46 protein-coding genes and 4 pseudogenes (1 of these 50 running past the window's edge) are annotated in these 57671 nt (G+C 41.1%); 32 read left to right on the top strand and 18 right to left on the bottom strand.

Annotated elements, in window-relative coordinates; genetic code table 11:
* Nucleotides 1–665 carry the 5' portion of a pentapeptide repeat-containing protein gene (locus Q0541_RS12780; RefSeq protein WP_298910719.1) on the bottom strand. Its footprint begins 229 nt before the window's first position, so 665 of the gene's 894 nt are visible here — the first part of the coding sequence; it begins with the start codon at nt 663–665; its stop codon lies beyond the left edge, outside the window.
* Between Q0541_RS12780 and Q0541_RS12775 the strand changes: the two are divergent.
* Nucleotides 636–1147 (top strand): annotated as a pseudogene (locus Q0541_RS12775) (FAD-dependent oxidoreductase); the annotation flags it as partial. The gene Q0541_RS12780 and the pseudogene Q0541_RS12775 overlap by 30 nt on opposite strands.
* A gap of 150 nt (nt 1148–1297) precedes the next feature.
* On the opposite strand, the gene Q0541_RS12770 reads toward Q0541_RS12775, so the two are convergent.
* Entirely contained in the window at nt 1298–3124 is a 1827-nt protein-coding gene (locus Q0541_RS12770) for a tetratricopeptide repeat protein (RefSeq protein ID WP_298910717.1), read from the bottom strand.
* A 257-nt stretch (nt 3125–3381) separates the two neighbouring features.
* Here Q0541_RS12770 and Q0541_RS12765 point away from each other — a divergent pair, with 257 nt between their 5' ends.
* From Q0541_RS12765 to Q0541_RS12740, 6 genes are all read left to right on the top strand, one after another.
* A complete protein-coding gene (locus Q0541_RS12765; RefSeq protein ID WP_298910714.1) occupies nt 3382–5193 on the top strand; it encodes a hypothetical protein in 1812 nt (603 codons plus the stop codon).
* 42 nt (nt 5194–5235) lie between these two features.
* Nucleotides 5236–6141 carry a hypothetical protein gene (locus Q0541_RS12760; RefSeq protein ID WP_298910711.1) on the top strand — a complete coding sequence of 302 codons (906 nt, stop codon included), beginning with the start codon at nt 5236–5238 and terminating at the stop codon, nt 6139–6141.
* Between the two features lie 194 nt (nt 6142–6335).
* Nucleotides 6336–6590: a SemiSWEET transporter gene (locus tag Q0541_RS12755; RefSeq protein ID WP_298910708.1), complete on the top strand. Its 255-nt coding sequence runs from the start codon at nt 6336–6338 to the stop codon at nt 6588–6590.
* A 148-nt stretch (nt 6591–6738) separates the two neighbouring features.
* A complete protein-coding gene (locus tag Q0541_RS12750) occupies nt 6739–8385 on the top strand; it encodes a radical SAM protein (protein ID WP_298910705.1) in 1647 nt (548 codons plus the stop codon).
* Nucleotides 8386–8396: 11 nt separating this feature from the next.
* On the top strand, nt 8397–8585 hold the full coding sequence (locus Q0541_RS12745) for a CPXCG motif-containing cysteine-rich protein (RefSeq protein WP_190728608.1): 189 nt from the start codon (nt 8397–8399) through the stop codon (nt 8583–8585).
* A 19-nt stretch (nt 8586–8604) separates the two neighbouring features.
* The gene (locus Q0541_RS12740; RefSeq protein WP_298910697.1) at nt 8605–9051 is read left to right on the top strand and encodes an SRPBCC family protein; all 447 of its coding nucleotides are present in this window, start codon (nt 8605–8607) and stop codon (nt 9049–9051) included.
* A gap of 79 nt (nt 9052–9130) precedes the next feature.
* Here the strand turns inward: Q0541_RS12740 and Q0541_RS12735 are convergent, their stop codons facing one another.
* Nucleotides 9131–9952 (bottom strand): SDR family oxidoreductase, encoded by an 822-nt coding sequence (locus tag Q0541_RS12735; protein WP_298910694.1) that lies wholly within the window; start codon nt 9950–9952, stop codon nt 9131–9133.
* 247 nt (nt 9953–10199) lie between these two features.
* Here Q0541_RS12735 and Q0541_RS12730 point away from each other — a divergent pair, with 247 nt between their 5' ends.
* The 8 genes and pseudogenes from Q0541_RS12730 (at nt 10200) to gshB (ending at nt 19939) form a co-directional block, all read left to right on the top strand.
* Nucleotides 10200–10400 carry a chlorophyll a/b-binding protein gene (locus Q0541_RS12730; protein ID WP_298910690.1) on the top strand — a complete coding sequence of 67 codons (201 nt, stop codon included), beginning with the start codon at nt 10200–10202 and terminating at the stop codon, nt 10398–10400.
* 313 nt (nt 10401–10713) lie between these two features.
* On the top strand, nt 10714–11475 hold the full coding sequence (gene crtW / locus Q0541_RS12725; RefSeq protein ID WP_298910688.1) for a beta-carotene ketolase CrtW: 762 nt from the start codon (nt 10714–10716) through the stop codon (nt 11473–11475).
* Nucleotides 11476–11696: 221 nt separating this feature from the next.
* Nucleotides 11697–12677 carry a 7,8-didemethyl-8-hydroxy-5-deazariboflavin synthase subunit CofG gene (cofG, locus tag Q0541_RS12720; protein WP_298910685.1) on the top strand — a complete coding sequence of 327 codons (981 nt, stop codon included), beginning with the start codon at nt 11697–11699 and terminating at the stop codon, nt 12675–12677.
* Nucleotides 12678–13015: 338 nt separating this feature from the next.
* Nucleotides 13016–14341: pseudogene (locus Q0541_RS12715) on the top strand (ATP-binding protein).
* Entirely contained in the window at nt 14338–15465 is a 1128-nt protein-coding gene (locus Q0541_RS12710; protein ID WP_366941865.1) for a tetratricopeptide repeat protein, read from the top strand. The pseudogene Q0541_RS12715 and the gene Q0541_RS12710 overlap by 4 nt, the downstream one beginning before the upstream one ends.
* 452 nt (nt 15466–15917) lie before the next feature.
* Nucleotides 15918–17663: a GTPase HflX gene (gene hflX / locus Q0541_RS12705; RefSeq protein WP_298910739.1), complete on the top strand. Its 1746-nt coding sequence runs from the start codon at nt 15918–15920 to the stop codon at nt 17661–17663.
* 785 nt (nt 17664–18448) lie between these two features.
* Entirely contained in the window at nt 18449–18721 is a 273-nt protein-coding gene (grxC, locus tag Q0541_RS12700) for a glutaredoxin 3 (protein WP_298910682.1), read from the top strand.
* Nucleotides 18722–18964: 243 nt separating this feature from the next.
* Nucleotides 18965–19939: a glutathione synthase gene (gene gshB, locus Q0541_RS12695; protein WP_298910679.1), complete on the top strand. Its 975-nt coding sequence runs from the start codon at nt 18965–18967 to the stop codon at nt 19937–19939.
* A gap of 798 nt (nt 19940–20737) precedes the next feature.
* Here gshB and ftsZ read toward each other — a convergent pair.
* Nucleotides 20738–22054, bottom strand: coding sequence for a cell division protein FtsZ (ftsZ, locus tag Q0541_RS12690; protein ID WP_298910672.1), 1317 nt, complete (start codon nt 22052–22054; stop codon nt 20738–20740).
* A gap of 1077 nt (nt 22055–23131) precedes the next feature.
* Entirely contained in the window at nt 23132–23986 is an 855-nt protein-coding gene (locus Q0541_RS12685) for an FtsQ-type POTRA domain-containing protein (RefSeq protein ID WP_298910669.1), read from the bottom strand.
* Nucleotides 23987–24686: 700 nt separating this feature from the next.
* On the opposite strand from Q0541_RS12685, the gene Q0541_RS12680 reads away from it, so the two are divergent.
* Together Q0541_RS12680 and Q0541_RS12675 are read left to right on the top strand one after the other, a co-directional pair.
* The gene (locus tag Q0541_RS12680; RefSeq protein WP_298910666.1) at nt 24687–26018 is read left to right on the top strand and encodes a P-loop NTPase fold protein; all 1332 of its coding nucleotides are present in this window, start codon (nt 24687–24689) and stop codon (nt 26016–26018) included.
* A gap of 109 nt (nt 26019–26127) precedes the next feature.
* Nucleotides 26128–31155, top strand: coding sequence for a hypothetical protein (locus tag Q0541_RS12675; RefSeq protein WP_298910663.1), 5028 nt, complete (start codon nt 26128–26130; stop codon nt 31153–31155).
* A gap of 129 nt (nt 31156–31284) precedes the next feature.
* On the opposite strand, the gene Q0541_RS12670 is transcribed toward Q0541_RS12675, so the two are convergent.
* Nucleotides 31285–31632: a hypothetical protein gene (locus Q0541_RS12670; RefSeq protein WP_298910660.1), complete on the bottom strand. Its 348-nt coding sequence runs from the start codon at nt 31630–31632 to the stop codon at nt 31285–31287.
* Between the two features lie 1156 nt (nt 31633–32788).
* Here Q0541_RS12670 and Q0541_RS12665 point away from each other — a divergent pair.
* The 5 genes and pseudogenes from Q0541_RS12665 to Q0541_RS12645 form a co-directional block, all read left to right on the top strand.
* Nucleotides 32789–33622, top strand: a complete 834-nt coding sequence (locus Q0541_RS12665; protein ID WP_298910657.1) for a photosystem II manganese-stabilizing polypeptide — start codon at nt 32789–32791, stop codon at nt 33620–33622.
* Nucleotides 33623–34540: 918 nt separating this feature from the next.
* Nucleotides 34541–35317: an RNA polymerase sigma factor SigF gene (locus Q0541_RS12660; RefSeq protein ID WP_298910737.1), complete on the top strand. Its 777-nt coding sequence runs from the start codon at nt 34541–34543 to the stop codon at nt 35315–35317.
* A 166-nt stretch (nt 35318–35483) separates the two neighbouring features.
* Nucleotides 35484–36344 (top strand): hypothetical protein, encoded by an 861-nt coding sequence (locus Q0541_RS12655; protein WP_298910655.1) that lies wholly within the window; start codon nt 35484–35486, stop codon nt 36342–36344.
* A gap of 5 nt (nt 36345–36349) precedes the next feature.
* On the top strand, nt 36350–36586 hold the full coding sequence (locus tag Q0541_RS12650) for a hypothetical protein (protein WP_298910653.1): 237 nt from the start codon (nt 36350–36352) through the stop codon (nt 36584–36586).
* A gap of 476 nt (nt 36587–37062) precedes the next feature.
* A pseudogene (locus Q0541_RS12645) lies at nt 37063–37203 on the top strand (ABC transporter ATP-binding protein); the annotation flags it as partial.
* A 2-nt stretch (nt 37204–37205) separates the two neighbouring features.
* Here the strand turns inward: Q0541_RS12645 and Q0541_RS12640 are convergent.
* On the bottom strand, nt 37206–37886 hold the full coding sequence (locus tag Q0541_RS12640; RefSeq protein WP_298910650.1) for a tetratricopeptide repeat protein: 681 nt from the start codon (nt 37884–37886) through the stop codon (nt 37206–37208).
* A gap of 692 nt (nt 37887–38578) precedes the next feature.
* Between Q0541_RS12640 and Q0541_RS12635 the strand changes: the two genes are divergently transcribed.
* Both Q0541_RS12635 and Q0541_RS12630 read left to right on the top strand, forming a co-directional pair.
* Nucleotides 38579–38905: a YbjQ family protein gene (locus Q0541_RS12635; protein ID WP_298910647.1), complete on the top strand. Its 327-nt coding sequence runs from the start codon at nt 38579–38581 to the stop codon at nt 38903–38905.
* A gap of 372 nt (nt 38906–39277) precedes the next feature.
* The gene (locus Q0541_RS12630; protein WP_298910645.1) at nt 39278–39910 is read left to right on the top strand and encodes a hypothetical protein; all 633 of its coding nucleotides are present in this window, start codon (nt 39278–39280) and stop codon (nt 39908–39910) included.
* A gap of 70 nt (nt 39911–39980) precedes the next feature.
* Here the strand turns inward: Q0541_RS12630 and Q0541_RS12625 are convergent.
* The 3 genes and pseudogenes from Q0541_RS12625 to sufR all read right to left on the bottom strand — a co-directional run.
* Nucleotides 39981–40136 (bottom strand): annotated as a pseudogene (locus tag Q0541_RS12625) (YbhB/YbcL family Raf kinase inhibitor-like protein); the annotation flags it as partial.
* Nucleotides 40137–40357: 221 nt separating this feature from the next.
* Nucleotides 40358–40618, bottom strand: coding sequence for a hypothetical protein (locus tag Q0541_RS12620; protein WP_298910642.1), 261 nt, complete (start codon nt 40616–40618; stop codon nt 40358–40360).
* Nucleotides 40619–40707: 89 nt separating this feature from the next.
* Complete coding sequence (gene sufR / locus Q0541_RS12615; protein ID WP_298910639.1) at nt 40708–41406, bottom strand: iron-sulfur cluster biosynthesis transcriptional regulator SufR; 699 nt, start codon at nt 41404–41406, stop codon at nt 40708–40710.
* 250 nt (nt 41407–41656) lie between these two features.
* Here sufR and sufB point away from each other — a divergent pair, with 250 nt between their 5' ends.
* The 5 genes from sufB to Q0541_RS12590 all read left to right on the top strand — a co-directional run bounded on the left by sufB (nt 41657) and on the right by Q0541_RS12590 (nt 47103).
* Nucleotides 41657–43096 (top strand): Fe-S cluster assembly protein SufB, encoded by a 1440-nt coding sequence (gene sufB, locus Q0541_RS12610; RefSeq protein WP_298910636.1) that lies wholly within the window; start codon nt 41657–41659, stop codon nt 43094–43096.
* Nucleotides 43097–43223: 127 nt separating this feature from the next.
* A complete protein-coding gene (gene sufC, locus Q0541_RS12605) occupies nt 43224–44015 on the top strand; it encodes a Fe-S cluster assembly ATPase SufC (RefSeq protein ID WP_298910633.1) in 792 nt (263 codons plus the stop codon).
* The gene (gene sufD, locus Q0541_RS12600) at nt 44015–45421 is read left to right on the top strand and encodes a Fe-S cluster assembly protein SufD (RefSeq protein WP_298910631.1); all 1407 of its coding nucleotides are present in this window, start codon (nt 44015–44017) and stop codon (nt 45419–45421) included. Before sufC ends, sufD begins: the two co-directional genes overlap by 1 nt.
* Before the next feature lie 132 nt (nt 45422–45553).
* On the top strand, nt 45554–46816 hold the full coding sequence (locus Q0541_RS12595; protein ID WP_298910627.1) for a cysteine desulfurase: 1263 nt from the start codon (nt 45554–45556) through the stop codon (nt 46814–46816).
* A gap of 143 nt (nt 46817–46959) precedes the next feature.
* Nucleotides 46960–47103 (top strand): hypothetical protein, encoded by a 144-nt coding sequence (locus Q0541_RS12590; RefSeq protein WP_298910624.1) that lies wholly within the window; start codon nt 46960–46962, stop codon nt 47101–47103.
* Nucleotides 47104–47296: 193 nt separating this feature from the next.
* Here Q0541_RS12590 and Q0541_RS12585 read toward each other — a convergent pair whose 3' ends face one another.
* From Q0541_RS12585 to trpB, 4 genes are all read right to left on the bottom strand, one after another.
* Complete coding sequence (locus Q0541_RS12585; protein WP_298910621.1) at nt 47297–47845, bottom strand: CAP domain-containing protein; 549 nt, start codon at nt 47843–47845, stop codon at nt 47297–47299.
* A 334-nt stretch (nt 47846–48179) separates the two neighbouring features.
* Nucleotides 48180–48707: a CAP domain-containing protein gene (locus Q0541_RS12580; RefSeq protein WP_298910619.1), complete on the bottom strand. Its 528-nt coding sequence runs from the start codon at nt 48705–48707 to the stop codon at nt 48180–48182.
* A 548-nt stretch (nt 48708–49255) separates the two neighbouring features.
* Nucleotides 49256–49402 (bottom strand): hypothetical protein, encoded by a 147-nt coding sequence (locus Q0541_RS12575; protein ID WP_298910617.1) that lies wholly within the window; start codon nt 49400–49402, stop codon nt 49256–49258.
* A 101-nt stretch (nt 49403–49503) separates the two neighbouring features.
* Nucleotides 49504–50739 carry a tryptophan synthase subunit beta gene (gene trpB, locus Q0541_RS12570; protein WP_298910612.1) on the bottom strand — a complete coding sequence of 412 codons (1236 nt, stop codon included), beginning with the start codon at nt 50737–50739 and terminating at the stop codon, nt 49504–49506.
* A 229-nt stretch (nt 50740–50968) separates the two neighbouring features.
* On the opposite strand from trpB, the gene Q0541_RS12565 reads away from it, so the two are divergent.
* Complete coding sequence (locus Q0541_RS12565; protein ID WP_273768123.1) at nt 50969–51316, top strand: translation initiation factor; 348 nt, start codon at nt 50969–50971, stop codon at nt 51314–51316.
* Between the two features lie 141 nt (nt 51317–51457).
* Nucleotides 51458–51616, top strand: a complete 159-nt coding sequence (locus Q0541_RS12560; RefSeq protein WP_273768121.1) for a YqaE/Pmp3 family membrane protein — start codon at nt 51458–51460, stop codon at nt 51614–51616.
* 267 nt (nt 51617–51883) lie between these two features.
* On the opposite strand, the gene Q0541_RS12555 is transcribed toward Q0541_RS12560, so the two are convergent.
* A complete protein-coding gene (locus tag Q0541_RS12555; RefSeq protein WP_298910603.1) occupies nt 51884–52564 on the bottom strand; it encodes a carbonic anhydrase in 681 nt (226 codons plus the stop codon).
* 449 nt (nt 52565–53013) lie between these two features.
* On the opposite strand from Q0541_RS12555, the gene Q0541_RS12550 reads away from it, so the two are divergent.
* Entirely contained in the window at nt 53014–53379 is a 366-nt protein-coding gene (locus Q0541_RS12550; protein WP_298910601.1) for a hypothetical protein, read from the top strand.
* Nucleotides 53380–53482: 103 nt separating this feature from the next.
* Here the strand turns inward: Q0541_RS12550 and Q0541_RS12545 are convergent, their stop codons facing one another.
* From Q0541_RS12545 to lpdA, 3 genes are all read right to left on the bottom strand, one after another.
* A complete protein-coding gene (locus tag Q0541_RS12545) occupies nt 53483–53734 on the bottom strand; it encodes a DUF5340 domain-containing protein (RefSeq protein ID WP_298910734.1) in 252 nt (83 codons plus the stop codon).
* 245 nt (nt 53735–53979) lie between these two features.
* Nucleotides 53980–54870 (bottom strand): indole-3-glycerol phosphate synthase TrpC, encoded by an 891-nt coding sequence (trpC, locus tag Q0541_RS12540; RefSeq protein WP_298910598.1) that lies wholly within the window; start codon nt 54868–54870, stop codon nt 53980–53982.
* A 119-nt stretch (nt 54871–54989) separates the two neighbouring features.
* Complete coding sequence (lpdA, locus tag Q0541_RS12535) at nt 54990–56420, bottom strand: dihydrolipoyl dehydrogenase (RefSeq protein ID WP_298910595.1); 1431 nt, start codon at nt 56418–56420, stop codon at nt 54990–54992.
* Nucleotides 56421–57671 lie beyond the last annotated feature (1251 nt).

Raw genomic sequence — 57671 nt, 5'->3', positions numbered from 1 at the left:
TCTCTAAGATTAGCCCCAGCAAGATTAGCTTGATAGAGATTTGTCTGTTCTAGGTTCGCCCTATTCAGGTTTGCTCCTCTCATGTCCGCGTGACTTAAATCAAGTTGCTCATTTTCTGAGTCTTTATTTAAGTAGCTCGGTATAAATAATTTCTGGTTTTTAGTCAGGGCTTTAGCCCTAATATCAGGGCTAAAGCCCCTACTAAAAGCCAATCTCAATGTTTTGACATTACTTAACATAGTTTGATTTATTCCCACCGATTTACTTACATCTCTTCTAGCGATAACCGTAAGGGCTGCTTGAATATCTGCACGAATTTTTGCCCCGATATTGCTTGTTACTTCCTTTTGGGGCGTGTAATGAGCATTTTCTCGGACAAAATTAGTAAGAATCTCCATGATTATCCAGTGGTACTGTGGATAATTATGGGCAATTTGCTCTAAATCATTAATAACAGCGAGACTGGTTTCTATTGTCTTATTCCCTAGTTGTTCAATTGCTATTTTTAAACGTTGTTTTTGTAAATTATACTGAGTTTGGTTAACTTTTTGCTGAAAAGCATGTATCCCCAGACATATTTTTGAGAATTGACTGTTATTTGTTGATGAAATATTTTTTGAAATATTTTTTATAGTATGAAAAGAATTAATGATTACTGTCAACATACGATAGTTAAAGACTTAGTGCTGATTGGTGGCAGTCACAGCCATCAATTGTCCTGATAATGTTTGGAATAAAGCCGTTACCCAAAGTACGTTTGACGTTGATTACTACAAATCAAAAGACAGCCGATGGAATGTTACCAGGACACATTGCTGGATTTAACAGCCACGAGGAATGCCATATTGATTTGCGACCTTTGCTCAAGCACAGTTGTATATTAACAGAGTAGTTGCCCTAGACTTGGAAAATAACAAAGTTCTTCGTGCTAACGGACTTACGGTAGATTTTGATGTACTGTCTGTTGATATTGGCAGCACTTCGGTCACAGTGTCTGTATCAGGTGCAGCAGAATATGCGATCGCAGCTATTGGGACATTGGTATGAACTAATTGAAGCTGTAGGTAAAAATCCTCAAGAACCAATTAGCATTGCGATCGTGGGTGGTGGTGCTAGCGGTGTAGAATTGGCGCTGTCGATGCAATCATCATTTACAGAGGATATCAACAAGTGGGAGAACTAATTTACAACTCAGATGTGTGGGTTGATGCAATTGTCTTCGAGAAAGTTTTAGTATTTCTGTAGAAGTCAATTCTACAATAGGGATGATCTTTCACCTCATCGATACCGATACATTCTATCTTGATTGAAGTTGTTCAATTAGCTGAATAATTTGTTGATAATACTGGATATTTCCTTCTTGGTAATATAGGTCAGCGGATTTCTGGAAATCGGCAATTGCTCCTTGAGAGTCTCCCAAATTTTGGTATACATCTGCCCGAAGGATGTAAGCTGAAGCCCAATTAGGCTGACGCTCTAAGGCTTGGTTTAAGTCTGCAAGCGCTCCTTGTAAGTCTTTTAATAAAGAACGGCTACGACCCCGATTGTACCAGTCTTCAGCAAAACTGGGGTCGATCGCGATCGCTCGACTGTAATCTTCTATTGCCCCTTGAAAATCTTCTAAGGCATAGCGAGCATTAGCGCGATCGCTGTAAAATGCAGCAGATTGGGGATTAATTTCCAAAGCTTGGGTGTAATCTGTGATCGCACTTTCATATTCTTCTAAAGCATAGTGGGTTGAACCTCGGTTGTAATATGCTTCAATTAAATCAGGATTAATTTGTAATGCTTGATTATAATCTGCGATCGCCCCCTGTTCATCCCCCAAAAGACGACGAGCATTTCCTCGATTGCAGTACGCTTGAGAAAATTCCGGCACAAGCTCTATCGCTTGGGTGTTATCGTCAATTGCTCCCTGTAAGTCTTGCAGAGCTTCACGGGCAATACCCCGACCATAATAAGCTGCGGCTAAGTTATCATTAATCTCTAATGCCCGATCATAATCTTTAATTGCTCCTTTATGATCTGCTAAAGAACGACGAGCCGCCGCGCGATCGCAATATCCTTCAGCTAAATTAGGATTAAGTTGTAATAGGCGATTGCTATCTTCAATTGCACCTTGATAATCTCCCAGTCGGCGACGAGCATTCGCCCGAAAGCCGTATACTAAAGCTAGAGTCGGATTTTCTTGTAACGCTTGGTCATAATCTGCGATCGCACCCTCATAATCCTCAAGAGTACTACGGACAAGACCCCGCTCACAATAAACTTGCAGATCATCAGGATTCAACTTTAATGCTTGGTTAAAATCCTCAATTGCTCGGTGATATTCTTTGAGATGAGCAAGAACTAGACCCCGATTGTAATATGCCCCGGCAAACTTGGGGTTAATTTCTAGGGCGCGGTTGTAATTTGTGATCGCACTTTCATACTCTGCTAAAGCGTAGTGGGCATTACCTCGATTATGATAAGCCTCCGCCAAGTTGGGATTTAATTGTAATGCTCGGTCGTGGTCAGCGATCGCTTCCTGATAATTGCCTAAGATATGATGAATATTACCCCGATTGCTGTAAGCTGCGGCAAAATGGGGATGCCACTGTAAAGCTTGTTGAAAATCTGCAATTGCTCCTTGATGATTACCGCTTTCAAAACAAGCTACACCCCGATTATGATAGGCATTGGCAATATCAATATTGATATTATCAGCTAATTGGGTACTAGTTTCTATTGTTTGGATATAATCAGCGATCGCTTTGTCGTAGTTTTCTAAGGCAAAGTAAGCATTACCCCGGCTGTGGTAAGATTGGGCGAGATTGGGATCGATTTGTAATGCTCGGTTATGATCCGCGATCGCTCCTTCATAATCGGTTAAAAAGTAACGAGCATTACCTCGGTGATAGTAGGCTGTGGCAAAATTGGGATTGATTTCTATGGCGCGATTAAAATTTGCGATCGCACTGCGATAATCTTTGAGTTGACCACTGAGAATAATTCCTCGATTATGGTAAGCTTCAGCATAGTTAGGGTTGAGCTTGATTGCTTGGGTGTAAGCTGCGATTGCTCCTTGATAATCCCCTTGCAAACTGTGGTTTAATCCTTGGTTTAAGAATTCTTCAGCATTCATGTAATTTTTTTGGATTTCGACATTCACTAGCTTTCAGGCAACGGTATTTTTAACGATATGTTTTGAAAATAGTTCCAGCTATTATTGTGCCTCTTGTTAAGATTTTAATTCCTGATTTTCTGTTAGCCCAGATCAGTGCGACGAATTTCAGGCGACTTAAACAACAGCAAGCACCGCAAATAAGAACGGTGAGTGTCTGACTCGCCCTTTTTTACTGATATTGTTATAGTATCGGATAACACATTTAACTAAGTGCCATGACTGCTGCTATCAATACAGACAAAGAGTACCAAAATCGTTTAAAACACTTTACTAGCCTAAAGTCCAAGTACCAAGCAACTAAATATAACGATTCATCACCTGCAAGTCTGTTGTATCTCATCTTGCGAAAAGTTGATTTAGGAATTGAGCTAACTGAATTAGAGTTCTCTTGGTTAAAAGAGCAAGAACTTTTTGAAACAGTTGAAATCGTTTGCCAACAGCAGCAATATAAGTTAGAAGAACTTAGAAAACTAGAAAATGAGTTTTCCCATCTCAAATCTCAGTATCAAGTCCCTAAATTTTCGGGAGCTTTCAAAAATATTTCTGTTATTCTGTATCCAATTCTTTGGAAGTTTCACTCAGGGAATTCATTAACGAATTCAGAGATTGAATGGCTAAAAAATAATGGGCTTGGTGGGACGGTTGCTCTTGTTCATAAGGTAGAATTGGAGAGGCATTTTTTTGTTTTGAAGGCAAAGTACCAAGCTACTAAATATCAAGGTTCATCAATTAATAGTCCATTATATAAAATTTTAAATAAACTGGAAAGTAAACAAAGAATAAGCACCCCTGAATTAGAATGGTTGAGCAAGCGAGAGCTATTTGAAACAGCAGGTATTTTTAGGCAACAGGAGTCAGAAAAAGAAGCTCATTTTGCTGATTTAAAAGATAAATATCAAGCAATTAAACATTTAGACTTATCATTATCCAGTCCACTATATCTAATACTACAAAATATTAATGCCCAAAATAATTTGAGTAAGTCAGAAATTAACTGGCTAGAACAGCAAGGACTTAGCGAAACAATTGCCATTGCTCAAGAATTGGAACAAACACGAGATTTTGCTGCCTTGAAAACTAAGTATAAAGCAACTGAGTATCAGGATTTATCGCCAAAAAGTCACCTGTATAAAGTTCTCAAAAGACTTGATTTGTCTAATCACTTAGGTGAACAGGATATTAACTTTCTGAAAAAGCGTAAGCTGACTAAGACAATAGAAATTGCTAAGGAAAAATATGCTAATATTCTCAAGTTTAATATAGAATCAGGAGAAGTTCTAAATGAATCAGAAATTGAGTGGCTAAAAAATAATGGGCGAGAAGATATCATTATCCTCGCACAACAAAAACAGTTTGCAGCGCTTAAGAGAAAGTATGGGTTGATAGATCCTTCACTTCCCTTAGAGCCACTTTATACGATCATGGTCAAACTGGAGAAAAAAGAACGGCTAGATCCTAAGTTGCTTGTGCAGCTTATGGAAGAGGAACAATTATCTCCTGGCGGGAAAATTGCTCTTGCATATTACAGGCTAGAAGCAGAGTTTTATGAACAGGAATTTCACCGCACTGGACATAAATGGCATATTCCCACCGCTAGTAGTTATTGGCGCAAAGCAGATGAACCTGAACGGGCATTAAAACTTACTAACTTAGATTTAAGCCAAATCAGAGAAAGCAATTTAAAGTCAGCAGTTTCAGTTACTAGAGGTGCAGCCTTCAGAGATATGGATAACTTAGCTGATGCAGAAAGTTGTGCGAAAAAAGCTATGGGGTATCAACCTGAAAGTTATCAACCTTATACATTGATGGCAGCTATTGCTCATGATAGGGGTGACTATGCAAAAAGAGATTATTGGCATGAACAAGCAATTAAATGCGGTGCGAAAACTGAAGATATAGATGATGAGATAAAACGATTAATCAGAAGTACAAAAGATGATAATAAACGACATGAAGCAGCAGAATATTTACTAAAAAAAGATTCACAACGCTACTCTTGGGTTAAGTCTTATCTCAAAAAGTCGTAAGATAATGGTAAATAAACTGGCTTGCATCAGCAAACTACCAACATGACCAGATTTATTCACGACCAATTCGCCAAAGACTACCTCGAACAATTACTCACTCCTTACGGCGAAGTCCAAGCAGCTAGACGAGTTGCAGGAGAAGTTAGACAAATTGACGTTTATTTCATCTTTAAACCACAACCAAGTAACATACCAGAAACACTCAGATTATTAAGTCAACTTGTCACTACCCCTTCTCTATTTGAACCCTTTCGTAACGCAGCGTCAGCTACAGAAATTTGCGATTGTCTATTAAAATTATTAGAGGTACGTGGCGATTTCCAACGACAAGCCAATCGAAATAAAACACGCATTCTAGAATCTGATTTACCAAAATTATGGATTCTTACTCCCACAGCATCAGCGCAACTTTTATCAGGATTTGGTGCTAACCCAAAAGATGACTACCTGCCTGGAATACACTTCATGGCAGAATATTTGCGTACTGCGATAGTAGCAATTCATCAGTTGCCTTCTATCTCAGAAACCTTATGGCTGAGAATCATCGGTAGAGGAAACGTTCAAAAGCAAGCAATTGACGAACTAGAAGCACTTACTCCTGATAATCCTTTCCGAAAAGCAGCGTTAGAATTGCTGTACAACTTACAACAAAACTTACAAGTTACTCAAAATCAAGACGAGGAAGATAGGGAATTACTTATGCGATTAGCACCACTTTACCAACAAGACCGAGAACAGGCGATACAAGAAGGTGAACAACGGGGACTCGAAACAGGAATTCAGCAGGGAGAACGCTTGGTGGTGGAAAACTTGCTGAAAGTTCGTTTTGGTGAAATAAATAATGAGCTTCAAGAAATTATTGAACCTTTATTAGCGTTACCACCAGAAGAGTTTACGCCTTTACTATTGCAGTTATCCCGTGAAGAATTAATTAATCGGTTTTGCTAGTGTCAATCACATATCCTTTAATGATTAGGATAAAGCTTAAAGGAAAAGGAAAAAACTTAACCTATTTCCCATTTTGATTTTATCCACTTTCAACCTTGCGTTAAAATGCAAAGTTGAAGACATTAATCCAGTATTATAAAAATACTTTTCTAAATTTTTAGCTAAGAAAAACTTTATTTGATAGGTTTGTATAAATGGATTTTCTGACAATTCTTGGATTAGCTGCTGCCACACTAACCACCACTGCCTTTTTACCACAGATGTTTCAGATATGGCGAACAAAATCAGCAAAAGATGTTTCTTTCATCATGCTGATTACATTTATTCTCGGTGTTTTTTTATGGTTAATTTACGGAATTTATCTACAAGCCTTGCCAATTATTGTTGCTAACAGCTTGACATTGTTTTTTAACTTGATAATTCTATGGCTTAAAATTAAATATAGATAAAGAAGCCCTGATGACTATAAATAAGTTACGTCTACACAAACTCTCGTCAGCCTGCGCGGACTAAAATCAAACCCACCTCGTGGGTTTTGCCTGTATAGGCGCGACTTAAAGTCGCCCACATTTTCACAAACACCCGTAAAAAACGCCTGTGACATCATCTGTATTTGACTCTGAACGCCTTCTGTTTACACCCACCACCCCAGATACCAACGCTATCCCCATAATCTTCGCCTTTCCCAATGAATACAGCGTAGGTATCACAAGCCTCGGCTATCAGGTAGTTTGGGCAACCTTGGCAATGCGTGATGATGTGCAGGTGAGTCGCCTGTTTACAGATACTCACGAACAACTCCCCAGAACACCGAAAATTGTGGGATTTTCGATTTCCTGGGAACTGGATTATGTGAATATTTTAAATTTACTGGAATCTTTAGAAATTCCCATTTTGGCAACTTCTCGCGATGATTCTCATCCAATAATTTTTGGTGGTGGCCCCGTTCTCACAGCTAATCCTGAACCTTTTGCAGATTTTTTTGATGTAATTTTACTGGGGGATGGCGAAAACCTGTTAGGGAATTTCATTGAGGCGTACAAAGAAGTGAGAAATGCTTCTAGACAAACTCAACTAACAAGACTTGCACAAGTCCCAGGAATTTATATTCCCAGTTTGTATGAAGTTGAATATCACAGCATAGATGGTGCAGTAAAGTCAATTAAACCAATTTCTCCAGAAATTCCCGCAGTGGTGCAAAAGCAAACTTATCGGGGAAATACTCTATCGGCCTCGACTGTAGTCACTGAAAAAGCTGCATGGGAAAATATTTACATGGTGGAAGTGGTAAGAAGTTGTCCAGAAATGTGCCGCTTTTGTTTGGCAAGTTATCTCACACTGCCTTTTAGAACAGCCAGTCTTGAAAGTTCATTAATTCCAGCGATCGCGAAAGGTTTAGAAGTTACAAATCGGCTAGGATTATTGGGGGCTTCTGTAACTCAGCACCCAGAATTTGAGACTTTGCTAGATTATATTAGTCAGCCAAAGTACGATGATGTCCGTCTCAGTATTGCCTCAGTGCGAACCAATACTGTAACTGTTCAGTTAGCAGAAACTTTGGCGAAACGAGACACGCGATCGCTTACCATTGCTGTAGAAAGTGGTTCTGAAAAAATCCGGCAAATCATCAACAAAAAGCTGCATAACGATGAAATCATCCAAGCGGCGATAAATGCCAAAGCTGGTGGATTAAAAAGCTTGAAACTCTACGGAATGGCAGGAATTCCCGGTGAAGAACCAGAGGATTTAGAGCAAACTGTGGCGATGATGCGTAGTATTAAAAAAGCTGCACAGGGATTGCGGTTAACATTTGGATGCAGTACCTTTGTACCCAAAGCACACACACCGTTTCAATGGTTTGGGGTGAATCGCCAAGCAGAAAAGCGGTTGCAGTTTTTGCAAAAACAGCTAAAACCACAGGGGATAGAGTTTCGCCCCGAAAGCTATAATTGGTCGATTATACAAGCTTTGTTATCCAGAGGCGATCGCAGAGTGTCTCAACTCCTCCAACTTACTCGTGACTTTGGCGACTCCTTGGGTAGCTATAAACGTGCTTTCAAACAACTTAAAGGACAAATCCCTGATTTAGATTTCTACGTCCACGCCGAGTGGTCAACAGAGCAAGTATTACCCTGGAGTCACTTGCAAGGGCCTCTGCCACAGTCTACACTACTAAAGCATTTGGCTGATGCTAAGAGTTATATCAACCCATCCCCAAAGGAATTACAGCCATTGAATTCATAGCTGAAAACTTGATGCAAAACACAGCTGAGTATTACTGCGCCTATTGCGGCGAACCGAACTTAACTTTTATTGATTTGAGTGCTGGAGGACAACAATCTTATATTGAAGATTGTCAAGTTTGCTGTAACCCCAATATTTTGTATGTGCGGGTTGATGAAGATACTCTAGATATCGAGATTGACACCGAATCCGAAAGTTGAATTTTAGGTTTCTCTTTCCATGCTGCACTTTAAACATTTCTCAGTAATTAATGCCCCACCAGAAGTAGTTTGGAAATTTCACGAAAGGCCAGATATTTTGCAACTGCTGAATCCACCTTGGCAGCCAGTCCAAGTGGTTCGTCGTGAGGGGGGGCTGAACGTGGGCGCTATCACCGAATTTCGCCTGTTTCTCGGCCCATTACCCTTAACTTGGTTAGCGCGTCATACTGAATGTGAAAAATATCACCTGTTTACCGACGAACAGATATCTGGCCCTTTTGAATCTTGGGTACATCGACATGAATTTGAACTAGAAAATGGCAAAACTAGGCTGACTGATGCTATTTCCTTCTCTATGCCTGGCGGAGGAACAGTTGAATTTGCCAGTGGTTGGTTAGTGCAAGTGCAACTAGAAGCAATGTTTCGCTATCGCCACTATGTGACTAAACGGGAGTGCGAGTCCTGATAAACTAATGATCCTTCCTTTTTCCCGGATAATTCACTTTTAGTAAGCGGCTCTAGCTCTTTGACTTATCTATCAAAAATTAATTATCCTGATTCTTCAAGGCTTGTCGAGAAACCCACTTAATCAAACCAGGAAACAAGCGATACAAAGCCTGCGATAAATTCGCCGAACCAACCATTACTTCTGGCTTCTTATTTTTAACTGCATCCCAGATAGCATTTGCCACATTTTCAGGCTTCTCAACTAGAGGATTTTTAAACACATTTTCGAGTTGTTCGCGCCGACTTTGAGCGTCTTGCTCATCCTTACCCCGAAAAACTGCTAGTTTCATCAAACTACTCTTAATCAAATTCGGATGAATGCCACAAACATGAATACCTTTTGGCTGCAATTCTACTTGTAGTGCTTCTGTTAACCCTGTCACACCAAACTTACTAGTACAGTAGGGAACTAAGTAAGCAGTAGGCACCTTACCAGCGATGGAACTTAAATTAACAATGGTTCCACTTCCTCTCTGGAGAAAATGAGGTAGAAGGGCATTAATTGTATGGATATATCCCCATAAATTAGTGTCTATAATTTGATGCCAATCACTCAGAGAAAACTGCTCTACTGGACCCGATGCGAAGATACCTGCATTGTTTATCAACACATCGATATAACCATAATGCTCCAATGCCTTTTGCACCAATGTGTGTACCTGAAATGGGTCAGTAACATCGCAGATAACAGTTAATGGTGCTGCAGCACCACCAAGGCTTTGTACTTCCTGCGCTACAGCTTCCAAGCCCTCAGCATGACGAGCTGCAATTACAAGGTCATATCCTTGCCGAGAAAATAAAAGAGCGGTTGCTTTGCCAATGCCTTCAGAAGCACCTGTAATCAATACCGTAGGAGCCATAGTATAAGTTTGAAAAATATTATTTGCTCTTTTTTAGTTTGGGCAATAACACTCAGGAAACCTTCTAACTTTCGTTAGATTTTTTCTGATATCTGAAATATTATTTTGCTAATTTAAAAATATTTCCTGAAAATCTTTAAAATCTCATCCTTTAGCTTGTTTACACTTTAGTACTACAGACAAATAGCTCTAATTTATTGGTTAAATAGGATTAAAAATATAATTTAATTCTTCAGGAAAATCAACAATGGAACTTTACCCAAGTGATGCAACAGAAAACACATACAATGCCAAGAATCGTAATGCTTTAGAGTTGGGGTTTACTCCTGGGTCCGAACTTTGGAACGGTCGTTTAGCTATGGTCGGTTTTGTCGCTTATCTAGTTTGGGATCTCAACGGCTACAGCGTAATGCGGGAATTACTCCACTTCATACCCGATTTCCGCTAATTATGTTACCATCCTTTTTTTCACCATCTTCGGCTGTTTAGTAAGTAATAAATAAAAAACTAGTTTTTAGAATTACTAGTAACTCAGTGTTAACACTTATATTTTCCAACCTCTAAACCGAAAATATTTGTTGGTATCGGCTTGCATGTGTAATAATAGTTAAAGTATCTTAATATTTATAAACAATTTAAAGTATTGGCATTGTCCAATGCGAAACACTGACCACTAAAAGGGTTTTCTGGCTCGTGGTTAGTACTTTTTGTGGTGACTATATTTTAGGAATTTTTACCTGAATACTAGGCGGAGTAAAAGCGTGATTCAATTAGAACAACCACCCAGTCATCAAACAAAACTGACACCAGTAGTGAAAAGTAAATCTCAGTATAAGGGACTTTTCATTGCTATTGTCATTGTTAGCGCATGGGTCATTAGCCTGAGTTTATTACTTTCCCTTGACATCTCCAAGTTAAAATTGTGGATGTTATCGCCTGTTATCCTATGGCAAACATTTTTATATACGGGATTATTTATTACATCACATGATGCTATGCATGGGGTAGTGTTTCCTCAGAACACCAAGATTAATCATCTTATTGGGACATTAACCCTATCTTTTTACGGTCTTTTACCATATAAAAAATTATTGAAAAAACATTGGGTGCATCACCACAATCCAGCAAGTCAAACAGACCCAGATTTTCATAATGGGAAATACAAAAATTTATTTGCTTGGTATGTTTATTTTATGAAGGGTTACTGGAGTTGGGGACAAATTATTGCTCTGACTCTTATCTATCACTTTGCTAATTACATCCTTCATATACCACACGCTAATCTAACAACCTTTTGGGTGATTCCCTCGCTTTTAAGTTCATTGCAATTATTTTATTTTGGTACTTTTCTACCTCATAGCGAACCCATAGGAGGTTATATTCAGCCTCATCGTGCCCAAACAATTAGCCGTCCAATTTGGTGGTCATTTATCACCTGCTATCATTTTGGCTACCACGAGGAACATCACGAGTATCCCCATGCTACTTGGTGGCAGTTACCAGAAATTTATAAAACAAAATAGTTATTGTTTATCTAATATGATAATAACAACAGTCAAAATAATTCGTAATTTGTAATTATTACCTCATGACTGAAGTCACTTGCTCTAAAATAAGCAATAAATTGATTTCTCTCCATAAGTAAAGTTAAAGGCTTGTACCTTTAATTACGAATTAGTAATTATCTTAATCACACGGTAATCTATACACTTTGAGCAAGGCATTCTCTTAGATTATCCTGCTTATGCCAATTAATAATTCTCGTCTTGTCACCTATAGCCCTGCTTATACAATCGTTCCGACTTACGAATGCTTTAATCGTTGTAGTTACTGCAACTTTCGCAGTGAACCGGGTAAAAGTCCCTGGATGAGTCTTTCAGATGCAGAAAGTATTTTAAAACCACTTCAAAGCGAAAAAGTCTGTGAAATCCTCATACTCAGCGGTGAAGTACATCCCCATTTGCCAAGGCGTCAGGCGTGGTTTGGGCGGATTTATGATTTGTGTGAATTAGCGCTTTCAATGGGGTTTTTACCGCATACAAATGTAGGGCCGCTGAGTTTTGAAGAAATGCAAAAGCTCAAGCGTGTGAATGTTTCGATGGGGCTGATGTTGGAACAGTTAACGCCAACATTGTTAAATAGTGTACATCGGCACGCACCGAGTAAATTACCTGAAGTCCGTTTACAACAATTGCAATGGGCGGGAGAGTTGCAGATTGCCTTTACAACTGGGTTACTTTTGGGAATTGGAGAAACAGTTGATGATTGGTGGGAAACATTAACAGCTATATCTCAACTGCATCAACATTATCACCACATTCAAGAAGTTATCCTGCAACCTCATAGTCCAGGACATCAGCAAACTTTTGATGCACCACCTTTTGACCCCCATCAGTTACCAGAAGTCATTTTCAGGGCGCGTCAGATTTTACCGCCAGATATTACGATTCAAATTCCGCCGAATTTAGTTAAAGATGACCGATGGTTACTTGCTTGTATCGAAGCTGGTGCGCGAGATTTGGGCGGAATTGGGCCAAAAGATGAGGTCAATCCCGATTATCCTCATGTTCAGGAACAGGCATTAAGAGAAATTTTACAGCCTACGGGGTGGGAATTGGTGCCCCGTTTGCCAGTTTATCCGCAATTTGATAGCTGGTTGTCAGGGGAATTACAAACAGTGGTGAAACGCTGGCGAAAGACTCTAACCCCAGTTTCTCTTTTGTAAGAACAGGGAAGTAGAGATTTTCCTATCTCGTAGTAATTTTTTTGCTGACGAGTATTTGAGGTGCGTTCATCCACCTCTGAACTCCGTTGACGAGTCTTTTAAGTGGATTCATCCACCTCTGAACTCCGTTGACGAGTCTTTGAACTAGATTAATCCACCTCTGAACTCCGTTGACGAGTATTTGAACTGGATGAATCCACCTTTGAACTCCGTTAACGAGTATTTGAACTGGATGAATCCACCTTTGAACTCCGTTAATGAGTCTTTGAGGTGGATGAACGCACCTCAATTTTCTATAATCTCGATTATTATGAGCATCATTGCTATATTTTTTACCTATGGTTAATAGTACTGACTTACTCGCAAACCTCTACAACGCCTTTAACCCCTTTGAACCCTTACCCGCAGGTGATCCAAAATATGTAGATTGTCAGGATGTGCGGGGAGATGCGGATATTTTGCAAGAGTTGGGAAATCGGATGCAATTGGCAAATAGAAATACTTGCCAATTGTATTCTGGTCATCGGGGTGCGGGGAAGTCTACAGAATTACTCAGGTTAAAGAAGTATTTAGAAAATCGGCAATTTTATGTGGTGTATTTTGCGGCTGATCAAGAGGATATCGATTCTGAAGATGCCCAATATACAGATATACTCCTCGCCTGTACCCGCCGTTTACTCAAAGATTTAAAAGAAATTGCCAGTCCTGACCCTATACTCAACTGGTTAAAAAGTCGTTGGGAAGATTTAAAAGATTTGGCGCAGACTCCTATAGAGTTTGAAAGTCTGGGAGTAGAAGCCAAACTTGCTCAATTTGCCAAGTTGACCGCGAATTTAAGGGCTGTTCCTGAATTACGCCATAGGATTCGCCAAAAAATCGATCCTTACACTGTCACTTTAATTCAGGTGTTAAATGAATTTCTGGTGGATGCAAAGAAGAACTTACCTACGGGTAAAACTCAACTGGCGGTAATTGTCGATAATTTAGACCGGATGGTGTTAGTCAAAGACGGAGAACGCACCAACTATGAGGAAGTCTTTTTAGACCGGAGCGAACAACTCCAAGCTTTAGATTGCCATTTGATTTACACTGTCCCCATTTCAATGGTTTATTCTACCAGAGCAACAGACCTCAGAGATATCTACGGCGACCCCCAAATTTTGCCGATGATTATGGTAAACACTCTCAAGGGAGACATTTACCAGCCAGGACTCAAGAAAGTTAAGGAAGTAATTAACAAGCGAGTCCGGCAAATTGCACCCGAACTATCACTAGAGAAGGAAATTTTCGACAATCCCCAAACCTTAGACAGACTTTGTTTGATGAGTGGAGGTCATGTGAGGAATTTGCTATTGTTAACTCAAGATGCTATTGGGCGCACTGAAGAGTTACCTGTTTCATAAAAGGCAGTGCGACGAGCAATTACTCAAGCTAGAGATACTTATCGCCGCGCTGTGGAAAATCATCAATGGCATCTGTTAGCGAAAGTGTCTTGTTCTAAGCGCATTATTAATGATGACTTGTATCGGAGTTTGATGTATAATCGCTGTCTTTTAAAATACCGCTATTTTGATGATGAGGGAGAGATGCAGCGTTGGTATGATATTCATCCATTGATTCAAGGAATTCCAGAATTTCAAGAAGCCGTAGCGAAACTTTCATGAACCCAAATTTAAGTGATTGGGATGATGATTTACCCCCAGAACCAGAAGAAGCTTATCAAGACTTACTTCGCGCACTGAAGCGAAAATCAGGATTTGGTTTGTTTTTTGTTCAATGTACACCTGTAGAAGCAGACAATTTAATTCTCAAACTCCCTCAAGAGATTCCGCAGAAGAAGATTGCAATTTTGCGCTTAGTTGAGGCGATTAAGAGTTTATATCAGCCAGTAGCAGAGTTTGTTAAAGACAAGCAAGTTGATATTTTATTGATTAAAGGTCTGGAATATTCTTTATATAAATATGAAAAAAGAAGTTTTGGGGAAATTACAGAAGGACAATTTAGTAATTTAACCAATGTTCCGCATATTTTAAATCACTTAAACCAACAGCGAGAACGCTTTAGAGATGATTTTCCAATTAGCTTTGTTTTTCTTTTGCGTTCATTTTCGATAAACTATTTTATTCATCGCGCCCCAGATTTTTTTGATTGGCGTTCTGGCGTGTTTGAATTACCGACAACGCCAGAATTAGTAGAACAAGAATCAAATCGTCTTTTGTTGGAAGGAGACTATGAAGAATATTTGCAACTCCATACTGAACAAAAGATAGAGAAAATTTTGGAAATTCAGGAACTTCTTAGTGAAACATATCAAAAATTAATTCGGAGGTCTAATTTATTATTTAAAATAGGAAATTTGTTAGTTGCTGTTAACGAATATGAAGGATCTCTCACATCCTACGACCAAGCACTGAAAATTCAACCTGATTATCACTATGCTTGGAATGGTAAAGGTAATGCGTTAGCGAATTTGGGGCGCAATGCAGAAGCGATCGCATCGTATGATCAAGCGCTGAAAATTATACGAGATTACCACCAAGCTTGGTATAACCGGGGCAATGCACTAGGTAAATTAGGACGCAATGAAGAAGCGATTTCATCTTACGACCAAGCACTGAAAATTCAATCTGATTTACACCAAGCTTGGTACAATAGGGGTATTGTGCTAGCCAAATTAGGACGTTTTGAAGAAGCTATTGCATCCTACGACCAAGCACTGAAAATTAGACCAGACGATTATTCTGCTTGGAACCTTCGGGCCATAACACGATGGAATTTAAAAAACTAAGAAGATGCGATCGCATCTTTTGACCAAGCACTAGAAATTAAACTGATGTACCTCTAAATAATTGGGCTGCAAGTAACTTACGTGTTGCTTCAACCCTGCGTCTGTCTCGATTAAATTGCTTAGAACAGTTTTTGTTGCTAGTTAAAATAGGGCAAATTTCTGACTCAGATGCAAAGCGTTTAAAAGAAGTATGGGATTTGCATATTAAGCCTCAATTTTAAGCAACTAAAATTAAAAGCGATCGCTACAAATTTATCTTTATTCGGAGACAGTGTGAATAGAAACCATTGCTCGACGGGGTACATAGCACTACCACCAAAATACCCTTAAATGAAAACTATGCGCGACTAATTCACAATGCATCCCTCAAAGGAGAGAGATAGGAGCCTAAACCCTGTTGTAAAATAGACATATAAGGATTGGGGGGGCCATTTAACTGGTCATAAACGCCTATAGAGACTATTTTTGGAAATCTCCAAGGTTTGAAGTCCAGCCAGCTGAAACAACTACAGCGGCTGTATCACCAGCGCATACCAGGCGATCGCATCACCACGCCTGAGTTTTCCCAGCGTCTGGCGGCAATTAGCACAGAAGTCAATCAGCCTGTGTGCGCCTACATCAACCGTCGCGGACAAGTGATTCGCGTCGGGGTAGGCACACCGCGTCAAACGCAAATACCACCGCTGGAATTGCCCCGTTACGGTGCAGAACGACTCAGCGGTATTCGTTGTATTGCCACACATCTGAAGCCAGAACCGCCAAATGAGGCGGCGCTCACGGCTATGGCACTGCAACGCTTAGATGCCCTAGTTGTCCTAAACATTACCGGAACGGGATTTACACGGCGGGGAGGGGGTTCGACTGGGTACGTCAAAGAAGCTTATCTGGCTCATCTGACACCCCAAGAATCTCGCACCCTGATTACTAGTCCTGCTGCTCCCAAGGTAGGGGAGAGCCAAATCCAATCTCCAAGTTGGAATATATCGCCACCTCTGGACTTGGATGATCTGGCAGACCAGGATTTAGTAGACTTGGTAGAAAATCTGGAAGCGGAATTCCAGCGGGAATTTATCGCCCAGGAAGTAGATGCTGACCACGATCGCGTGCTGATTGTGGGGCTGATGACCAGTGAGATGACTCCCCTACAATTCCAAGACAACCTATTGGAATTGGCACGTTTAGTTGATACCGCTGGGGGAGATGTATTACAGACAATACAACAAAAGCGATCGCGCATTCATCCCCAGACAGTAGTTGGCGAAGGTAAGGTGCAAGAAATTGCCCTAACTGCCCAAACACTAGGAGTCAATCTCGTCGTCTTCGACCGCGACCTCTCACCCTCCCAAGTCCGCAACTTAGAAATGCAAATTGGTATCCGGGTGGTTGACCGCACCGAAGTGATTTTGGATATCTTTGCCCAACGCGCTCAGTCCCGTGCTGGTAAATTGCAAGTAGAATTAGCACAGCTAGAATACATGCAGCCGCGACTGGCTGGTAGAGGTCGCACCATGTCCCGATTAGGTGGTGGTATTGGGACTCGTGGTCCTGGTGAAACCAAACTTGAAACTGAACGCCGTGCCATTGGGCAGCGCATTTCCCGACTGCAAAAAGAAGTGGATCAGTTGCAAGCCCATCGTTCGCGGTTACGGCAGCGACGGCAGCATCAAGAAGTTCCTTCGGTGGCTTTGGTTGGATATACCAACGCTGGCAAGTCCACTTTGCTGAATGCTCTCACGAATGCAGAAGTTTATACAGCCGACCAGCTATTTGCCACTCTCGATCCCACCACGCGCCGTCTGGTAATTCCTCATGGCGAAACTGATGAACATCAGGAAATTCTGATTACAGATACAGTAGGGTTTATACACGAACTGCCTGCATCGTTAATGGATGCCTTCCGCGCCACCTTGGAGGAAGTCACAGAAGCCGATGCCCTACTACATTTGGTGGATTTGTCTCACCCGGCTTGGTTGCGTCATATTCGCTCAGTTAGGGAAATCTTGGCGCAAATGCCAATAACTCCTGGCCCGGCGCTGGTTGTTTTTAATAAGATTGATGAAGCCGATGGTGAGACACTGGCTCTAGCTAGGGAAGAATTTCCCTTAGCAGTATTTATTTCTGCGAGTCAGCGCTTGGGATTAGAAACCTTACGTCACCGCCTTGCCCAGCTAATTGAATATGCCGTTGACTGTGGGTAAATACTGAAATTAAAGTTTTGTATTTCAGTTAAAAATGCCGTAGTTTTATTGACTACGGCATTTGCTATTAAAGATAAAGAACATTTCTACTCCCCTAAGCTCAAATAGACTAAATATACTGAAAAAGCTTTTGCCACTATAGTTTAAGCGATTGTGATCAAAACTGTATACCTTTATAGACTCCTTCTAAACCGCGTCCACCTTGAAAACTGTAGTTCTTTCCCTATGAAAAGAAAAAACCCTCATCCCCCAGCCCCTTCTCCCAATATTGGGAGAAGGGGAGCCGGAAACAAGTCCCTCTCCCCCTACTTGGGAGAGGGATTTAGGCTGAGGGCAAAAACTACGGTTCTCAACATAGATGAGGTTTATATGCAAAATTTTCCCTTTTAACAGGATAGGCATCTACATGGCTTAAAAACTTGTATTTAGTCCTCTTGAGAAGAATACAAACTATTAGTCTCGGAATTTATTCCCAAGCGGGATGACAACGAAGCCCAAAATTTATTTAATGTTGGTAATGACAAGCTCTTAAAGCTTGCTATACAATCGCTAAAAAGCCTCTAAAACAAGCTAGCTTTTTAGCAATTTTGATTTTTGAACTTTGCGTACTCCTGCAAAGAAGCAAGCTTGGCGTAGCATGTGTCGAAGGGATTCATCTGTACTAGTAACTTCATGTGGCAAATTTAGTTAGCCACTTCTGAGGATAAAGTCAAAACGAGATAGAGCCGCTACAGCAAGTGGCAAAGTTCTAAAATTAAGAAGTATTAAATCAAGTTGAGGACATTATGGCTGCAAACGTAGAAATTTACACTTGGAGGACTTGCCCTTTTTGCATCCGTGCCAAAAGTTTGCTGAACAACAAGGGGGTTGAATTTATCGAATACAGTATTGACGGAGATGAGGTAGCCAGAAATAAAATGGCTCAAAGAGCAAATGGACGCCGTTCTTTACCGCAAATTTTCATCAATGATGAACATATTGGTGGTTGTGATGATATCCACGCTTTAGACCGTCAAGGCAAGCTCGATGAGCTACTAACTTCTAGCAATAGCGTGTAGATTCAGAAGGTTTTGCGATCGCTAGCGACAAGCCGCTGCAAATTACCCGCCAGTCGCAACAACTCTAGAAGGAAGAGGAACGCTGCCTTGTTTACAGACTTTTTTATCACAAAAGTCATATCTGTCCACAAGACTTTACCCTCTAGGTTCTACTCAGCAGTACACATGTACGTCAATTGGTGAGAGCATCAAGAGATAATAATTGAATAACCATTTAATTTCTTGGTGATTGAGGTATAAAGGGTGAAACTGGCTTTTATCATTGATCCCATCCATCAGCTTGACCCGTGTCATGATACCAGTGTTGCCCTGATTGAAGCAGCGCAAATCTTGGGACACGAAGTCTGGGTAACTCAGGGAAACCTGCTGAGTGTGGTGGATAGCAAAGCTTGGGCTGTACTACAGCGAGTTGAAGTTATACCAGTGCAGTTGGTAGAGGGACGCTGGATAGCCGCCAATCCTTGGTATAAGTTGAGCGATTCCTCCTTTACTTCTTTAGAGACAATGGATACCGTATTTATACGGACAGATCCACCAGTCAATGATTCCTACCTCTATGCCACCTACATTCTGGATTATATTGACCAAAATAAAACCCTGGTGATTAACAGTCCCGGTGGCATCCGAGGGGCAAATGAAAAAATGTACGCCCTCCAGTTTACCAAAGCGATTCCAGAAACGATTGTCAGTGCTGATAAGCAGTTTATCCGGCAATTTGTCGAAGCAAAGGGAGCTGCGGTTCTCAAACCACTGGGTAACAAAGCTGGGGAAGGAATTTTATTTTTGCAATCAGGCGATCGCAATTTTAACTCTATTGTCGAACTCAGTACCCTCCAAGGTCGAGTGCCAGTAATGGTGCAGACCTATCTACCGGAGGCAAAAGAAGGAGATAAGCGAATTATCCTGCTGAATGGCGAACCGATTGGTGCGCTCAATCGCCTCTCTAGCGGAACTGATTTTCGCAATAATATGGCAACTGGTGGTACAGTGGCTCAAACCGAAATTACCCCAAGAGAGGATGAAATTTGTACCCAAGTAGCTGAACGCTTACGCCAAGATGGCTTAATTTTTGTGGGTATTGACGTTATTGGTGGCTACCTAACTGAAGTTAACGTCACTAGTCCTACCGGAATTCGTGAGATTGATCGCCTAGATGGTACTCACCTTGGTCATCAGGTTATTCAATGGATTGAACAGACACTAAAAAGCAAAAAATAATTTAGAATTATTTTTTGTTTCGTGTCTTATTCTACGTGAGTTTGACGGCTGATGTGATATTCGCCTAATGAACTGAATCAAAAAATCTCTAAGAGGATGTTTGAAAAGTATTGTTGGTAACAGCAATACCTGCCAAACCTAACCCCCTTCCCGATGTTACTGTTGGCGAACGCAAGAGCGGAGCGTCTCTAAGAGTTGCGGCATCAAGTGCGGGAATGGGGATTTCAAAGCCTCTCTCCCTCTGGGGAGGGGAATGGCAGCGAGGTTTCTAGTATACTTTGCGACTTTTCAAATATCCTCAAAGAGATTTTACTACGCAAAACGTCCCTCTCTGACTCCTAGAGGACAAACTTAAACTAAAGTTCAAGTCTGGGAGAGGTTCATCGAACTCACGTTATTCTCCAAGAAACAGACTTCCTTCAACGCTTGCATAGGCGAGTTCCCCACGCAACTTTCTTTAAGTAAATATATTTACTTGTACCGAATATGAGTTTAATGGATCGCGGGGGTAGATGTAGCGATGTCTACACGGGCTGTTCAGCGTCGCATCTGTAGTCGGACATGCCTTCCTGTTTTTTTATTCCAAAAGCACATTTGGACATGTGAGCCAGCAGACTCCTGCCCAAGTTCATTCTATAAGTAGCGTTAACAATGTTTCTTTACCAATTAACAAAATTGGGGATGGCAACGAATTGCTTACCCTGCTTTTGGTAAAACCCTGGAACTAGCAGATTTTATACAGCACTCAGCCTAACCTGAGACTGCTAATTTAATCTAAAATCTCAAATCCAAAATCATTTAATTCCGTGGTGTTCGTCGGTTTCTCAAGAAGTCAGGTATATCCAATCCAGGTTTTTCTTTTGGTTCTGGAGTTGGAGTTGGAGTTGGGGTTGGAGTTGGAGTTGAGGTTGGGGGATTAACTGGGGGTTGCTGTGTTGTTGGTCGCTTCGAGGTATTAGGTGCGACTCGAACGTTAGCCACGCTTTGTTGTGGTACAGCTTGCACTTCACCTGTAAATCCAGTAGCAATTACAGTAATTCTTACCTCACCTTGGAGTCTGTCATCAATTACGGCCCCAAAAATAATATTGGCGTTGGGATCAACTACTTCATAGATTGCTTCTGCGGCTGCATTCACTTCATGCAAAGTCAGGTCAGTACCACCTGTAATATTAAAGACAACACCCCTAGCACCTTCAATAGAACATTCTAGTAACGGCGAAGAAATAGCTGCGATCGCAGCTTCTCTGGCTCTAGATTTACCAGAGCTAACGCCAATTCCCATCAATGCCGATCCCGCATCTGCCATTACAGCTCGGACATCAGCAAAGTCAACATTTACCAAACCTGGGATCGTGATGATATCAGAAATACCTTGCACCCCTTGACGCAGCACATCATCTGCATAGCGAAAAGCTTCTTGTACAGGCGTTTGTTCGGGGATCACCTCCAGTAGTTTGTTATTGGGGATAATGATCAGTGTATCTACTCTACTTTTTAGTCCTTCGATACCTTGTTCCGCTTGGCTGGTGCGGCGGCGTCCCTCAAAGACAAATGGACGTGTGACTACACCAACAGTGAGAGCGCCCATTTCTTTTGCTACTTCTGCCACAATCGGGGCTGCACCTGTCCCAGTGCCACCGCCCATACCAGCGGTGATAAATACTAGGTCTGCTCCCTCTAAAGCTGTAGCAATTTCGTCTCGTGATTCCTCAGCTGCCTTTTGACCAATCGCAGGATTACCACCTGCTCCTAAACCCCGCGTTAACTTCTGTCCAATTTGCAATCTACTGGGAGCGCCTGCCAGAGTTAATGCTTGGGCATCAGTATTAATTGACCAAAACTCTACCCCAGAGACATCAGATTCGATCATGCGGTTAACGGCATTACCACCGCCACCACCTACACCAATTACTTTGATGTTGGCAACCCGGCCAGGAACAATCTCGCCAATTCGGCTATTTTCCGCAAAAATCTTCTTATTTTCGTGATTTGGTCCAAAGTTCACCCCAGAGTTATTAAAGGGATTGGTCGAGTTAACTGCCAGCGAGAACCCCGGCTGTCCCGTAGATTGGGCATTTTTATAGGTAAGTCCTTGGTTATTATCAAGTGTCATTGGATTTGTGAAAGGGTAGATAAACGACTTTTTCAGGTGTTATTCACTTAAGAGTCAACTATAGTTTGACACTGCCACAATACTATGGCACTGTTCTTTATTGTTTTCACTACTGCCAAGCCTAACAGAATTGGCAGTGTGAAAATTTGCTATGGGATAAGCTTTTAAGGCAGCCGATCGCACAGCCAATTCTAGAGAAGTATACTGAACATTTATCTAAAAGTGTTCTGTATAACTTCAACCAGACATTAATCTCTTCATTCTTCTCAACAGAGGACATAGCTTGTAAAGATACGCCACAACGCATCTTATCTGCCTCAATAATATTGTTAATAGGTTTCACCATTGGGAATGATTGCAACTTTAAACACAAAATTTACCTTCTACTTACTTATCTTTAAGGTTGAAGTAAGTAAAAATTTACTTGTCAGACTATACCTGATTAATTTGTTGTTTGGGGGGTCTTAATGGACACTTTGTTGGAACCAGAGTCTATCTTACGAGAACCCCCACTAGTGTGGTCAACAAATCAAGATTTTCCTAGAGGTTTGGTAACCCAATAAGAATTACGGTACAGAATAGTCTAAACTGATTGCCCAGAAGCAATGCTTACGCAACTTTGGGTGGCATTTTCCGTTACAGATTGAAACTTCGGTAAACTGTCTTTGGAAGTGTCCTTAACAGACCAAAGCTAGAGCGTTTTTGGCTCTGCACTTGGATGGCGGCATAAACCGTTCTCATCAGTGCCCTCCCAAAAGCGAGTCTGAATCTTAACGAAAAACTCAAGCATTTTCCTCTTTTCCGCACTGGGTTTAGTCAAGAAATGTATGGGCAGAAGGCATTTTGCACGCCATAGACCATAATCAGATTGTCCGACATCTTGCATCCCACCATTAGATGTTAGGGTCACAATTGAGAGTGTTTTACTCACAATGGAGACTTTATGATTGATCTTCTCATTTTAATTAGAAGTTAATGCCGATTTTCGTGTGGTTTGCTGGAAAACTGAAAATAATAAATATATTTATCAGCATAAAGCTTCTTAATTTACTAGGAGCGCTCAATACATTAAACATGCTAGATGTTTTTAGGGATTTTAGGAGTTAATTTTTGGTCTTTTTGGTTCATCTGTACTAATGGGAATTCCGGATTTTTCAGATCAATATACTCTATTTGGCCAGAATTAAGTTTTGCTGTTAAATGGCGCATTTGGGCGAGTACCTTAATTTGTTCAGACAACCAGGGGCCTGGAACGCCGAGATGCACATTTCCTAGTTCTGTTTTCAAAATTAAATTCGTTGGATTTTGGCAATCAATTTCCATCACTTTCACAGAACTTTGGCTGACAGCTTGATGAAGCTGAGTCCAGTAGAGACAGTATTGTTTTGGTAATCCAATTACTCTGAGATTCGGTAATTTCCTTGTGGGATTCAGTGATGTGTATTTTTCTAAAGGCATCCAGACCCCACTTGCATCTAGTAAGCCGATTATGACTTTTTTGTTGCTAGCACCCTGATTTTGCACATTTGGTGTTTGAGTCACCGCTACAGGGACTCGTTCTTGGATTTCGATGATTAATCCAGGAGGAAACAGGCGGCGTCTAACGATCGCTTGGGCAATAGTCGGTTGTTTTTTCAAAGAGTTAGCGATCACTCCCGGTTCAATCCGCCACAAAGACTGGGGGTAAGATAGCACCAACAGTGACTGAGTTGTCTCATCCGACAGTAATTGATTGCCTGATTTCATCACTATTTGTTTGGGAGTTTTTAGCACCCACACTGGTTGGACTGCCACCCACAGCAATCCACCCGCCAAACCGGTAATGGCAAAGGTTCGCCAAATAGCCTGAATAATTCTCATCTGCCGCTGCCGACGTAATTTCTGACGACGCTGGGCTAGATCCGTGCGGGAAACTGATATTATGCCAGCCATTCAAACCCCTTTCTGGTTACAGTCCAAATTCCTTCATGCGCTTGTATCATTATTAATTTCAGTAAACACTGCTGGCATCTATTAGCCACTCTCCTCCAGACTTTTTTTATTTTTAGTAACACTTTACAGTAACAACACAAAGATCGTGGCCCTAGTCATCATTCCAATTAAAGTTTCCGGTGTCTAGTCTTAACCGACTGTTGTCTTTTTGACAAGTGATCATCAAATATTTTTCTCTAAAGATTACAAAATATTAATTTAGATATTTATAATTTTGTATTCTTGACAAATAGAATTTTAAATGATATGTAAGTATTTCCAAATCTCTGTATAGCTTGCTATAATTAATACCAGTTCTCCCTGATCAGCTATACAAACTGAGAACCATCTAGTCTAGTAGCTTTTTTACTGATTTACTCAACCATAAAGGTTTGTGCCAGGTCAAACAAAAGCTAGAGATTGTCAAAACCTCAATAGCAGGTGTAAAAAGGACAGATATGTTTAAGGTTATTAGGGTCAATTAAATCTCTACCATACTACTGACAGCTACTGACAGTGATCCTGCACCAAGTACTGTCCCTTGCAAGACACTACCAACTTGCGAGTTAATCGTGTGCCTCCATCCCGCCTAGAGATTTTTTGTATAAAAAATACGAATTAAACTGCATCTACACACACATCTACACACACATCTACATACATGAAAACGACATTAAATTTGTCACGTTTTTATAAAGCATGTAACCCAAGCTACACGCTTAATATAAGTAACGTGCTAGATCGGCAGTATTACATAGATTTTGCTGATGTCCGTGGTTGCAAAATTGTCGAAGAATTGCAGCGGACTATCTGCCGGATTTCTCCTGATGAGCCAACCTGCCAGTTATTTACGGGTCACATTGGCTGCGGTAAGTCAACGGAATTGCAGCGCCTGAAGACAGAACTAGAATTGGCGGGATTTCATGTGGTTTATTTTGAGTCCAGTCAAGACTTAGATATGGCAGATATTGATGTCAGCGATATTTTACTGAGTGTAGCCCGTCAAGTCAGTGCCAGTTTAGAAGGGATTAACATCAAACTCAAACCTGGTTATTTTACCAATTTGTTTAAAGAAGTAGGCGATTTTTTGCAAAGCCCCATAGAGCTTTCTGGACAAGCAGAATTGTCCTTGGGTATTGCCAAAATTACCGCCAAAACCAAAGATAGCAGCCAGATGCGGAATCAACTTAGGCAATATCTGGAACCACGTACCAGTAGTATTTTGCAAGCGATTAACGAAGAAATTTTAGAAAAGGCTATTGAACAGCTAAAGCTACGGGGTCAAAAAGGACTGGTAGTGATTGTGGATAATTTAGATCGAGTGGATATGCGTCCTTTAGCATCGGGGCGATCACAACCCGAATATCTCTTCATCGACCGAGGTGAACAGTTACGCCGACTCAAATGCCACCTAGTTTACACCATTCCCCTGACGTTAATTTTCTCCAATGAGTACGAGACACTAAAAAATCGCCTGGGGGGAGGGATTGCGCCAAAAGTACTGCCGATGGTATTAGTGCGACAAAGAGATGGCAGTGATTACGAACCAGGGATGTCACTAGTGCGCCAGTTAGTCTTAGCAAGAGCTTTTCCTGAAGTTCCTTTGAATGGAAGGCTTTTATTAATTACAGAATTATTCGATCACTCCCAAACTTTAGATCGTCTATGTCGCGTTAGCGGTGGCCACATTCGTAATTTATTGGGTTTACTTTATAGCTGCCTGCAACGACAAGATCCACCTTTTTCTAGGGACTGCTTAGAAGCCGTGATTAAGGACTACCGCGACGATCTGCTATTAGCTATTGATGAATCCCAGTGGGAATTATTGTTTGAAGTAGTGCAGCAGCAGAGAGTTAAAGGTGAGTCTGACTACCAGAGCTTACTACGAAGCATGTATCTGTTTGAATATCGTGATCCTCTGGGGCGGTGGTTTGGCATCAGTCCAGCTTTAGCAGAAACAGAAAAAGTCCTTGCTTGGCAACAAAATAAGTAACAGTGCAGGGTGAGTCAATTGTCATTAGTCCTTTGTCGTTTGCCATTGGACTAATAACTAATGCCCAATGCCCAATGCCCAATAACCAATGCCCAATGTCTAATAACCAATGATTAATGATAAGCAGCTACACGTTTACACCAAAGAAAATCAGCATACTTTGCAAAGACTGATTAGAGCGATCGCGTTTTCAGAAGGTCAATTTGCCCTGATTTTAGTTCGGTGTAACTATGAGCAATTACGTGAGCAAATGTTAGAAAATATTCGCTCCATCACTAAAGACATCAATATCAAAGAAATCGTTCTCAATCCACCAACTACTTCCTTACACAGCACAATAGTCTCAGAACTATTTCTAGATAATCCTGCCGTCGTTACAGACTCTTTGCCATCTGCTGTTATGGTTTTCGGTATTGAGTCAGCCATTGACCTGGAAAACTTACTTACAGGTATCAACCAAGCACGAGATATCTATGCCGCAACTTTTCCATTTCCAGTGGTATTGTGGCTACAAGATGAAGTGGCATCATTACTGTCCAGATTAGCGCCTGATTTCAAAAGTTGGGCTGCAACCACTATTAAATTTGAAATGACAAAAGCAGATTTAATTGATTTGATCCACCAAGAGGAAAAATCTCTATTCGCCAAAGTTTTAGAAGCAGGTGCTGAAACATTTTTATCTAATGCCTCCCTAAATTTAGATCCTAAGTCCCAACACCGCCACGAAATAGAATCAGCCCGTAATGATTTGCTGCGCCTCTATAGCTTTCAATTAACACCAGGATTAGAAGCTAGTTTAGAATTTGTATTAGGGCGAGATAAATACGCCAACGATCAAATTAATGGTGCTTTAGCCAATTATCAAAGAAGCCTAGCATTATGGCAGCAGGAAATCAGGATAATAGCAGAGCGGGAGAGTAATTCTTCTTTACCCACCTCATCTTTACTGAAGCAAGCAATAGTATTATTCCATCTGGGGCTGTGTTATCACCGAATGGCAGACTTACACCAGAATAATAATAGTAGCTATTGCGAACATGCTCTCTCGTGGTTTAAACAATGCTTGGAAGTATTGGAGGAAGTACAAAGAGAAGACTTAGTGGCTAAATTTATTTTGCCTGCTTGTGAAATGCTGCAACGTTTACAAGCTTGGGATGACTTAAAAAAGTTAGCTCAAAAGTCATTACTTCTACATAAAACTTATGGAAGTCCTGCACAAGTTGCTCAAAATTATGGCTTTTTGGCAAATGTGGCAGCTTCAGAGTCGAATTGGGTACTGGCTCATGAATTAGCGAATACAGCACTTTCTATCTCCGAAGAAGCAACAGAAGTTTCTCTGCGAGATGCTTTGCAAACACGAGGACAAGAAAGTTGGTATCTTCTCTTACTAGCACGTACACAGCGGCATTTAGGTAAGTCGGAGGAAGCTATCAATAATTTGGAATGGGCGAAAGTAGTTTGTGAGCTACAACATCAACCATCACTTTATCTAGAGATTTTAGAGGAATTGCGATCGCTTTACTTTTTTGAGCGTCGTGACTATACAGAAGCCTTTAAGCTGAAGCAAGAAAAAATTCAAATAGAACATCAGTATGGCTTTCGTGCTTTCATTGGGGCAAGTCAGTTGCAGCCGCAACGCTCTAAAATTAACCCAGCATTAGATCCTCAAAAAATACCGTTTATTCCTGAGGGAGTTGCCCAAGAAATATCTGCTTCGGGACGACAGCAAGATGTCAATCGTTTGATTGAAAGAATTACTCGTGCTGACTACAAACTCACAGTAATTTATGGACCATCGGGTGTAGGTAAAAGTTCAATTCTCAAAGCTGGTTTAGTACCAGCTTTGAAAGGAAAAGTTATCGGTGAACGCATTCCTATACCTATTGTTTTGTCTGTTTACACTGATTGGATTACAGTCTTGGCAAGCAGTATAAACCAAGCCTTAGCACACACAGAAATATCGGTTAATCTGAACTCTACACCTACTATACTGCTCGAAAGAATTCGGTTAGCAGCCGAGCGCAATTGTACAATAATTCTTGTATTAGACCAGTTTGAAGAATTTTTCTTTGTTAGTAATACTCGCACACAAAGAATAGAATTTTACAAATTTTTGAGTGAATGTTTAAATATCTCATTTGTAAAAATTATTCTTTCATTAAGAGAAGATTATTTACATCATTTATTAGAATTTGAACGGTTGAGCCAAAAAAATAGTATTGGACTATATGATTTAGGCGTAATTAATAAAAATATTCTCGATAAGGACATTCGCTACTATTTAGGAAAATTTTCTAGCCAAGATGCTAAAGCCATAATTCATAGTCTTACTCAACGTTCCCATTATGAACTGAGTGATGAATTAATTAACCGATTAGTTCAGGATTTGACAGGAGAACTAGACGAAGTACATCCAATCGAATTACAAATAGTAGGTGCTCAACTACAAATAGAAAACATTACCACACTCGGACAATACAAGCTTTGCGGTGGCTCGGCAAAATTGGTGGAACGCTGGCTTGGGGAAGTTATCAAAGACTGTGGTCAGGAGAACGAAGAATTAAGCTGGAAATTATTATTTGAATTAACTGATGAAAAGGGGACGCGACCGTTAAAAACTAAAGCTGATTTAGCAGCTACATTAGTTAATAATCAGGATATAGATACAATATCAAGCTTTGACACAGTTGGGGAACTGATTTTAGAAATATTGGTGGGTTCGGGGTTGGTGTTGCTAATCAGAGATGAATTAGGCGATCGCTACCAGCTAGTTCACGATTATTTAGTTGAACCAATTCGCCAAAAAAATAACTATGGTATGGTCGCCGAATTAGAAAAAGTCAAACTAGAAAAAACTAGAGCTGAAGTGGCCCAAAAACTTAGTCAAAAGCAACTAAATTTGGTATTGCAACGGCGACTGCGGGAAGCACGGATAGCAGGCGCAGTGCTGGCAATCATGGGAGGAACAATAGCAGCATTATGGTGGCAAGCCGACTTGCAAAAAAGAGTAGCAATCCGCCAAACTGTACGAGCTGAACGCAGTGAAACCAACTTGAGGATTAGTGGAATCACTGCTGCTAGCGAAGCTCTTTTTGCCTCTAATAAAGAGTTTGATGCTTTATTAGAAAGTTTGCGGGCTTGGAGAGGACTTAAACAGGCAGATGGAGTGCAGTCAGATACCCGAATGCGGGTGGTGACAGCCCTGCAACAGGCAGTTTATGGGGTAACGGAAGCTAACCGCCTGGAAGGGCATACTGATATTGTCTGGGGAGTAACTTTTAGCCCCGATGGTCAAACCCTAGCGTCAGGTAGCCGAGATCAGACGGTGAAAATTTGGCGTCCTGACGGTACCTTACTCCAAACCCTCAAAGGGCACACTGATGCTGTCACCTGTGTAAGTTTCAGCCCAGATGGTCAAACCCTAGCCTCCGCCAGCCTCGACAAAACAGTGCAAATCTGGCACAAAAACCCGATTACGGGTGAATTTGACCCCAAGCCATATAAAACCCTGAAAGGACATAAAGATTGGGTTTACAGCGTTAATTTCAGTCCTGATGGTGAGTTGTTAGCTACTGGCAGTAAGGATACAACCGTAAAACTCTGGCACAAAGACGGTAGCTTAGTAAAAATACTGAGAGGACATCAAGGGTGGGTTAACTGGGTAAACTTCAGTCCTGATGGTCAATTTATCGCCTCAGCCAGCGACGACAAGACAGTGAAAATCTGGCGACGGGACGGTAGCCTCGTCACAACTTTACAGGGACATCAGCAGGGTGTGACTGTAGCTGTTTTCAGCCCCGACGGCAAACTGTTGGCGTCAACAGGTCGAGATAAGACAGTGAAACTTTGGCTGCGGAAGAATAACAGCACTAAAGACGGTTTTGACTTTATTCTTTACAAAACTTTACGGCAGCATAGCAGTACAGTGTGGAGTTTAAGCTTTAGTTCCGATAGTAAAAAGTTAGCTTCCGCAGGTGAAGACAATACCATAAACCTCTGGAGTAGCACTGGTACCTTACTCAAAACCTTCAAAGGACACAGTGATGCTGTTGTCAGTTTAGCTTTCAGTCCAAATAACAAATTACTAGCTTCAGGAAGTTATGACAAAAGCGTAAAACTATGGAGTTTAGATGCCCCAACACCGTCTATTCTTCAAGGGCATCAGAAGCGAGTTTTGAGCGTTGCTTGGAGTCCTGATGGTCAGATGCTAGCTTCTGGTAGTAGCGATCGCACTGTCAAACTTTGGCGACGATACACCAGTAGTGGCGAGGTCAAAACCCGACTTTACAAAACTTTGGTGGGGCACACAGATAAAGTTCCTAGTGTCAGTTTTGACCCCAAAGGTGAAATGCTGGCTTCAGGAAGTTATGACAAAACTGTGAAACTTTGGCGGCTTGACGGTACTTTAATTATGACTCTCCACGGGCATAGCGATAGTGTGATGAGCGTGAATTTCAGCCCTGATGGTCAGTTTTTGGCATCAGCTAGCAAAGATAAAACGGTGAAACTTTGGAACCGTGAGGGCAAGTTGCTCAAAACCTTAGTGGGGCATCAGGGTTGGGTAAATAGCGTGAATTTTAGTCCTGATAGTCAGGTTCTAGCCTCTGCCAGTGATGACCAAACTGTGAAACTCTGGGGGCGAGATGGTACTTTGCTCAAAACTTTCTCGCCCCATGACAGCTGGGTGTTAAGTGTCAGCTTTAGTCCCACTGACGAGTTGCTGGCTTCAGCCAGTTGGGATAACACCGTGAAACTATGGCGACGGGATGGTACGTTGTTAAAAACCTTATTAAAAGGGTACAGCGATAGCGTCAATGCTGTAACTTTCAGTCCCAATGGTGAATTCCTCGCCGCCGCCAGTTGGGACAGTACAGTGAAACTCTGGAGTCGGGAAGGCAAATTAATTAAAAGTCTCAATGGGCATCGCGCCCCAGTGTTAAGCGTCAGTTTTAGCCCAGATGGTCAAACACTAGCATCAGCTAGTGATGACAATACGATAATTCTGTGGAATTTACATCTTGATGATCTGCTTGTTCGTGGTTGCGATTGGGTGGGTGATTACCTCAAGCACAACCGCAATCTTGAAGAACGCGATCGCCTTCTTTGTGATGGCATAACCAGTACAAACCCTTTTTAATTTATGAATAATTATTAATTTATAATTATGAATTAAGTTGAAGCCTCAATCAGCAACCGCTCTTGGTTTAGCGGTTGATGAGGCGATCAGAGTTGTTAATTCAAAGCTAGAAAATAATTTTCGAGATGATCAGCCAAAGGAGCGATCGCCCTCCAAAACTTCATGGCTATTTTCTGCGGGAGCCTCTTGGGGCAAATTCGCCAAAAAGGCTTGTAATCTCATGCGCTCAATATAAGGCCAACCTCCCTCAGACTCAATATCTTTCAGCAGTGAGTAGAGTTGCTGACGGTTAACAGGCAAACTCTCTTGAAAAACCCCATCCCGGATCTCTCGATGTAACTGTTCCAATTGCCTAAGCATTGCCAAAAGAGCTACAGTATCGTCTTCATAACCCTGAACTGCATCATACACCACAGTTGCGATTGCTTGCAGTTTACAGGACAACTCCCCTGATTCAAGATTTTTCTGATCGTTCATTCCACCCTTTCCGTATAAATGAGGTCAACTCAAATTTACCGGAGATTTTTAATTTTCCCTAGTTTGCCACTGTTTATTAGCTATTACTCTACACCAGAAACTCTGCGGCTAGCCCATTACTACCTATTTTGAGTAGCTGTAATAGCCTCAGAATCAGAAAAAGAAAATAATCTTAATATTCTGCTAAAATTTTTAGAGATTAAAGCCGCTGTCAAATCGGATGGTAAGCAGTACTTTATCTATTTGCTAGCCAAGACAACTTCGACAAGTTGAATCACTGAGCGACTTGTGCCGAGCAAAGCCGAGGTGTTAAGAAGTAATTCCCAATGTTTTTAAAGGAATAGCAAAGCCAGCGCTGTGCAGGGGTTCCAAGAGTTGAGGCGACTGGCGTGGATTGCCGTTTATACCCGTAGTTTTAGACATTTGGACTAAAATTACCAACGTAGAAGTCTCGGCAATGAGTACTTTTAGGTAGCTTTGTGCAGATTTCTCTGAGCGGTGAATATAACTAGATTTGTATCTTTATTAAAGACAATTGCGATCGCTCCTAAAAGGGAGCGGTAAAGTTTAACATAGCCTCTACGGCAGCTAGATGTGATCAGGACAAGACTTTCTTGGATTTTGAGTACTTTGATTTTGAGTTAAAAAAAATCGTATGATCTGGCTGATTTCCCCATCAAACAATGGGCTGTATGTAGTAGCGTCACATACATAATACAAAAAGACTTGGGCGACGCTGCTTTTGCTACAGGCAAGAGCAAAGTGCGAAGTAGACTCCTCTCTTCGTGCTTATTGAGGCAAGCACTTATGCGACTCTGTGTAGGGCTTACTCATCTACGCGTCCAACCCTAACAAATGCCACCAACAGTCAAACTGCTGGTTTTTTGCTCCCTTAGTTACACACATCCAAAATGGATGCAGTGTGCTACTTAGTCTGGGGCTTCTTACACCCCAAGCTCAAGAGAGCGAAACGTTTAAGTACGTTTAGCAGAGAAAAGTTTGAGCGGCGACTTCCAACCTAATACGCCCGGACACTTGTTTCAACTCTTGCAATTAGAGCAATGCAGTGTCCAAAAGAGGATGGCTTCTCGTCAGAGATCAAAGCTTCGATGCAGTTTTACAACTTAGATATTAATTTTTGAGATTGAGGTTGACCATGAGGTATCGCGCTTTAATTGTTGCATTCTTGGCTTTGTGCCTGGGGCTAATAACTGCTTGTAGTGATGCTCCTGCTACTAGTAGTAGAGATGTACTCACTTACGATCAAATTCGCGGCACTGGCTTGGCGAACAAATGCCCCCAACTAGCAGAAACAAGACGTGGCTCTATTCCCATTGATTCTAGCCAGTCCTATGCCATTAAAGAACTTTGCTTAGAACCAACTAGCTTCTTCATCAAAGAAGAACCTGCTAATAAACGGCAAGAAGCAGAATTTGTCGCTGGCAAATTGTTGACCAGATACACTTCCACTATTGACCAGGTGCAAGGCAACCTAAAAATCAACTCAGATAAGAGCCTGACCTTTGTGGAAACTGATGGTCTTGACTTCCAAGCCATCACTGTGCAACTTCCTGGTGGTGAGCGAGTACCTTTCCTGTTCACCATCAAAAACTTGGTTGCTCAAACCCAATCCGGTTTGACTACTATTAACACCTCCACGGACTTTGAAGGCACCTTCAAAGTTCCTTCCTATCGTGGTGCTGCCTTCCTAGATCCCAAGGGTCGCGGTGTCGTCAGTGGCTACGATAATGCTGTGGCTCTCCCCGCCCAAGCCGATGATGAAGAACTTACCCGCACTAACGTTAAGCGTGCTGAAAATCTTAATGGCAAGATTTCTCTGCAAATCGCTAAAATCGATAGCTCTAGTGGTGAAATTGCTGGTACTTTCGAGAGCGAACAGCCATCTGATACAGATTTAGGTGCTGGCGAACCTAAAGAAGTCAAGATTCGCGGTCTATTTTTTGCAAGGGTTGAACCGACTCGTGCCTAAATTCTCTGGAGTTAGGTAACTGAGTAGCATTCAGAACTACAATTCTGTGTGCATCAGGTTTCATCACCAAAGTTAACTTCTTTGCCCCCATTTTCAGGGCTGTTTCATTTCTATAGAAGCCGTACAGAGACGAAAAGAGACAAAGTTTCAAGGGGAGACAAAAGAAAAATTCTTCCTTCCCTTGTCCCCAGCTTTTCAGGAGGCTTTGAAAGAATGAAACAGCCCTGCCTTTTTTGAGGGGGGTAAATAGGTTTTTTGCAAACAGGGAAAGGTTAAAGCCAAGCAAAATTGTGGATGAAATAATCATTGCAATTGGGAAAAGGTTGATACCTCGTTTTTATGGGCGACTTAATTCATCCCTTTACCCAGTTTACCCCGTACTCTTTAACCTTTTCTGTTTCATTAAAAGACTATAAACTTAAGTACAAAAAAGGGCATGTTGCCCTTTTCTTATTGATTTGCGTAAATATACATATTAATCTCTAAATATTATTAGTAATTTTTAATTATTGGATGAGTTTCGGTTGAAGAGACACGTAATTATACTGGAAATCAAATTTTTGCTTATCCACAAATATCGTGACTAATGTTGTTTTGTTTCTATAAACTTAGGTTGAGCATTAATTAATTAAAGTTAAGTAAAATCTCGGTTTGATATATAGTAATTAATTTTATATTTTATTTCTATGTAGTTCTAAAAACAGCTACAGAGCATACCAAAGATCAATAACGATTTCGCCCATTTAAATTTTGCTCGATTGTCAAGCAACTCTATGGAATTTTTTCTAGGAAAATTTTGTTATTTTCCATAGAATTTTGCGATGACATATAGTCCGATATTATCTTTGATATTGTGCGATCGCAGCTAAGTTTAAAAGTGAGTAATTGGTTATTAATTTACTCAATAAACACGGTGCTATGCCTACCACAGTCACCAATGAACTAAAACATGAAATTTGGCAGTTGTTGCGAGAATATCAGCAATCTCGGTCAGAAAATGTTCGCAATCAGCTGGTAAAACTCAACTTTGGACTTGTGAGAAAAGAAGCTCACTATTGGACGAATCAATGTCATGAAACCTACGATGATTTGCTTCAGGTTGGATGTTTGGGTTTAATCAGAGCTATTGAAAAATTTGAACTTTCCAAAGGACATGCCTTTAGTTCCTACGCTCTTCCCTATATTCGGGGTGAAATTCAACACTATCTCCGAGATAAAGGTGTCACGGTGCGAATTCCTCGGAAGTGGTTAGCACTACAACAGCAAGCAATAGGAGTGTCACGTTCTTGGCGTGAAAAGCATAATCGCCAACCAACAGATTCCGAATTAGCAACTGCACTGGAAATTTCTCCAAACGAATGGCAAGAAATTAAATTAGCATGGGTAAATCGTGCTCCCTTGAGCCTTGATGTGCCAATCCAAGATGGAGAAGAAGGCTCTACCTGTTTGGGAGAATTGGTTCCAGATCCTCACTATCGCAGCTTTCAATTGGCACAAGAAGACCAACTTCGCTTGCAACAAGCATTGGTTCAGCTTGAACAACGCACCCGCGATGTGTTGGAATGTGTATTTTTACAAGACTTGACACAAAAACAAGTTGCAGAACATCTGGGAATCAGTGTTGTAACGGTTTCCCGTAGAGTCAAGAAAGGTCTGGATTTGATGAAAGAGCTTATGGGTGTAGCAGAGGATTAACTGCAAATCAACACCAAGCCGCAGTTATGCTGAGTAGGCAGTGCTAAAAATAACCCTTGAAATGTAAAAAATTAGGTTATAAAGGGAACAGACTTTGCCTTTGATCCAAATTTTAGGCATGTTGATTTCCACTTTTCAATTTTCCAATGGCTTTTGAGAACAGCTCATGGGCAGAAATTCAAAAATTACAATTGCAGCTATTTTAACTTTGGCGATCGCTGGATGTGCTTCTGAAGATACACAACAAGCCATCAATCCTGCGCCGATTCCCAAAATAGCAGCAAAGTCGCCCCCAGCGGCTCAATCCTTTAACAATCCAGTAATACCTGCCAAACAGGTTTCACTAGTTACTCCTGCATCTGTTAACTTGATTCAATCCACTAATGCTACAGAGCGGGCACGGCTAGTTGTGCTATCAAAAGACCGAAGTGACCCGTTTGCACAAATTTTTGGGCAGGCGGTTGCCGGAATGCCTAAAACATATGGAAGACCTGTTCCTGTGTTGCCTAAGCTACCTACTGCATCACTAGCAAGACGAAAACTTCCAACACGCACCATAGCACGTAGCATACCTTTAAATCCGAAGAAAAATAACATTGCTTCTGTACCAAAAAAAGTCAATCATACCTTGACTTCAGTCTTGCCTAAAGTTTTGCCTCAAGTTATCCCCAACCCCACTTTAGTATCTGTATTGCCACCACCAGCACAACCTGACTTAGCAAGGGCAGTTCTTGTGACTGGTGTAGTTCTAATTAGTAAGGAACCGCAGGCAATTATCAAAGTACCGGATGAGCCGACAAGTCGCTATGTGCAAGCGGGACAGCGATTAGCAAATGGCGTACTGGTTAAACGGATTGAAATGAATCAGGGCTACAACCCCATTGTGATTCTGGAACAATATGGTATTGAAGTTGCCAAAATGGTAGGGGAAGGGGCTGTCAATTCAACACCGTCACCTGCATCTGCTACCGGCAATCCTACTTCAGTGACAACGCCCCCCTTAAATTCTTTTAATGTTGGAGCTTGATAAAGATGGAGATTAAGGAAAAAATTGAGTTTCCTGGTTTGCCTTTAGCTGTCTATAGAGAGATAGCAGCTCATTTACGTCAAGTCGAAGGGGTAGAAGTGGATTTAATTCCCCAGTCATCCCAACAGTTTGATTACAATCAAAGTCAAATTGGTGGCTTGTCCATCTCGTGGACAGCAAACTCTGGTTTAGAAAGTCGGCAACGAGTTAACCAAATTTTGGCTTATTATCAAAATCGCTAGATGAATTCTATTTGATTTCGTTCAAATCGAAGCCTCAGATTCCCGATTTTTTACAGAAGTTGGGAATCTTGTTGTTCACGAATAATTAAGTACGTCTATAGTGGATGACGACTTCATCCCAATTCTTTGTAAAACTACATAAAATCAACCTTGGTCAAACTTGGGGCTTAAGCCCCAAGTTTTGGATCAACCTCACAGGTAATCGGTATCAGTTAATATCAAATTATTGAATTTAGCTGAAAACTTGTGTATTAAAAACTTAAAAACTAAATATCTGAGTATCCGCACTGCAAAATCCTAATTTCATCAGGGATTAGACTGACAACGACATCATCTAAGTTGAAAATATTGGAACTGCACGGGAGGCTACATCATATTAGCAACCCGCAGCGACAATTACTGATTAATCAATTCACAGTGAAGGTTTGGTGATCAAGGAATTGGGTGTGTCTGAAGTGGGAAGTGATAGCGCTCGTCGCTGGGAATATTTGTTTTTCCCATTCCTGAAAGCAGCAAATGTTTACTTGAATGAACAGCCCGATAAAACCGGAATGATGGTGCGTCCCTCTAACTTGGAAGATATCTTTGTGGAATTAACGGGACGCCAGTTAGATTAACTTCATCCTCCTAACTGTCGCAGCATGGCTTCTACCCTGTTGACGCCATCTGAGTCATTGCGCCGCTTGTACAAGTCACGGGCTTTCTGAAGGAAGCTGTTCGCTTGTTTGGTTTGTCGTCGCTGTTTATACATCGAACCCATCAATTCATAAGTCTGGGCATTGTTCTTATCCAAGCCGATTGCTTGCTCGTATGCCCAGGTAGCAGCACTATAGTCTCCCATACGAGATTGCGTCACAGCCAATCCTAAATAGGCGTTAACATTGTTACGGTTCAGCTGTATGGCCCGACGGTAGCCTTCCTTTGCCCCAGGCGTATCGCCCAAATTCGCTTTGATGTAACCTACAGCGTAGTAAAAATCACTATTGTTAGGGTTGATGGCGATCGCCCGACGATAAGCTGTTAATGCCGCCTGGTAATTTCCCTGTTGAGCGTACAAGTAGCCAATACCTGAATGAATTTTAGCATTCTTGGGATCTAGGCTAGCTGCTTGCTGATAAACAGTGATCGCACCACCATAATCGCCGGTATCCACTAACCTCCGTCCGTCTTCTAGTAGTTGCTTTAATTGTGGGTTTTTGCCTTGCGCCACTAATACCTGAGCCTGAGCCACTGAAGGTATGCTGAAGGCAAAACATCCTAGTAACACCACACTAAACACAAATGATGTTGGCTTGTACACAGTAAAATTCCTGAAATTTTAGAGGACTTTTTTTCTTGTACATTAAAACAAAAATATGGACTTTTGAAAACTGTATTTATTCGTATGAATTAAGATATTCATAGTTCATTCACTATAATCAGTGCTATATCACAGAGTTTTGACTGGAAGATGAAATGCGAAGTATAAATGCTGAAATGATGTTACTTTACAGATAAATTCAGGACAACACCAAAATTACACTCTTTCTTATCAGTAGTTATACGTGTAAATCCTCAAAAACCAATAGGTGATACGCCAATCCGATAAATTATTGAATATTAATTCCTATTGAGTATTTAACTTAACAACTTGCTAACTGTGTATCTAATTTTCCTTTCTTTATACTACCTTTAGCAAAACCGCACACTTTGCGAGCAGTCGTTCTCTATCGATTATCTACATCCTTTTTTGGTCATTACACGATAAGATAAATTCAAAAAGCAAAATGCTCCTTCAAATCCTGATTCATTTTTAGGACAATACTACAAGTGAAAGTGCAGTTGCAATGGCACTTCGTACCTGCTGAAAGCATCGCAGTCTAAAATTGCGTGAGAGTATGTTTATCAAACCTATCTCAACGCAGGCTAATTATGGATGTGTAAATAAATTTACACTGATTAGAGGATTTGAATAATAAATATTAACCTATATGCTATCTGGGAGGCTAATTTATGATAATAACTACCACTGATGTGATTCAAGGAGCCGTTATTGAGTCATATTTAGGCATTGTGACAGCAGAAGTAGTTTACGGCAGTAATTTCTTGCGGGATTTTTTGGCTGGTATTCGAGATATTATTGGTGGACGCACTGGTAGCTATGAGCGTTTATTTGAGCAGGGTCAACGCAAGGCACTAGAAGAATTAGAAGAACGAGCACAACGTTTAGGAGCAAATGCTGTGATTGGGATTGAAATTGATACTGGCACAATTAATATTGACCAGTCAGGAGTCCTATTACTGATTACTGCCACAGGCACCGCAGTCAAGATGCGTTAATATTTTATTGGTTGTCTAATTAGTTTTTTAGTATCTTTTGATCAGGTTTACAAACTTTTGTATGAAGTTGAATTTCCTATAAAATAAAAGCTAAGTTACAATAGCAGCTAATAACTGTATTGTAATTTAAAATTTTTATTTATTTTATATAGAGAATCTTGAAAAAACAATTAATTAATATATAATAAAAAATAAATCCTAAGTTTTATTAAAATTTGTTAAGTAAGTCTGTTTTTTATCACTAAAGATAGACTTATTAAATATTTCTATTGATAGATATAAAAACAGATGATTTAGCTATTTAATCTTAAGTATAAACATGAATATACCTGAGCAGCAACTTTGCTGAAACAGCATTGGAGAACATAAGCTATGTCATACGTAAATCGGACAGGTGATGACACTATTCCTACTGGCCCTGTGGTAGCAGGCCGAGTAAGTGAATATCATGATCTTGTTCGCTGGGGGCCGATTATTTCTGGTTTGTTGGTTTCCTTAGCTACCCAATTAATTTTGAGCGCTATAATTGGTGCGTTTGCGGCAGGCACAGTTGAAGGTTCAGGTGCACCGAGATCAATTGCCCCTAACGCTGCGGGTAATGCGGGGCTTTGGTCAACTATCGCTTTACTAATTTCCTTATTTACTGGTGGTTGGGTTACAGCCCGTGCTTGTGGGCCGATGAACCGCAATACAGCTCTCCTTAACGGCGCAATTCTTTGGGCAACAACTTTGGCAGTTAGCTCGTGGTTGCTAGCAAGTGGAGTATCTGGTGCTTTTGGTGTTGCTGCTTCCAACGCTGGCGCAGTCATAAACCAGGTACAACAGCAAGGTGGTGTTAATGTACCACAAGCAAACATAAGTGCCCAACAAGCTCGTGAAGCGGCAGGTAATTTACGTTCGGGATTGTGGTGGTTTGTGTTTGGTTCTTTGTTGGGTTTAATAGCCTCAATGATTGGAGCCGTAACTGGATCTCGTAGTCCTCGGGCTAATAATTACAATCCTTAAAAAATTGTTTGACTAACAAAATATTATCAACTTGAAAAGCATCTTGAAAAAGGTGCTTTTTGTTTATTATTTAAGGCTGGCGTTTGTAGCATCCAATTAATTCTACCGTTGCTAAAATTTGGCTTTTGTTAGCACTAGCTGTCAAACCTAACTTTTTATCTGTGGCATAAAGTTTAAAAAAGTAGCGATGGATACCACTGGGAGGACACGAACCACCGTAACTAAACTTGCCAAAATCTCATATATTTTTTCTATATAATGCATGAATTTCATCATTTTTTAGACAGTGAAATTACTAGTAAATAGTGACTTAAGATCAGCAAAATTGTCAACATATTTTATCTGTTAATATCCTGCTTCTAAGCAATAGAAATGTTTTTTAGAAGCGGGATATTATGCATGGCTATTTTTTAAAAGTTAATCAAACGAAAACTTTACTACCACAGTTCACCATTTCAGGTATGAAGCTTCAATTCCCTGCTCACGTCGAATCTTACCATCTTTTTCAAACCAGGAAATTAGTTGCTGTGCTGTCACATCTTCTATAGCAACACCGTACTCTTGGGCAATATGCTTCAAAAGCTTAAGTGATGAAATTGTCAATCTTGTTAAAAATTTTTCTGGGGAAGACAACAAAGCCGCGTCTACTTTTGCCGACTCTTCCAGGGTTAAAAATTGTGCTGATGGTTGCTGTGGTAATACGTCCATAAACGCTATCTCAAAATTAGTTGATTATTGATGATGGGTAGTTGCGATTCAGGTATTATCGATTACCGAAGCTAAATGTAAAACCGAATTTATTTATGAGAATTTTGCTGGCGAGCTTGTACCAAATAGCCACAACGATGTTCGCCGTTGATAATCCAGTGGGTGCGTTCTACGGTACAATCAGGTAAGACGGCAGCAAACATTTCTAATTCGTGACCACAAATGCTGGGGAAAGACTCGGCAACGTTGGAAATAGCGCAGTTATGCTCCATTAAGATAAAGCGATCGCTCTCGAAGCAGTCATTCACATCAACAGGGTGATACTCCGCCATGAAGCCTTCCGCTTTTCTCAACTCTACTAAGTTGGCTACACGTTCCCGCAGTGAACCGCTACCCACGCGATCGCGGTATTCTAGGGCTTTGCGCTGCCATTGTTTCTCTAAAATTGATTTAAATTGTTCGTGTCCCATCGTTTCGGCTAAGGTGTCTAGCAGCGAAACCGCAAAATTGCCGTGCCCATCACCAAAGCGATCGCTCATTGTTCGATGCAAGCGATCGCGTCCCTGACGACTCAGTTGATAAAGGTGCTGCGGACGCCCCATACCTGCCGCCTGTACTGATGTAGAATACAAAACTAGCTCCTCAGTCTCCAAATCCTTGAGATGGCGACGAATCGCTTGGGGGGTAACGTCTAAAAGTTCAGCTAGCTCCAAAGCCGTTGCTTTTTCGTGTTTGTGCAGATACTCTAGGATATCTTGCTTGGTTGAGGACTGGTGAGTAGTCGCCATCTTATAGTTGCTGCAAGACGTTCAGCGAACGTCCCAAAAATTTCTTTGAAAATTTCACTTTGACAACATTGTTGTTGTTAATTTAGCGTAAAATGAAGATACCTTAAACAACAAAACTGTTGTTTTACTCTCCACCACTATTCTAGCAGCCGTGTAACCATTCCGTAACGCGAGATGGGAATCGGCTAAAGAAAAGCCCAACTCCCATCCTTATAAAGATTCAAGTTCCGAACACTAGAGATTATTACCGATGAGTGCCACTGTCAAATCCTTAGTCAACCAACCCTACAAGTACGGCTTTGTCACAGACATTGAGGCCGACACTATTCCGCGTGGACTAGACGAGGACGTTATCCGCTTGATCTCCTCTAAGAAGAACGAGCCGCAGTTCATGCTGGACTTTCGCCTCCGGGCTTATCGCCAGTGGCAAAAAATGACTGAACCAACTTGGCCGAATGTCAAGTATCCGCCAATCAATTATCAGGATATCATTTACTACTCAGCGCCAAAACGCAAGAAGGAAAAACTAAACAGCTTGGATGAAGTCGATCCAACCCTTTTAGAAACCTTCGAGAAATTAGGCATTTCCCTCTCGGAACAGAAGCGACTGGCAAATGTCGCCGTCGATGCGATTTTCGATAGCGTCTCTGTCGCTACTACATTTAAAGAAAAGCTAGCAGAAGACGGCGTTATTTTCTGCTCGTTTTCGGAAGCGTTGCAAGAACACCCAGAACTGATTAAAAAATATCTGGGTAGCGTTGTTCCCATCGCTGACAACTACTTTGCCGCCTTGAACGCCGCCGTATTTAGCGATGGTTCCTTTGTCTACATTCCTAAAGGCGTTAAATGCCCAATGGAACTGTCTACCTACTTCCGCATCAACTCTGGTGATACGGGACAATTTGAGCGGACTTTGATTGTCGCCGAAGAAGGTAGTTATGTTTCTTACCTCGAAGGTTGCACCGCACCGATGTATGACAGCAACCAATTGCACGCCGCCGTTGTGGAACTCGTCGCCCTCGACAATGCCGAAATTAAATACTCCACCGTGCAAAACTGGTACGCTGGAGATGCTAACGGTAAAGGCGGTATTTACAACTTTGTCACCAAACGCGGTTTGTGTCAGGGCGTAAATTCCAAGATTTCCTGGACTCAAGTAGAAACAGGTTCGGCAATTACTTGGAAATATCCCAGCTGTGTGTTGGTGGGTGATAACTCTGTAGGTGAGTTTTACTCGGTGGCGCTGACAAATCATATGCAGCAAGCCGATACCGGCAGTAAGATGATTCACGTTGGTAAGAATACCCGCAGTACAATTATTTCTAAAGGAATCTCCGCAGGTAAATCCAGCAATAGCTACCGGGGTTTGGTGAAAGTCAACCCGACGGCAAAAGGGGCGAGAAATTATTCTCAGTGTGACTCGATGCTGATTGGGGATAATGCCCATGCGAACACTTTCCCTTATATCCAGGTGCAAAATAACACTGGCAAGGTGGAGCATGAAGCTTCTACTTCCAAGATTGGCGAAGATCAGTTATTCTACTTCGCTCAACGGGGTATTTCCTCAGAAGATGCAATTTCGATGATGATTAGCGGCTTCTGTAAAGATGTTTTTAATCAGCTACCGATGGAGTTTGCTGTGGAAGCTGATAAGTTGTTGAGTTTGAAGTTGGAAGGCAGTGTTGGATAGGGTTTGTAGTCAGCATAGTGCTGGAAAATCGCTACGAACTGAAAAGATTAACGCTTGTAGTCGGCGCTTTAGCGTTGGTAAAAAGTGCTAAAGCGCCGACTACGAACCAAAAAAGAAGAGAGACAACATGATTATTGAAAATAGTGAAATTGTGCTGTCAGTAAGGGATCTGACGGCTAATGTTGATGGGACACCGATTTTGAAAGGTGTGAATCTTGAGGTGCGATCGGGTGAAATCCACGCGATTATGGGGCCGAATGGTTCTGGTAAGAGTACCTTTTCTAAGGTGTTGGCTGGGCATCCGGCGTATGAGGTGACTGGCGGTGAGGTGATTTTCCAGGGGCAAAATTTACTGGAATTAGAACCGGAAGAACGAGCAAGAAGTGGTGTATTTTTAGCGTTTCAGTATCCGTTAGAAATTCCGGGTGTGAGCAATTTAGATTTCTTACGGGTGGCGTACAATTCTCGTCGCAAGGCGCAAGGTTTAGAGGAAATAGACGCTTTTGATTTTGACGATTTGATTGAGGAAAAGCTGGATGTGGTGAAGATGAATTCCAGTTTTCTCAGTCGGAGTTTGAATGAAGGGTTTTCTGGTGGCGAGAAGAAGCGGAATGAAATTCTGCAAATGGCGTTGCTAGAACCAAAGTTGGGAATTTTGGATGAGACTGATTCCGGTTTGGATATTGACGCGCTCAGGATTGTGGCGAATGGGGTAAATCAACTGGCAAGTCCAGAAAATGCCACAATTTTGATTACCCACTACCAGCGATTACTTGATTATATTGTGCCTGATTTTGTGCATGTGATGGCACAAGGACAGATTATCACCAGTGGTGGTAAGGAACTGGCATTAAAATTGGAGTCTGGCGGTTATGATTGGGTGCTAGCAGAATTTGCAGCTGCTGAGGTGGGTGTGTAATGAGTATTCAAGTATCTCAAAATCAGGCTTCCAACACCTTGGTAAATGGAGATCCTTACCTGAGTGAGTTGTTAAATCAATTTCAGGAATTGATTTTCGAGGAAGTTCCTCAGCCGGAAACATTTGCTTGGTTACAACAAGTGCGCGATCGCGCTGCTAATTTTGTCCGTCACTCAACTATCCCCACTACCCGTGAGGAAGAATGGCGATTTACTGATCTGTCGTCTCTACGGCAAGTAAAATTCAATCTAGAGACGCGAGAGTTTTGGTCTATAAAATTTGATATCACACAACTGACTTTACCAGAAGCTGTTGATAGTAGGTTGGTGTTTGTCAACGGAATTTTTTCGCCGGATCTGTCATCTGTTGCAGATTTGCCAGAAGGTATATGGGTGGAAGATTTAGCTGGATTTCCTTTAGAGTATCGCTCTCGCCTACAGAATTATTTAGTCCAAGAACAGGGTACGGAAGAAGTCTTCACTGCGTTGAATACCGCTGCTTTCACAAATGCATCTGTAGTATGGGTGGGAAAAAATGTTGTGGTAGAAACGCCAATTCATTTACTATTCCTGTCTATTCCTGGTAATTCACCGATACTATCACAACCTCGTTCTTTAGTAGTGGCTGAATCTGGTAGTAGTGTTACGCTCATTGAAGATTATCTGTATCAACCAACAAACATAGAAGATCCAGATCAAATAGAACTTGGGGAAGTAGTTCACTTTACTAACGCAGTTACAGAAATTTGGGTTGAGGAAAATGCCCAGGTTAACCATACGCGAATTCAGCAAGAAAGTGCAGAGGCTTTTCATATTGGTAAAACATCTGTCTCGCAGGCTCGTGATAGTCGATATACTTGTAATGCGATAAATTTAGGCGCGAAGTTGTCGCGGCACAATTTAGAAATTTTGCAAACTGGTGAGCAGACAGAAACTACTCTCAACGGTTTGACGATGATTTTTGGTAAGCAGTTAGAGGATACTCACAGTACGATCGCACTAAATCATCCTCACGGTACAAGTGAGCAATTGCATAAGTGTATTGTAGGCGATCGCGCTCATGCGGTATTCAATGGTAAAGTTTTTGTACCCAAACCAGCACAGTTGACAAATGCAGCCCAGTTGAATCGGAATTTGCTGCTATCATCGAAAGCTAGAGTTGATACTAAACCCCAACTGGAAATTACTGCCGATAATGTAAAATGCGCTCACGGTGCTACCGTTAGCCAATTAGAAGATGATGAAATATTCTATCTGCAAAGTCGGGGAATTGATGAAAACGATGCTCGGAAGTTGTTAGTTAACGCCTTCGCTGCTGAAGTCATCAACAAAATACCGATTCCCTCTCTGCGAAAAATCCTTTTAAACATAGTTAATAATCTTAAGTCCATATCGCCTGACTCTTGAGAAAATTTTAGATTTTAAATTTTGGATTTTGAATCTTCAATCCAAAATTCTGTGGAGTCAATCTAAAATCTAAAATCGTTCGACTGAGCGTAGCCGAAGTCCCAAATCCCAAATTGTTTGACTAATCTACCAATGACTTTCACTCCTACCAAAACCCTTGCTGATCAAGTTCGTGCTGACTTCCCGATTTTGCATCAGGAAGTTAACGAGAAACCTTTAGTTTATCTCGATAATGCTGCGACATCGCAAAAGCCTTTGTTCGTATTAAATACCCTGCGGGATTATTACGAACAATATAATGCTAACGTGCATCGAGGTGCCCATTCCCTGAGTGCTAAAGCTACCGATGCTTATGAAGGGGCGCGAGACAAAGTTGCTAAATTCATTAATGCTGCATCACGTCAGGAAATCGTTTATACCCGCAATGCAAGTGAGGCGATTAACCTAGTAGCCTACAGTTGGGGAATGAACAATTTGCAGCCGGGAGATGAGATTATTCTCTCGGTGATGGAACACCACAGTAATATTGTACCCTGGCAATTGGTGGCGCAAAAAACGGGTGCAGTCCTGAAATTTGTGGAACTGACACCAGAAGAAACTTTTGATTTGTCACAATTTAAAAACCTGATTTGCGACAAAACAAAGTTGGTGTCGGTAGTGCATATTTCTAATACTTTGGGTTGTATTAATCCAGTAAAAGAAATTGGTGCGATCGCTCACAAATCTGGTGCTAAATTCTTAGTTGATGCTTGCCAAAGTGTCCCCCACTACCCTGTCGATGTGCAGCAGATAGATTGTGATTGGTTGGTAGCATCCGGTCATAAAATGTGCGCCCCAACTGGGATAGGATTTTTGTATGGCAAGTTGGAATTGTTAGAATCAATGCCACCATTTTTTGGTGGTGGTGAGATGATTGCAGAGGTGTATTTAGACCATTCTACCTATGCAGAATTACCGCATAAATTTGAAGCTGGTACACCTGCAATTGGAGAAGCGATCGCACTTGGGGCTGCGATAGATTATCTTAGCAGTATCGGCATGGATAAAATCCACGCCTACGAAGCAGAATTAACAGCTTATTTGTTCCAACAATTAGAGCAAATTCCCCAAATTAGAATTTACGGTCCTAAACCAAATGCTAAAGGTGAAGGTAGGGCTGCACTTGCGTCATTCACCGCCGGGGAAGTCCATGCTAACGACTTATCTACATTATTAGATCAAGAAGGCGTTGCCATCCGTTCTGGACACCACTGCACTCAACCATTACACCGTTACTTAGGTCTTGCTGCAACCGCACGAGCAAGTTTATCTTTCTACAACACCCGCGAGGAAATTGATGTTTTCATCAAAGCACTAAAAGAAACTCTGGACTTTTTTGCGGGTTTCCTTGCTTAAAGTTACAAAATATTCAGACACTAATTGTGCCAAATATCAGCAACATATCTTGCTAATAGTTGGCACAATTTAATTATCTGGATTCTTTGCAGGAGCCACTAAAGTATCATACAGTGATTTTACTACGGAATAAGTATTGTAATATGCTTGTCAAATCAACCCTGGCAGAACAAAGAACAGTGCTATATAACATTAGCTGGGAAACCTTTGACTTCAAAAGTGAGATGCTCCCCATCTTGCCTGCTACTACCAGCAGCGACCAAGATACTCCCACACATAAAAACTAGATTTTTCTCTAAGTGTAATCACTACCTCTGTTATTGAAGCAACTTCCCATCTACACAAGCGATGCCCATAGTTATTGTATTAAGAAGCACACTTTCTTTGAAACAAGAATCTCCCACCACAGTGTAGCTTAGTGGGAGAGTGTCAATTGTCAGACACTAGATTATTATTGTGCAAAAAAATCAGAAATTAAATCTACCTAGTACGGAAAAACATTTGTGTCAGGTAGACTTCGCCTTGATTATTAGTAGCAACGCCAATTCCAGTCAGGTTATAATTTCCTTTAAGATTTTTTAAATGTCCCGGACTGTTGATCCAACCAGTAACAGCTTTGTCTACAGGGTTGCTATATCCCCGATTGAAAGCAACATTTTCCGCCGCACTGTTGTAGCGAATAGGGATAGCTTTGACTCGCCGTTCAAATCCCTGATGGCTAAATGGCGTTTTACCTTTAGCCATATTTTGACTATGAATTCTTGCCTGTCGAGTGATATTTGCATTTATGGTCAACTTTGGCAGTCCTTTAGAAGCCCGATATCGATTAATTTCGTCAAAAACTGATTTTTCTAACTCTGTAGTTTTAAAAGTAGGAGTTGATATTGCAACCTGACTGGAAAAAAGTGACAACAGCTTATTACGGGTGGATGTATTTGTAGAAAGATAATTTGGTTTCGGAACAGTCGTTAATCCACTAGCAAGGACAAGCGCACTTAAAGCGATGCCAAAAGCAGTTTGTCGGAACATGGAGAATTGCATAATGTGTAGAGATGACTTCTACTCTACCCTATAGTTCCAACAATATATACCATGATCCTATTAAGGATTGATGAATTTCGGCAATCTGGCTACATCGTTGTACAGGAAGTATAAACAATCATTTCCAATTGTCAATACTTCAATAAATAAGCTTCATGAAATCACGGTTATTTTTACTGATAATTTAAGAATTTTCATCAATTACTAAAAAAATAATCTAGTCTTCAATAGACAAATGTCATTGAAACTACATTATTCAGCCTGCTAGCAGGCTGAAGTCTGGGGAATTTGAGAAAACAAAACCTAAATTTTACCAAATTTATCAGCGAAGGAAAATTTGTGTGAAGTAGATTGCGCCTCTACTGTTGCTAGCGACACCAATCCCCGTCTTCTCATAATTACCTTTGATATTGGCTAGATGCCCTGGACTTTTGAGCCAGCCTTGAACAGCTATTGTGGCAGGATCACTATATCCCTGGTTGTAAGCAACATTTTCACCAGCTGCTCTGTAAGGAATACCGATTGCTCTAACACGTTCTGAAAATCCCGTATGTCCAAAGGGAACTGTACCATTAGCCATGTTCTGACTGTGAATCCTGGCTTGATTCTCGATGGCAGAATTACGAGTTAGCGCTGGTAGCCCTTGGGAAGCTCTGTAGTTATTAATTTGGTTGAAAACCGACTGTTCTAGAGCAGCAGTGTCTATCCTAGATGCTGCAATTTTAAAAGTATCACTTGATACATACGAACTTTTTGTGGTAAAAGTTGGATTTGTTACCGGAGTAGCGATCGCACCACTATTGAGAATAATGGTGCTTAAAGTAAGTCCGTAAATTGTTGTTTTAATCATTTGCTGTAACTAAAGTTACAGACAATCTAACTAAGCTAGTGTCAATATGACAAACTGGTTATCGGTCTATATACCTCTGTTTATGGGGTTTTATGTTCAAAAACTACCAGCAAACGTTTAAATTCACGCTTTTACAAAAAATTTTTCATATTTATAAAAAATTTCCATCTACCATTAGTATGATTATTTATAGATAAACTCCTTTCTGCACTTCATTTTGTAATACGCGAATATTTCCAATATCTGGCTAATAATGGTTAAACAACAATCAAAAATTTCTACTAATTGACAGTACTAATACTTAGCAAAACTAATTATCATGAACTATTTTTGAACAGAAAGAGATAAATTTACTAAGGATTAATACTGAATAAACTGTGAAATATGAGATATACAGCAGTTTTCTTTTGCATGAAGTACAAAGCTACGGGTTTGAAGGCAGGAGGTAAAAACTCTTTATGTCTGATTTTGAGTCCTGCCTTTTGTACCTCACTTACTTGCAAACTGCTGTAAATGGCATAAATTTTTTTACTAAAACTTTTGGGCGACTAGCTTTGGTTGAGAGTTTCTAACTCTTCCTGTACCACGCGCAACACCCGCGCAATATATTCTGCACGCCACTGTTCCCGTTCCTTAGTTACTTTGGCATCCGGCTCGTAAGCTTCAATCTCAGTAGCCGATATAGTCAGATGCACAAAGTTTTAGGCGTGCCAACTCGTCGTGAGTGGGTTGCGGTAGCATAGAGTGTTGGAATTGTTGATCTATTATTGCTTCCTCTCAAAAATTGGATATACATTTACGCATCATTTAATAACTTGGCTACTGTATGTACATCCTTATCGCCGCGTCCAGAGCAGTTAATTACAATCCGGGGACTGTCGGTTAGTTGGGGACATAGAGTTTCGAGGTAGGCGATCGCATGGGCTGTTTCCAATGCCGGGATAATTCCTTCCAATTTCGACAATCGCTGAAATGCCGCCAAAGCTTCTGCATCCGTTACACTATAGTATTCGGCGCGACCAGTATCCTTCATATAACTATGTTCTGGACCGACACCGGGATAATCTAACCCCGCACTAATTGAGTGTGCCTCAATGATTTGCCCATCCTCATCTTGCAGGAGATAACTCATTGCTCCGTGCAATACACCAATACGTCCTTTTGTCAAGGTTGCTGCGTGTTTTTCGGTATTGACACCTTCTCCTGCTGCCTCAACCCCAATAAATCGGATAGAAGACTCATTGATAAACTCATAGAATAGTCCCATAGCATTGGAACCACCACCCACACAAGCCAAGAGAATATCAGGCAATACACCCCACTTTTCGATTGCTTGGGCGCGAGTTTCTTGACCAATTACTGCATGAAAATCACGTACCATCATTGGGTAAGGATGGGGCCCTGCTACCGAACCCAGGATGTAGTGAGTTGTTTCCACATTTGTCACCCAATCGCGGATTGCTTCAGAAGTGGCATCTTTGAGCGTTCCTGTTCCCGCCTCCACCGGACGCACTTCTGCCCCCATCAACCGCATTCTGAACACATTCAAAGCTTGGCGTTCCATGTCATGAACGCCCATGTAAATTACGCATTCCAGCCCAAAACGAGCGCAAACTGTGGCTGTGGCAACTCCATGTTGTCCAGCACCAGTTTCGGCAATAATCCGTTGCTTGCCCATGCGTTTCGCCAACAATATCTGACCAAGGGCATTATTTATTTTGTGAGAGCCAGTATGATTTAAATCCTCGCGCTTTAAGAAAATTTGTGGCCCCGTGCGATCGGGTCGGGCATAATGAGCGGTGAGGCGTTCAGCGAAATACAATGGTGTGGCACGTCCTACATAGTCCCGTAACAACTGCTGTAGTTCTGCTTGAAAACCAGGATCATTGCGGTATTGCTGATAAGCTGTTTCTAATTCAGCAAGGGCAGGCATGAGCGTTTCAGGTACATACTTACCGCCAAAGCGTCCAAAGCGGCCTAGCGTATCGGGAACCTGAGCAGTTGAACTTGGAGATAGGGGAGTGGTAGTCACAAGCTAATTTTGATGACGGGAATGACTTTATTATTATAGAAAAGTCTGAGGCATATATGGAAAATGGTGATTAAGGACTAAATTCTTCGTTGATACTCAATGCCCAATGCCCAATTCCTTTAAATCCCTTGGAATGGATTTGTGATGTTAGCCTAGAAATTGATATCCGAGCAGAATGGTTGCGTAGAAGTTTCCACTGCCTTTGAAATTTTTCTTAAACATTCATTTTATGTCTTCTTCCAATCCCAAATCTTCTGACAAAAGCTTTGTCTACCGCGAATTTGGCAACGATAACTCCGCCGCCACAGAAAGACCAATTCCAGAACTGCCCTCACAACAACAAAATCTCAAAGTACAAGCTTCCCGCAAAGGACGCAAAGGCAAAACTGTTACGGTGATTAGCGGTTTTCAAGCCAAACCAGAAACTTTGGCAGATTTGGTGAAGCAGTTGAAAACCCAGTGTGGCACAGGTGGGACAATTAAAGATAACGAAATTGAAATTCAGGGCGAACACAAGCAGAAAATTGTCGAGATTTTAACCAAACTAGGTTATAAGGCCAAAATCAGCGGTGGCTAATCTTAAGCGCGGTTTACCGGCTCTCAACTGTGACCTAGATTGAGAGGGGCAATGTTATCTTTAAGAGGTAGAAATATACTTGAGCAGTGGTGAATAACTTCACCGACAAGCTGTCTTTTGTGAGATTAATAGGAGGTTCAAATGGATTTAGTTCGTCTTTTGTGTGCCATTTTCTTACCGCCTTTGGGTGTTTTTTTGCAGGTAGGTTTTGGTGTAGACTTTTGGATTAATATACTTTTGACACTTTTTGGTTATATTCCTGGGATTATTCATGCAGTGTGGATAATTTTGAAGAAATAATTCTTTGTAAGTGGAGGTTTGGTGTACCAATCTCGACAGAGGCAATTCATAAATTGCCTCTAAAAAAATGCTTAAAAATTGGATATCTGCAAAGTTTTGAGCAAGAATTTAGAAAAGAGCATTCTGAATTGTGGATTTTACATTCTTATTCAAAAGTTTGCCGAAGGTATTACAAGACTGTAGCGAAAAAGTAACTATTTTTTTACTTAAAATAAAAACTCTAAAGACACGAGCAATCATGTCTCTAAAGTATAACTTTCTATGGCGCTAAATACCGAAATTACTATCATTTTTTAACATGGCGTAGAGTCTAAACTCTAGAAGCAAAGGGCAAGTGTGCAATTGCCATTGCTTAGTTAAGACGTTCAAATCTTTGATTAACCCAGTGCTTATATCTAGTACCCAGCCATGAACCATAGGCGCTTTTCGCTCATAGAGTACCTGACGCATGATGGAAGTTTGGTAAATATTTTTTACTTGCGCCACAACATTGATCTCCGCCAAACGATTCAGACGTTCTTCTCTTGTTGGCAAGGCATCAATTTCTTCTTGTTTCTGTAAATATAGTTCTCGAATCGGATTTACCCAGTTATCAAGAATTCCGATGGTTCTCCCTTCTAAAGCCGTCTTAATTCCTCCGCAATCGTAGTGACCACAAACGATAATATGTTCCACCCCAAGATGTAAAATCGCGTATTCTAAAACAGCTAAAAAGTTAATGTCTGTTAAAGAAACTTGATTGGCAATATTACGATGTACAAATAACTCTCCTGGTTCTGTACCGGTAAATCTTGTTAATGCCAGACGACTATCAGAACACCCGATGTATAGAAAAGGTGGTGTTTGTCCATTAGATAATTCTTGAAAGTAAGTTGGGTCTAAAGCCAGTTTCTCGGTAACCCAAGCCTGATTATTTCTCAATAGTTCATCAATGCTGTTATATTTCATCTTTCGTCCAATTCGAGAGAGAATATCATAATTATTTTAGCTGATCTACAATTTTTGATAAATCAATATCAACTTTTTCAGAGCTTAAATTATTGTTAAGATAACAGTTATTTTATACAACATTAATTATTGTAGAAATTATAAAAATCTAACTTAGTCTTTAGGTAAAAAAGCTATGTATAATTTTATGAAATGAGCTAAAGAAAGTAATATACATTGCTCTATGAATATAAAATTGGGAAGATGCATTAGTAAAATGAAAATAATTGAAGTTATAGCGGCTGTTACATCCAATATTTGCTATAACAACCCGATTTGATTACGTGAAAAAATCTAAGTATATGTAGCGTGCGTTATGGACATTAGTTCAAACGCACCAAAACTTTCGGACGGTGCTTTATACCATTTCAGATTAATAATGATACAAATACGTTTGTAGGGGCATGGCAATGCCCATTAGTGTCAACTTAAGCTATAAACCTCGTAAAATCTCGTTTCCAGTCTCTGGCTGGAAATGCATACCCTGGCGGCTTTGCCGCCAAGAGAGGGAAAGCTTTGTCTACCGCGAATTTGGCAACGACAACTCCGCCGCCAGAGAAAGATCAATTCCAGAACTGCCCTCACAACAACAAAATCTCAAAATAGTAAAAGTTATTAAATCAGCGAGTTTAAGGAGTTCAACAGTCAACTGGCGATCGCAATCCGGTTATCTCAGCCAAGGACACTCTGATTTTGAACGCATCGCGGCAGTCCCTACCAAGATATCTTTGCAGCTGTTTATAGACGTTTATAGATGCTCCCTCATCCGGAATTAAAATCTAAGATAAGGAAGCAGACATTTGTATTACATTTTCAGATGGTGGTAAGCTAACTTAACAAAGATACCAAATTTGAGGTTGAAATGTTAAGTTATCAGCTTCAATCGGGGACAACAACTTTGCTACCGTTATGATGGTTGATCGACCAACGGTGATCAACTGTAACAGAGGAAAATTCGCAAATTTCTTCTAGTCGTTTTTGTTGTACAACAGCTTTGCGGAGAGTAATAATTAGCTGATTCACCTGATGCCGTAAATCTGGATTATCATTTACCGCTAACATGGTTTGTCTTTCTAAAAGTTGAAGTATAAGTTCGTAGTGAATAGGTGAAGGTAGAGGAATTTGCTCCATGAAGTTAAATTTTGATTTCATATTCGGAATTTTGTATTAGTAAAAATTTATCTCTTGTAAATGGATTGTTACATAATAAATAACTACTTGCTTATGGTTTTAATTTGATTAGCAATGAAGATTTGGTGAAGATATTGATCATATTTGATGGCAAAGTGCTGCGTATCTACGCATAGTGTGCCCAATTGCCCAACAATTCAGTGTGGTTAGTTGCCCTGCACTAAGGGGGCGGGGGAGGTGTTTTTTCAGAAATTCTTCGGCAATATATGGGCGATCGCAGCGCCGGGATCTGGTTGTTTTACCAATGATTCTCCAATGAGTACAGCTGATGCACCTGCTGTAAGCACCAAACTCAAATCATCTGGGTTGTGTAGTCCTGACTCACTGACAACAAGGATGTTTTTCTCCTGCAATTGGCTACCCCTTGCAGCTAAAAGTTGGCAAGTAGTTTGCAAGTCAACAGAGAAATCTTCCAAATTACGATTATTTATTCCTACTAAGGATACCCCATCTAAGGCTAACACACGGTCAAGTTCTGCCAAACTATGAACTTCAATTAAGGCTGCCATTTTCAGGTTGTTAGCAATTTTGAGAAAGTATTTCAAATCTTGATCGCTCAGGATAGCTGCAATCAACAAAATAGCATCTGCACCGTGAACCCGCGCTAAGTATATCTGGTAAGCATAAATGACAAACTCTTTGCACAGTAGGGGCAAATCTACCGCAGCCCGAATCTTGGCTAAGTTCTCAAAACTACCTTGAAAGAACTTGACATCTGTTAGCACAGAAAGACAACTTGCTTTGGCTTGCTGATAAGAAAGAGCGATCGCTACCGGGTCAAAATCTTCTCGGAAAACGCCTTTGCTCGGTGAAGCTTTTTTAACTTCTGCAATCAATGCTGGCTTAGTCTTACCTTGGCGCAAGGCGGCGACAAAATCACGGGTTGGCGGCGCACTAAGTACCTGCTTCTGCAATTCCTGCAAAGGAACCTTTTCCCGCATTTGGTCATATTCTACTTCTTTCTGCCAGACAATTTCCTCCAAGATGTTGTTTGGCGCTGCATCAGGCATGACAGCCTGATAACGTAATATGGATACATTAATAGCTGGGTTAGGGGAACGGCGACGGATTTGCATAATTAGTGCTGAGTTAGGAATTATGAGTTAGGAGTTATGAGTTAGGAGTTATGAGTTATTAACTCCTCACCGGAGGCGGAGCGTCTCCGGCTCCGCTCCTAACTTCTCACTCCTAACTTTTAGATAGCGATCGCTCGTTTATAAGCTTCGTCCAGCACTTCCGAAAGTGACGGGTGAGCGTGAACTAGATGTGCGAGACTTTGGACAGATTGACGGTTAGCGATCGCGGCTGACGCTTCGTGAATTATGTCTGAGGCGTGCAGTCCGAAAATGTGGACGCCCAAGACTTCTCCTGTGTCTTTGCGATATATCACCTTGGCAATACCATCGGCTTCATTTTCAGCCAACGCTTTGGAATTCCCTTTGAAGTAACTCTTACTTGTGGCGATTTCAAACCCTTCGGTTTGTCCCAACTCCTTAGCTGCGGTTTCCGTTAAGCCCACATAGCTGATTTCTGGGTGGGTAAACGCCGCAGCGGGGATGCTGCGATAGTCTACTATTCTTTCCCTCCCAACTATATTTTCCACCGCGATGATGCCTTGAGCAGAAGCCGCATGTGCCAACATAATCTTCCCGTTAGCATCGCCAATTGACCACAAATGCGGCACTACTTCACCAGCTGATAGCACTGCCATGCGATCGTCAACTGGAATAAAATTCCGCCGATCAAGTTCCACACCCACAGACTCTAAACCAAGATTTTGTGTCGCCGGAATGCGTCCTGTAGCTACTAAGCAAGCATCTACTTCGATGACATCTACATCTTCTTTGGTTTTGAAATCTGCTAACTCAATCACCACAGGTGAACCTGGGATGACTTTTTTGGCGTATATCCCTACTTTGGTTTCAATATCGCGGGGAGTAATCAGCACCCGTTCAGCAAGTTTGGCAATGTCGCGGTCAAATCCTGGCATTAGCTGATCTAGGGCTTCAATCAAGGTGATTTCACAACCCAAAGCTGAGTAAATGTCAGAAAATTCCAAGCCGATGTAACCACTACCAATAATCGCCACCCAGTCTGGTAGCGACTCCAACTTAACGCCTTGGTCGCTGGTAAAGACAGTTTTGCCGTCTACTTCAATCCCTGGAGGCACAAAAGGAATTGAACCAGGCGAAAGGATGATGTCTTTGGCCGTGATCGTTTTTTCGCCACCCTCTCCGGTAATAGAGACTTTTTGTGCTCCAGCGATTTTTCCCCAACCCCTGATAATATCGACTTTTAGACGTTTGAGACTGTTGGTTAAGTCGCCTTGAATTTTTGATACCAAATTATTAGCATGATTAGCGATCGCTTGGCGATCAAATTCCACGCTACTAATTTGAATTCCCAGCGACTTGAGGTGGTGGGCATTGCGTAACTCCCGCACACGTCCAGATGCAGCCAGCAGCGCTTTAGAAGGGATACAGCCCCGATTAACACAGGTTCCTCCCATATCAGCAGCTTCAATAATCGCTGTTTTCAGACCACAACTTACGGCGTGTAAGGCTGCGCCATGTCCGCCTACACCAGCGCCTATAATTACTAAATCGTAATCAAATTCTTGACTCACGTTAGTTTCCCTGTGTGCTTCGCCTATTTATTCTCAACTTGACCGACAATCAGCGCAACCCCTCTAACAGTTAGTTATCAGTTTTGTTGCTGGGTTTAAGCCCCTAACACACAGTTATCAGTGAACACTGGGAACTGCTAACTGATTTAAATCCCCTACCATCCGCCTGATAACTTTTTACTGATTTAACGTTCGGGTGTTGCTAACTTAAATTATGATTCACTCACTGCTAGCGAAAAGATGGATGTTTTCAGTAATTATAGTCAAATCTAGATACTTATTTTTTTTATACTCCAAAGGAAGTGGGGATTAAGGAGTAGAGAGTTAGGAGTTAGGAGTTAGGAGTAGCCCTGTCAAGGTGACATGTAGCTTTATCTTTGAACCATATTCAAAATGGATTAGAGGATGAATAAACTTGATAATGCTTAATATGCCATTATACCACTTTCTTTGCTCTAAATCTTTTTGCTTACCTTCTGAAGTAATAAGTGTAACCTAAATCGCGCCATACACAAAACCCTGATTCATTTAAATACTTTAGTACATTGTTGCGTCAGTTATATCCACCTTTAACAAGGGGATTTTGCCCCAAGTCTTGTTAATTAGACCTCTTGAATAAATTTAAATTGTCATGTTGAGCGGAGCGGAGCGAAACAGAGTAGTGAGATTCTTCTCTCCACTGCGTTTTGCTCAGAATGACATTCCTGATTTTTTGACTTTTGCAAGAGGTCTATTGAGATATAGCAATCCTAAATGAGTCGTGAAAATCTCCAATTCCTCTCTCTGCGCTCTTTGCGCCTCTGCGGTTAATTTATTTTTACAAATGACTTAGGACTGCTATAGTAGGTGGATTTACACGCCGTGCTGTACTAAGTCTATTTCTCTTGCAGCAACAAATAATTCCAACATATCTGCTTGCTTATGCAGTTTGAACACCATCAATGTTTTTAAGTCTGCAATAACCAGATGATTTAGCTTTTAAATTGAGATTTGCCCAAAATATCAACTTTAGCGGCAAAACATGAAGTAAAATTCACATCTGAAGCACTCCCCGTATAATCCCATAATTCCTAACAAAAAATAGTCCAGTGTGATGATTGATAAATATCCTCAGAATCTTATAGTGTCCTGCTTACCGCTGAGTATACTTGTATTACTCAGCAGCATATTTTCTAATCCACTAAAAGCCCACGCTGTTGATACTACACAATTACCAACTAGTAATTTCATCCTTTCACAAAGAATTCCACC

The sequence above is a fragment of the uncultured Nostoc sp. genome (genome assembly GCF_937863485.1).
Classification (GTDB): domain Bacteria; phylum Cyanobacteriota; class Cyanobacteriia; order Cyanobacteriales; family Nostocaceae; genus Nostoc.
The sequence above is the reverse complement of the archived record's forward strand: the minus strand, read 5'-3'. Positions and strand labels throughout refer to the sequence as shown.

Coding starts and splice junctions, on each gene's coding strand:
- Q0541_RS12735 (WP_298910694.1), bottom strand. CDS start 9,952: ATGGCTCCTACGGTATTGATTACAGGTGCTTCTGAAGGCATTGGCAAA.
- Q0541_RS12590 (WP_298910624.1), top strand. CDS start 46,960: ATGCTTGTCAAATCAACCCTGGCAGAACAAAGAACAGTGCTATATAAC.
- cofG (WP_298910685.1), top strand. CDS start 11,697: ATGCCAATTAATAATTCTCGTCTTGTCACCTATAGCCCTGCTTATACA.
- Q0541_RS12740 (WP_298910697.1), top strand. CDS start 8,605: ATGCTGCACTTTAAACATTTCTCAGTAATTAATGCCCCACCAGAAGTA.
- Q0541_RS12650 (WP_298910653.1), top strand. CDS start 36,350: ATGGAGATTAAGGAAAAAATTGAGTTTCCTGGTTTGCCTTTAGCTGTC.
- Q0541_RS12545 (WP_298910734.1), bottom strand. CDS start 53,734: ATGGAGCAAATTCCTCTACCTTCACCTATTCACTACGAACTTATACTT.
- Q0541_RS12770 (WP_298910717.1), bottom strand. CDS start 3,124: ATGAATGCTGAAGAATTCTTAAACCAAGGATTAAACCACAGTTTGCAA.
- sufD (WP_298910631.1), top strand. CDS start 44,015: ATGAGTATTCAAGTATCTCAAAATCAGGCTTCCAACACCTTGGTAAAT.
- Q0541_RS12585 (WP_298910621.1), bottom strand. CDS start 47,845: ATGTTCCGACAAACTGCTTTTGGCATCGCTTTAAGTGCGCTTGTCCTT.
- Q0541_RS12755 (WP_298910708.1), top strand. CDS start 6,336: ATGGATTTTCTGACAATTCTTGGATTAGCTGCTGCCACACTAACCACC.
- Q0541_RS12555 (WP_298910603.1), bottom strand. CDS start 52,564: ATGAAATATAACAGCATTGATGAACTATTGAGAAATAATCAGGCTTGG.
- grxC (WP_298910682.1), top strand. CDS start 18,449: ATGGCTGCAAACGTAGAAATTTACACTTGGAGGACTTGCCCTTTTTGC.
- Q0541_RS12765 (WP_298910714.1), top strand. CDS start 3,382: ATGACTGCTGCTATCAATACAGACAAAGAGTACCAAAATCGTTTAAAA.
- sufR (WP_298910639.1), bottom strand. CDS start 41,406: ATGGCGACTACTCACCAGTCCTCAACCAAGCAAGATATCCTAGAGTAT.
- Q0541_RS12760 (WP_298910711.1), top strand. CDS start 5,236: ATGACCAGATTTATTCACGACCAATTCGCCAAAGACTACCTCGAACAA.
- Q0541_RS12565 (WP_273768123.1), top strand. CDS start 50,969: ATGTCTTCTTCCAATCCCAAATCTTCTGACAAAAGCTTTGTCTACCGC.
- Q0541_RS12665 (WP_298910657.1), top strand. CDS start 32,789: ATGAGGTATCGCGCTTTAATTGTTGCATTCTTGGCTTTGTGCCTGGGG.
- Q0541_RS12680 (WP_298910666.1), top strand. CDS start 24,687: ATGAAAACGACATTAAATTTGTCACGTTTTTATAAAGCATGTAACCCA.
- trpC (WP_298910598.1), bottom strand. CDS start 54,870: ATGCAAATCCGTCGCCGTTCCCCTAACCCAGCTATTAATGTATCCATA.
- Q0541_RS12595 (WP_298910627.1), top strand. CDS start 45,554: ATGACTTTCACTCCTACCAAAACCCTTGCTGATCAAGTTCGTGCTGAC.
- Q0541_RS12685 (WP_298910669.1), bottom strand. CDS start 23,986: ATGGCTGGCATAATATCAGTTTCCCGCACGGATCTAGCCCAGCGTCGT.
- Q0541_RS12550 (WP_298910601.1), top strand. CDS start 53,014: ATGCCCATTAGTGTCAACTTAAGCTATAAACCTCGTAAAATCTCGTTT.
- Q0541_RS12580 (WP_298910619.1), bottom strand. CDS start 48,707: ATGATTAAAACAACAATTTACGGACTTACTTTAAGCACCATTATTCTC.
- Q0541_RS12730 (WP_298910690.1), top strand. CDS start 10,200: ATGGAACTTTACCCAAGTGATGCAACAGAAAACACATACAATGCCAAG.
- Q0541_RS12560 (WP_273768121.1), top strand. CDS start 51,458: ATGGATTTAGTTCGTCTTTTGTGTGCCATTTTCTTACCGCCTTTGGGT.
- ftsZ (WP_298910672.1), bottom strand. CDS start 22,054: ATGACACTTGATAATAACCAAGGACTTACCTATAAAAATGCCCAATCT.
- sufB (WP_298910636.1), top strand. CDS start 41,657: ATGAGTGCCACTGTCAAATCCTTAGTCAACCAACCCTACAAGTACGGC.
- Q0541_RS12655 (WP_298910655.1), top strand. CDS start 35,484: ATGGGCAGAAATTCAAAAATTACAATTGCAGCTATTTTAACTTTGGCG.
- Q0541_RS12670 (WP_298910660.1), bottom strand. CDS start 31,632: ATGAACGATCAGAAAAATCTTGAATCAGGGGAGTTGTCCTGTAAACTG.
- Q0541_RS12635 (WP_298910647.1), top strand. CDS start 38,579: ATGATAATAACTACCACTGATGTGATTCAAGGAGCCGTTATTGAGTCA.
- Q0541_RS12660 (WP_298910737.1), top strand. CDS start 34,541: ATGCCTACCACAGTCACCAATGAACTAAAACATGAAATTTGGCAGTTG.
- Q0541_RS12675 (WP_298910663.1), top strand. CDS start 26,128: ATGATTAATGATAAGCAGCTACACGTTTACACCAAAGAAAATCAGCAT.
- Q0541_RS12710 (WP_366941865.1), top strand. CDS start 14,338: ATGAACCCAAATTTAAGTGATTGGGATGATGATTTACCCCCAGAACCA.
- Q0541_RS12620 (WP_298910642.1), bottom strand. CDS start 40,618: ATGGACGTATTACCACAGCAACCATCAGCACAATTTTTAACCCTGGAA.
- Q0541_RS12630 (WP_298910645.1), top strand. CDS start 39,278: ATGTCATACGTAAATCGGACAGGTGATGACACTATTCCTACTGGCCCT.
- sufC (WP_298910633.1), top strand. CDS start 43,224: ATGATTATTGAAAATAGTGAAATTGTGCTGTCAGTAAGGGATCTGACG.
- Q0541_RS12745 (WP_190728608.1), top strand. CDS start 8,397: ATGCAAAACACAGCTGAGTATTACTGCGCCTATTGCGGCGAACCGAAC.